Genomic DNA, 55,931 nt, shown 5'->3' with positions numbered 1-55,931 from the left:
CACCATCCTCGGCGGCTTCCTGGGCGCGGGCAAGACCACGGCGCTCAATGCCCTGCTGCGGCAGGCGGAAACCCGTATCGCCGTGCTGGTGAACGACTTCGGCGCCGTCAACATCGACGCCGCGCTGATCGCGGCGCGGCAGGGCGGCATGGTCTCGCTCAGCAATGGATGCGTGTGCTGCGCGCTTGGCCCCGATCTCGGCGAGGGCATCGCGCGGCTGGTGGCGCTGGACCCGCCGCCGCAGCAGATTCTCGTCGAGGCCAGCGGCGTCGGGGACCCCTGGCGCATCGCCCAGCTGGCGCGGCTGGAGGTGGGCGTGCATCTCGACGCCGTGCTGACGCTGGCCGACGCGCAGCGCTTCCCGGCGCTCCTGGCCGATCGCTGGCTGTCCGACACGCTGGAACGCCAGGTGGCGCGGGCGGATCTGGTGCTGCTGAGCCATGCCGACCTGGCGACGGAGGCCGAGATCCGCGCCACCCGCGCCGCGCTGGCCGGGCTTCGCCCGGGCCTGCCGGTGGCCTTGCTGCCACCGGAGGGGCTGCCGCCGCTGCTCGGCGCCGCGCGCGTCCAGCCAGGGAGGGAACGCGCCGGCCGCTTCCACGCCGACGCGCCGACGGCGCATGGCTTCCGCCATCTGCTCTGGACGGCGCCCGGGCCGTTGGACCACGACAGGCTGATGCAGGCGCTGGAGGCCCTGCCCGAAAGCGTGCTGCGGCTGAAGGGCTTCTGCCGGTTGGGGCCGAAGGCGACGCCGCATCTGGTGCAGCGCGCCGGCCGCCGGGTGGAGCTGCGGCCCTGGCCGGAACCCCTGCCCGCCGGCGCCGATGCCCTGGTGTTGATCGGCACGCCCGAGATGCCGGATGCGGTGCTCGGCACCCTCCGCGCCGCGCTTCACGCCCACCCCGAATCCCACCCCCGAGGAGGCCCGACATGACGAAGCCCATGACGCCCATGAGCCGCCGCGCGACACTCGCCCTCGGCGCGGCGCTGGTGGCCGCCGGAGGCGCGGACCTGCCCGCCCGCGCCGCGGCGCCGAAGCGGGGCGGCACGCTGGTGATCGGCGGCGCGCTGAGCCTGCGCCATTTCAACGGCGCCATCCAGTCGGGCTCGGCGACGGCGCTGCCCTCCTCGCAGATCTTCGCGAGCCCGCTGCGTTTCGACAGCAACTGGAATCCGGAGCCCTACCTGGCGAAGTCCTGGAGCGTCTCGGAGGATGGGCTCGCCGTCACGCTCAACCTGGTGACGGATGCGGTCTTCCACGACGGCCAGCCCGTCACCTCGGCGGATGTCGCCTTCTCCGTCGACATCATCCAGAAGAACCACCCCTTCAAGACGATGCTGGAGCCGGTGGAGCGCGTCGACACGCCGGACCCGCACACCGCCATCCTCCGGCTGAAGCACCCCCACCCGGCGCTGATCCTGGCGATGTCGCCGGCGCTGATGCCGATCCTGCCGAAGCATGTCTATGGCGACGGACAGGACATCCAGACCCATCCGGCCAATCTTCGGCCCATCGGCTCCGGCCCCTACAGGTTCGCGGAGTACAAGCCCGGCGACTTTTGGGCGCTCGAACGCTTCGATCGCTTCTTCATCCCCGGCCGGCCGGCGCTCGACCGCATCGTCTGCCGCATCATCAGCGACTATAGCGTGGTGACGCTGGGGCTGGAGCGGGGCGAGTTGCACATGACGCCCTTCCTGGCCGGCGTGCGTGACATCGCCCGCGCCGAGCGCGCGCCGAACCTGACCGTGACGCCCAAGGGCTATGACGGCATCGGCGCGCTCACCTGGCTCGCCTTCAACACGCAGCGCCCGCCCTTCGACGATCCGCGCGTGCGCCAGGCCATCGCCTATGCCGCCGATCGCGACGCCATCGTCAGGCGCATCCTGGGCGGCAAGGCAAAGCCCTCCTTCGGGCCGCTTGTCTCCACCTCCCCCTTCTCGGCGCCTGATGTGGAGAAGTACGCCCTGGACCTCGACAAGGCGAATGCACTGCTGGACGCCGCCGGGCACAGGCGCGGCGCCGATGGCACGCGCTTCGCCCTCACCATCGACAGCCCCGCCGGGCAGCCGGAACTGGGCCGCAATCTGGCGGAGTTCCTGCGCGTGCAGCTGCGCAAGGTCGGCATCGCCGCCGAGGTGCGGCTGGCGCCGGACTTCCCGACCTGGGCGCAGCGCGTCAGCAACTTCGATTATGACCTGACCATCGACACCGTCTTCAACTGGGGCGACCCGGTCATCGGCGTGCACCGCACCTACCTGTCGAGCAATATCCGCAAGGGCGTGATCTGGTCGAACACCCAGGGCTACAGGAATCCCGAGGTGGACAGGCTCCTGGCCGAGGCGGGAGTGGAGCGCGACGCGGCGAAGCGCAAGGATCTGTACCAGCAGTTCCAGCGGCAGGTGGTCGCCGATGCGCCGATCTTCTTCATCGACGAGGTGCCGTATCACACCGCCTACCACAAGGGCCTCGGCAATGTGCCGGAGACCATCTGGGGGCCGATGTCGCCGCTCGACACGCTTTACTGGGAGAACCCGCCGGCATGAGTGGCGCCCTCCTCGGCATGGGCGGCAGGGTGGTGAATGCCGTACTGCTGCTGCTGGCCGTCGTGATCATGAATTTCTGCCTGATCCACCTGGCGCCGGGCGACCCGGCGCAGGTCATCGCCGGGGAGATGGGCGGCGCCTCGCCCGAGGTGCTGGCCACCATCCGCGCGCAGTACGGGCTGGACCAGCCATTCGGCACTCAACTCGCCAACTATGTCTCGCGCGCCGCGACGGGGGATCTGGGTTACTCCTTCTACTTCAACCAGCCCGTCTCCAGCCTGATCCTGGAGCGGCTGCCGGCGACGGTGCTGCTGATGGCGGCGGCGCTGACCTTTGCCGCCATCGTCGGCACGCTGCTCGGCGTTCTGGCCGCCTACAGGCCGCGTGGCCTCGGCAGCCTCCTCGTCACCATCGTCTCGCTTGCCGGGCATGCGGCGCCGGTCTTCTGGAGCGGGCTGCTGTTGCTGCTGCTCTTCGCCTCGGTGCTGCCGCTCTTCCCGATCGCTGGCATGACGGATGTGACGCGACCGCTCAGCGGCATCGACTACGTGCTGGATGTCGCGCACCATCTGGTGCTGCCGGCCTTCACGCTCGGCCTGGTGTATCTGGCGCAATACAGCCGGCAGAGCCGCACCAGCATGATCGACGTGCTGGGCGCCGACTACATCCGCACCGCGCGCGCCAAGGGCCTGCCGGAGCGGCGGGTGGTGCTGAAGCACGCGCTGCGCAACGCGCTGATCCCCGTGGTCACGCTGATCGGTCTGCAGTTCGCGCAGCTTCTCGCCGGCGCCGTGCTGGTGGAGACGGTATTCGGCTGGCCCGGCATGGGCCGGCTGGTGCTGGAGAGCATCCTGCGCCGCGACCACCCGACGCTGCTCGGCGTGCTGGTGGTCTCGGCGCTGCTGGTGATGGTCGCCAACCTGCTGACCGACCTGGCCTATCGCCTGGTCGATCCGCGCATCCGGGGACATTGACCCAATGGGGGGCAATAGATCGACCCTGCCGGCGGCGCCCGCGAAGCCGGCCTCTCCGGCGCGGGAAATGCTGCGGCACTTCCTGCGCCACCCGGCCGGCATGGCGGGCTTCCTGATCCTGCTGGTGGTCGCACTGGCCAGCCTGGCCGGCCCCGGCCTCTACGGCGTCGATCCGGCCGACATGGCCGCGGCCCCCTTCGAGCCGCCCGGCCCCGAGGTGCCTCTCGGCGCCGATTACCTGGGCCGCGACGTGCTGGCCGGGCTGCTCATCGGCGGCCGCGCGAGCCTGTCGGTCGGACTGGCGGCGGCGCTGATCTCCGTCGTCATCGGCGTCACCGTCGGCGCGCTGGCCGGCTGGTTCAGCGGGTGGGTGGACCGCGTGCTGATGAAGGTGACGGAGTTCTTCCAGGTGCTGCCCTCGCTGCTGTTCGCGATGGTGTTGGTCACGCTGTTCGGCGCCAGCCTCGGCATCATCACCTTCGCCATCGGCGTCGTCTCCTGGCCCGGCGTCGCGCGGCTGACTCGCGCCGAGTATCTTCGCGTGCGCGGGCTGGACTATGTCCGTGCCGCCGTCGCGGGCGGCGGGCGGCCGCATTACCTGATTCTGCGCGTCGTGCTGCCCAATGCGCTGCCGCCGATCATCGTCGCGGCGGCGCTGGCCATCGGTGTCGCCATCCTGTTCGAGGGCGGGTTGAGCTTCCTCGGCCTTGGCGATCCCAATGTCATCAGCTGGGGCATGATGCTGGGGCAGAACCGGACCTACCTGCTGGATGCGTGGTGGGCCGTGACCTTCCCCGGCGCCGCCATCTTCTTCACCGTGCTGGCCGTCAGCCTGCTGGGCGAGGGGCTGAACGACGCGATCAATCCCAGGCTGAGGAAACGCGGATGAGCGGCACCACGATCCCGCCCCTGGCGCTCTCGGTCGAGCACCTGGGCGTCACTCTCGCCGGGCGCGACGGGCCGTTGCCGGTGCTGGAGGATGTCTCCTTCGGCGTGCCCGCCGGACGGACCCTGGCGCTGATCGGCGAATCCGGTTGCGGCAAGAGCATGGCGGCGCTGGCCTTGATGGGGCTGCTGCCAGAAGGCCTGCGCTGCGACACCGGCGCCATCCGCCTGCTGGGCGAGGATCTGGCCGTTGCGCCTCCCGCCCGCCTGCGGGCGCTGCGCGGCAGCACGCTGTCCATGATCTTCCAGGAGCCGATGACGGCACTGAACCCGGTCTTCACCGTGGGCGAGCAGATCGCCGAGACGCTGCGGCTGCATCAGGGGCTGGATGCCGCCGCCGCCCGTGCCGGCGCGCTGGAGATGTTGCGCAAGGTGGAGATCCCGGCCGCGGCGCAGCGGCTCGATGCCTATCCGCACCAGCTTTCGGGCGGCATGCGGCAGCGGGTGATGATCGCCATCGCGCTGGCCTGCCGCCCCCGCCTGCTGATCGCCGATGAGCCGACCACGGCGCTGGATGTCACCGTCCAGGCGCAGATCTTCGATCTGCTGAAGACACTGCAACGTGAGACCGGCACCGCCATCCTGCTGATCAGCCACGACCTGCATGCCGTGGCCGACATCGCCGATGAGGTCGCCGTGCTCTATGCCGGCACCTGCGTGGAGACCGGCCCGGCCTCGCGCGTGCTGGCAGCGCCGGAGCATCCCTATACCCGCGCCCTGCTGGCCTGCAGCCCGCGCCTGCGCCTGGGCGCGGCGGCGGCCGGTCCGGCACCCGATCTGCTGGAGGTTCCGGGCATGGTGCCGCCACTCGGGCAGCGCGGCCCGGGCTGCCGCTTCGCGCCGCGCTGCGAGCTGGCCGGCGCCGACTGCAACCACCCCCCGCCACTGCGCCCGGCCGGCGCTGGCCGTGCCGCCGCCTGCTGGCGCGTCGGCGATACGACGCTGGAGGCCGTGGCATGAACGATGTGCTCCTGGATGTCACCAATCTCACGGTGCGCTTTCCCGCCGGGCGCGCGGGCCCCTTCGGTCCACGGCGCCATGTGCACGCGGTGGATGGCGTCAGCTTCCAGGTGCGCCGCGCCAGCACTTTCGGCATCGTCGGCCAGAGCGGTTCCGGCAAGTCCACCGTGGCGCTGGCGCTGATGCGACTGGTGGGTATCAGCGGCGGCGACGTGACGCTGGACGGCATGCCGCTGAGCGCGCTGCGTGGTGATGCCCTGCGCCGTGCCCGGCGCGACTTCCAGATGGTGTTCCAGGACCCCTATGCCTCGCTGGACCCGCGCCGCCGCGCCGGCGCCCTGATCCGTGAGCCGCTGGACCTGCTTGAGATCGGCAGCCCGGCCGAGCGCGAGGCCGAGGTGCTGCGCTTGCTGTCCCAGGTCGGCCTGCCGGCCGAGGCGGGGCGGCTGTTCCCGCACCAGTTCTCCGGTGGGCAGCGGCAGAGGCTGTGCATTGCCCGTGCCCTGGCCAGCCGACCACGCCTGGTGGTGTGCGACGAGCCGGTGTCGGCGCTGGATGTGGCGGTGCAGGCGCAGATCCTGAACCTGATGCGCCGGTTGCAGCGGCAACTGGGCCTGACCTATGTGTTCATCTCGCATGACCTCGCGGTGGTGCAGCATCTCTGCGACGAGGTGGCGGTCATGTATCTGGGTCAGGTGGTGGAACAGGCGCCGACGCACCGGCTGTTCGCGGCCCCGCGCCATCCCTACACCTGGTCGCTGATCGCCGCCGCCGCCTCCCACGGCGCGGCGGGACAGGCCATGCGCCGCCGCCATCTGACACCGGGCGAGCCGCCGAGCCCGATCGATCCGCCGCCAGGCTGCCGCTTCAGCGTCCAGTGCCCGCATGTCACGGAGCGATGCCGGGCGGAGGTGCCGCATCTCCGGCCGGCGGCGGAAGGCCATCTGGCCGCCTGCCACCGCATGGAGGAGCTGGGCGTCCCGGATTTCGGCCTCGCCGAGGTGGCGTGAGGTAGTCTGTCCGCCTTCCCGTCAGGCGGGGCGAGGACAGTCCGCCCTGCCTGCCTCAGCGCGCCCGCCGCACCAGCCCCTCGCAGCGCTGGTCCTCGCCGATGCCGAAGCGGATGGTGGGCAGCACGGCGAGCGGCGGAAAGAGCAGGCCGAGCCCGACCGCCGCGCCGGCCCGCGCGCCGAGCTCCACCGGCTCGGGCAGGACGCTCGGGCCACTGAACGGGCCACGGATCAGGATATCGGTGCTCAGCGCGCCGACGGTGAAGTGCTTGGGCTCGGTGCGCAGCGTGTAGTCCAGCCGCTCATCGCGCAGGTTGATGTCACCGAAGCCGCTGATCAGCGCGGACTCCGTGTCCAGCAGCACCGTGCGGGTGTTCAGCATGCCACGCTGCAGGCGCATGTCGGCGATGAAGCACTGCACCGGCGTGCGGTTGGGAAGGCCGAGGGCCGAGAGGATGGCGTCGGCCAGTTGCAGGCCGGAGATGTCCACCAGCAGCGCCGAGAGGTTGCCGCCCGCCATGCCGAGCGTCAGCGCGCCGTTGCCCTGCGCCAGCATCTCCGCCAGGGAGCGGCCCCGGGCATCGATCGAGGCGCTGCCGCCGATCCGCCCCTGGCCCTCACCCAGCGGCGTCACGCCCATCAGCCGCGACAGATCGACGCGCTGGAACTTCACCTCCCCCTTGGCGTGCAGCCCGCCATTGTCCAACGGGGCGAAGTCGAAATCGCCCTCGATGCGGCCGCTGCCGACCCCGAAGCGCAGCGGATGCAGGGCGATGGCGCCGTCGACGATGTCGAGCTTCGCGTGCAGGTCGTCGAGCGGCATGTTGCGGCCCCGGATCTGCGCGCCGTCATAGGTCAGGTGGATATCGGCCGCCTGCAGCCGGGGCAGGTTGACCGGCGTGTCGGGCAGCATCTTGCCACGGCGCCCGCGCGCGGCGGGGGCCGGCCTGTCGCCCGGCGTGCCGCCGATGAAGCCCGCCAGGTCGTCGAGGTCGACCCGGCGCGAGCGCAGCGTGGCGTTGACCACCGGGCGGGCCGGATGCGGGTCCACCGCGATGTCGCCCGAGAGGTCGCTGTCGCCGACGCGGCCCTCCATGCCGGTAAAACGCACCTTGCCCTCGGCATAGTCGAGCTGGCCGGAGACGCGGTAGGGCGGCGTGGCGGGGATCGGCACGCCGGTCAGCGGCGTCAGCTGCGCCATGTCGGGCCCGGAGAGTTCCAGCCGCAGGTTGGCGCCGGCCATCCGCACCGGATCGCGCACCGTGCCCTGCAGCGAGACGCGGGTCGGCCCGTTCTCGATGCTGAGGCGGATCGGCCAGGGGTTCTCGGGGTCGCGCAGGGAGAGCACGGCGCCGCCCAGCAACTCGCCCTTGATCGGCTGCCGGGCATAGGTGCCCTCGGCCAAGGCGCGCAGCTGGTCGGCGGCCTGCTGCCCGGCCGAGGCGCCGCTGTCCACCTGCACCGTCATGTCGGCGCCGAGCCGCGCGAGCTGGGCATGCACCTGCCCGCCCCGGATGGTGAGCGCGCCGATCGCCGGCCCCTCCTCCGCGGCCTCGCCTTCCGCCGGCGCGCCGGCGGAGGAGGGGCTGGTGAAGGTGTAGTTGTTGCGCCCCTCGGCATCCTGCCGCAGCGCCACGCGCGGCTCGTCGAGCGCGATCTCGGGAATGACGAGGCGCCGGCCGCGGATGAACGCCATCACGTCGATCCGCAGGCTGAGCCGGGGGATGCTGGCCAGCGGCGGGTCCTCCGGGAAGCCTTCCGGATTGGCGATACGGAGGTCGGAGAGGACGATGTCGGTCAGCCGGCCGGGATGCACCGCGAGGCCGCCGACCGTCACCGGCCGGCCGAGCGCGGCGGAGGCCTGGCGCTCGACCAGGGGGATGAACCAGGCCCAGGACCAGACCACGACGAGCACCAGCAGGGCCAGCACCGGCAGCCCGGTCCAGAGCAGAATTCGGCGGGTCCGCGGGCTCGGCATGGCCATTCCCCTCGCCGCCGGGCAAGGACGCCGGGCGGGCCTGGACGGAGAAGTCGGCGCCGGGCGGGATGGTTGCGCGGACGCGGCGAGATGACGCCGCCCGGCGGGTGCTAGCCGCCGCGGCCGGCGTCGAAGCCGAGGAAGCCACGATCCGGCAGCGGGCCGTCATGGCCGCCCCAGACCGGCTGCGCGGCGCGGGCCGGCACCTCGGCCACCGGCGCGCGTGGTGCCCGCTGGACGGCGGGGGGCGCCGCCAGGGAGGGACGCCGGGCCGGCGCCTCGGCGACCGGCGCCGCGCCCCCGATCACCGGGCCACGCACCGAGAGCAGGTAGAAGACGATCTCGCTGCGGTTCTGGTCCACCGCGGAATCGATCGGCGTCAGACCCAGCACGTTGCGCGCGTTGAGGTCGGCGCCGCGGGACATGGCGTCGCGCGCCGCGGCCAGGTCGCCACGGTCGATGGCATCGAACAGCGCCTCGTTGGGCCCGAGGCTCTGGCCCGGCTCGGCCGGGATCGGCGAAGGGGCGCGGCGCCCGGCCAGGCCCGGCAGGGCCGGCGGCTCGGCCCGTGGCCGGGCTGTCGGCGCATCCGGCACCATGGGGCCGTTCAGCATCTGGGCGGCGGCCGGCGCGGCGGCCAGCAGGCCGGCCAGGGGGACGACGAACGGAGCGGCGAACAGGGCGGGACGGAGGAGGGAACGGCGCATGGCGGCATCTCTAAACCATTTCTGGCGGGGATGCGATCATCCACAGCCCTGGCCACGGGCGGTGAAGCTCTCCACCCGCCCCTCGCGCAGCGCGAAGGTCAGGTCGCAGCCGACCACGGCATAGCTCGGCGGCACCGCCCAGGGCCGGCGGTAGCCCCAGGGCGGCCCGAAGCCCCAGGGTCCGTAGCCCCAGGGGTCGCCGGGGACCATGACGGTCGCGCGCTGCTCGAACTGGAGGAAGCGGCGCCCGCCCGTCTCGTAGGTGCGGACCGGCACGCCGAGCGCGGCCACCAGATCGGCCTCGCTCCGCCCGACGAAGGTCGCCATGCGCTGCTCGAAGGTGGGCCCCGTGGCGCAGCCCACGAGCGGCGCGGCCAACAGCAGCGCGAGGAGCAGGGCACGGGCATGACGGCGCATCGGATTCGTCCTCCAGACCCTCCAGATAGGACGATCCAATCGTGGCGGCAGGGTGGCGGGCCACGCGGCCGCGCCTTTTTCCGGCCGCTCAGCGCCCCTCGCGCCGCCAGGCGACCAGAGCGAGGCCCAGCACCAGGGGCAGGGCCAGCCAGGGCGGCAGCAGCGGCAGGGCGGCGATCCCGGTCACCCGATGGTCCTCGTTGCGGCGGAGCCCGATCCAGGTGCCGCCCGTCGCATCCCGCCCGGCGGCGACGCGGCGCAGCTCCGGCATCCCCTCGCCCAGCCAGTGCGCGCCCCCGCCGGTGCCGCGCGCCAGCGGCAGGGCCGGCGCCGCGTCGGCGCGCAGATCGGCGATCTCCGGCGGATTGGCGGCCGAGGCGGCGGCGAAGGCGCTCCGCCGCCCGTCAGCGGCCTGCCAGACGCCGGCCTGGCCGGCCGGCATCTCCAGCACCGAGCGCCCGCCCTCAGCCGGGCTGGCGAGCCGCCGCGTCACCGTGCCGTCCGGGGCGGTCACGGTGATCTCGGGCGGCGGACCCGCCTCGACGCTGCGACGCGTGACGGTGAGCGTGCCGCCCTCGACCCGCGCGACGAGGTCCTCCTCCTCCAGCTCCGGCTCCTTCATCAGCCAGTGCGCGGCGCGGCGCAGCAGCTCGGCCTGCGGCCCGCCGCCGTCATGCCCGCGCGACCACAGCCAGATCTGGTCGGAGAGCAGCAGCGCCACGCGCCCCTCGCCCACCCGGTCCAGCTGCAGCAGCGGCGCGCCGTCGGGGCTGTCCATCACCGTCAGCCCGCTCTGCGGATCGGCGCGCAGGTGGCGGTACCAGCGGCCCCAGCGCGCCTCCTCCCCGGCCGTGTTGGCGCCGGTCAGGCCCTGGGTGACGGGATGGCGGGCCCCCGCCTCGGTGACGCGCGGGCGGAAGGCGCCCTCGGCCAGGCCGGCGGCGCCGGTCAGCGGCCGCGCCGGCAGCACCTGGCCGAGCGGCGTGGCGGCGAGGCTGGTGGCGCCGGTGAACTCCGGCCCGACCGACATCAGCAGCGCCCCGCCGCCGCGCACGTAATCGGCGATGTTGCGCAGGTACATCGGCGGCAGGATGCCGCGGTTGCTGAAGCGGTCGAAGACGATCAGGTCGAAATCGCGCAGCTTCACCTGGAACAGCTCGCGCACCGGGAAGGCGATCAGCGCCAGCTCGTTCAGCGGCGTCAGGTCGTCCTTCTCCGGCGGCCGCAGGATGGTGAAATGCACGAGATCGACATTCGGGTCGGCCTTCAGCAGGCGGCGCCAGGTGCGCTCGCCCGAATGCGGCTCGCCCGAGACCAGCAGGACGCGCAGCCGGTCGCGCACCCCGTTCACGGTGACGACGGCGCGGTTGTTCAGGGTGGAAACCTCGCCCGGCCGCGCCTCGGCGGTGAGTTCCACGACGCTCGGCCCGCCGCGCTCGACCGGCAGGGTGATGCGGTGCTCCCGCCCGAGCGGCACGCTCTCGACGCGCGGCGCCGCGCCGTCGCGCCGCAGCGTCAGCCGCACCGCCCCGCCCGACGGGCCGGCGGCGGGCGCCGCCCCCAGATCCTCGACCACCAGCCGCAGCTCGACGCTGCGCCCGACGATGCCATAGCCCGGCGCCTCGAGGACGCGGATGCGCCGGTCCACCTCGCCCGGCCGGCCGGGCAGGATCAGGTGCAGCGGCGCGGTGAAGGAGGGGCTGGCCGGAATGTCATGCGCCTGCCCGTCGGTCAGGGCGATGACGCCGGCCAGCCGCGCGCGCGGGATATCGGCCAGCGCGCGGTCGAGGGCGGTGAAGAGCCGCGTGCCCTGGCGGCCGCCCTCGGGCAGATCGACCGTGCGCAGCTCGAGGTCGGGATGGCGCGCCGCGGCCTGCTCCAGCGCGGCGCGGGCCGCGTCCAGCGCCGCGCCGCGCTCGCCGATGCGGGCGGACTCGCTGCGGTCCTGCAGCAGCAGCGCGATGTCCGGCCGGGTCTCGCGCGTCTCCTCGACCAGGCGCGGATTGGCCAGGGCGAGGCCCAGCACGGCGAAGGACAGCACCCGCCAGCCGGCGCCCCGCGCCCGCCGCCACAGGGCCGGGGCCAGGGCGAGCAGCGCCAGGAGGGTCAGCGCGGCCAGCAGCCAGGGCGGCAGGACCGGGGCGAAGTCGAGGCCGGAGATCACCTGGCGCATCGGTCAGCCCCCCGCCCGCTCAATTCCCCAGCCTTTCGAGGATGGCCGGCACATGCACCTGATCGCCCTTGTAGTTGCCGGTCAGCGCGTACATCACGAGATTGACGCCGAATCGGTAGGCCAGCGTCCGCTGCCGCGCGCCGCCGGGGATGGCGGCGTGGGGATTGCCGCCGCGCGCATCGACCGCCCAGGCCCCGGCCCAGTCATGCCCGCCGATGATCACCGGGCTGACGCTGTCATTCGCCCGGTCCTCCTCGCGCGAGACCCAGACCTGCCCACCGGCGAAGCGGCCGGGCAGTTCCGGCGGCAGGAGGTAGAAGGCACGGGTCAGCACGTGCTCGGGCGAGACGGGCGCCAGGGGCGGGATGGCGAGGCCTGCGGTCAGCCGCAGCAGCGCCTCCCGCGCGCCGGGGGCGAAACCCTCGCCCGAGCCCTCGTCGCGCGTGTCGAACAGGATGATGCCGCCGCCGCGCATGTAGTCGTTCAGCGCCGCCACGGCGGCGGAATCGGGCAGCGGCGTCTCGGCCGTGACGGCCCAGTAGAGCAGCGGCAGGGGCGAGAGGTCGTCCTGCCCCGGGCGCACCGCCGCCGGCTCGCCGAGCGCCGTCGCGGTGCGGCGGTTGACGTAGTCCGACAGGCCGGCGAGGCCCTGCCGCACCGTCTCGTCCAGCGCCGCATCGCCGGTCAGGACATGGCCGATGCGGGTGACCAGGGCGAGATCCTGCGCGGCGCTCCCCCGCGCCATCCCGTCCTGTGCCAGGGCGCCGGGCGCCGCGGGAAGGGCGAGCGCCAGCAGCAGCGCCGCCAGCCGGGCCGGCCGGCCGAGCAGACCCCGCTGGACCAGCGAGATCAGCAGGTCGGCGGCCAGCAGCAGCAGGGCGAGCGCCAGCAGCCAGGGGCCGAGGTCGCGCTCCGCCGGCACGCCGCCGATCGCCAGCAGGGCGGTGCCGGGCGGCGGCGCGGCCAGGGCGCGGGGCGCCGGCAGATGCGCCGAGAGGTTCAGCGCCCGCCGCTCGCCGCCCTCGCCCGGCACGCCGTACCAGCCCGGCGGATGGCGTGGGCCCGGAACGGTGTCGGCGAAGCGGTGCGCCGGGATGGCGCCCACGCCGCCGGCCGCCGGGCCGAGCCGGCCGAAGCCGTCCATCACCTCGAGCGGCGCCAGCGGCGTCTCGCCCTCCGCCCCGGCGACGCCGGAGGACAGCGCCACCACCCGGCGCAGCAGATCGATGAACAGGCCGGAGAGCGGCAGGTTGGACCATTCGGCATTGGCGGTGACATGGAACAGCACGATCCGCCCGGCGCCGCGCGTCTCGGCGGTGACCAGCGGGGTACCGTCGGCCAGCCGGGCCCAGCTGCGGGCCGAGAGTTCCGGCCCCGGCTCGGCCAGGACCTGGGTCGAGACCGTGACCTCGCCGGGCGGCGCCAGCCCGGCGAAGGGCGAGGCCTCCGGGAAGGGCGCCAGCGGCTGCGGCTGCTCCCAGGAGAGCGCGCCGCCGAGCTGCCGCTCCCCGGCGCGCAGCCGCACCGGCAGCAGGCTGTCCGGCGCCTCGGCCAGGCGTGGGCCGGCGAAGCGGACCAGCGTGCCCCCCGCCTCGACCCAGCGCTCCAGCGCGGCGCGCTCCCCGGCCTCGGCCACCGGCCGGTCGGCCAGCACCAGCACGGCGAGCTGCCGGGCCAGGAGCTGCTCGATGCCGCCGCGCCGCAGCTCGGCATAGGGGGCGAGCGCCCGGTCGAGGTAGTAGAGCGGCCCGAGCAGCGGCGTCTCCGCCCCCTGCTCGGCCGGGCCCACCAGCCCGACCGGGCGGCGGCGGAAGCGTTCGTCCAGCAACACGGCGGCGCCCGCCGTCTCCTCGCCCTCGATCTCCAGCCGGATGATCTGGTTGCGGATCTCGAGCGGCAGGTCGAGCCCGCCGCGCGCCTCGCGGCCGCCGGCCTCGACCGGGAGGGAGGCGCGGGCCAGCGCCCGCCCGTCTCCGGTGCGGGCCAGCACGGCCACGCTGCCGGCGGCCGGCGCGGCGGTCTGGCGCAGCGTCAGGCCGAGCCGCTCCGGCTCGGCCTCCGGCGGGGCCAGCAGGCGGGCGGCACGGCCCTCGGCGCGGGCGAGCGTCAGCGGGCCGGCGGCGGCGAGCGCGGCGGCGAGCGGCGTGAAGTCATCGCCCTCCGCCCGGTGCTCGACCCCGTCCGCGACATAGAGGCTGGCGAAGGGGCCGGGATTGGCCTGCCGCCAGGCCGCCAGCCCGGCCAGGGCGGCGGCGCGATCGGGCGCCCAGGGCTTCGGCCGAAGGGCGGCGAGCCGGGCCCGCAACGCCTCGGCCGGCATCAGCGCGCCGGGCGTCAACACGCCGGGCGCCGGCGCCTCGCCGGCCTCGGCGGGGGCGGTGGTCAGCAGGGCGGCGCGGCGGCCCTGACGCGCGGCGGCGTCCAGCGCGGCGCTGGCGGCGGCGGCGCGGGCCGGCCAGTCGGCGCCGGAGGGCCAGCCGTCATCCATCACCAGCAGCAACGGCCCCTCCCCGCCGGCGACGCCGGCCGAGGGCCCCCAGACCGGACGGGCCAGGCCGAGCACGATCAGCGCCGCGGCAACGAGGCGTAGCAGCAGCAGCCACCACGGCGTGCGGGCCGGCGTCTCCTCCGGCGCCGGCAGGTCGCGCAGCAGGCGCAGCGCGGGGAAGCTCTGGCGGCGCGGCGCCGGCGGCGTCACCCGCAGCAGCCACCAGATCAGCGGCAGGGCCGGCAGGGCCAGCAGCAGCCAGGGCGCGACGAAGCCGACCGGACCGAGGGACATCATGCGCCGCCCATGCCTCCTGCGAGTCCGGTGGGAGCCTGTCCGGTGGGGGCCAGCGCCTGCCAGAGCGCCAGCAGCGCCGTCTCCGGCGGATGGTCGGTGCGATGCGTCGCGAAGCTCCAGCCCGCCGCCCCGGCGATGGCGGCGAGCCCGGCGCGATGCGCCGCCAGCCGCTCGGCATAGAGCGCCCGCACCCCCTCGACGCGCGGCAGCAGCAGCGGCGCCTCGCGCCCCAGCCCCTCGAAGCGGACACGGCCGGTATAGGGCAGGGTTTCCTCCGCCGGGTCGAGCACCTGCAGCAGGTGGCCCCGCACGCCCTGCGCCGCCAGGGCGGCGATGGCGGCGCGGCTGTCCTCCAGCGGCGCCAGGAAATCGCCCATCAGCACGGCCCGGGCATGGCGCGGCAGGCTCTCGTCGCGCGGAGGCGTGTCCTGGCGGGACAGCGCATCGGCCAGGGCCGGCAGCGCGCCGCGCCCGGCATGGGCGCGGCGGAGGCCGAACAGGCGCACCCGCTCGCCGCCGCGCAGCAGCAGCGCGGCCAGCGCCAGCAGCAGCAGCGTGGCGCGCTCGCCCTTGGCGGGCCGCCCCTCGCCGCCGCGCCAGGCCATGCCGGGCCCGGCATCGCGCCACAGCGCCACGCTCTGCGCCGCCTCCCATTCGGTCTCGCGCACGAAGAGGCGGTCGGATTTGGCGCTCTGCCGCCAGTCGAGGCGGCTCACGGCATCGCCCGGCAGATAGGGGCGGAACTGCCAGAAGGCATCGCCCTGGCCGGCGCGGCGGCGGCCGTGCACGCCCTGCATCACCGTCGCGGCAACCCGCTCGGCGGCGACCACCAGCGGCGGCAGCCGGCTGCCCAGCGCCTCCGCCGCCAGCGGGGCGGTGGCGGGCGGGGGCAGCGGCTCAGCCAAGACTGGCCTTCAGCGCGCCGATCACCTCGGACAGCCGCACCCCGTCGGCGCGGGCGGCGAAGCTCAGCGCCATGCGGTGACGCAGCACCGGCTCGGCCAGAGCGATCACATCCTCGAGACTCGGCGCCAGCCGCCCGTCCAGCACGGCCCGCGCCCGGCAGGCCAGCATCAGCGCCTGCGCCGCGCGCGGCCCCGGCCCCCAGGCCAGGTGCTGGCGCACCGCGGGCAGATCGGCGGTTTCCGGCCGGGCGCCGCGCACCAGCTTCAGGATCGCCTCCAGCACCTGCTCGCCCACCGGGATGCGGCGGATCAGCGCCTGGGCGGCGATCAGCTCGGCCGCCGTCATCGCCGGCTCGGCCCGCGCCTCGGTCGCCCCGGTGGTGGCCAGCAGCATGGCGCGCTCGGCGGCGGCATCGGGGTAGGAGACCTCGACCTCCAGCAGGAAGCGGTCGAGCTGCGCTTCCGGCAGCGGGTAGGTGCCTTCCTGCTCGATCGGGTTCTGCGTCGCCAGCACGTGGAAGGGGGCGGGCAGCGGATAGGTCGCGCCACCCATGGCGACCTTGCGCTCCTGCATGGCCTGCAGCAGCGCCGACTGGGTGCGCGGGCTGGCGCGGTTGATCTCGTCGGCCATCAGCAGCTGGCAGAAGACCGGCCCCTTGATGAAGCGGAAGGCGCGTCGCCCGTCGGCCCCCTCCTCCAGCACCTCGGAGCCCAGGATGTCGGCCGGCATCAGGTCGGGGGTGAACTGCACCCGCCCCTCGGCCAGGCCGAGCACGGTGCCCAGCGTCTCCACCAGCTTGGTCTTGCCGAGGCCGGGCACGCCCACCAGCAGCACGTGGCCGCCCGACAGGAGGGTGATCAGCACCTGCTCGACCACCTCCTCCTGGCCGAAGATGACGCGGCCCACCGCGCCGCGCACCCGGCCCAGACGGGCGCCGAGCGCCTCCACCTCCGCGACCAGGAAGGTGGGATCCGTGGGGTCCGCCACTTCAACCATGCCGCTTGGCCTCCTTATATAACCCCCGATATGGGCAGCCGGCCCGCCTCGGCCACCCCATCCGCGCACGGCGCGGCCACGGGAATGCCGATGTCAACTGGGGGAGCCTATGACCGTCGGACGCATGGACGAAGTATTGAAACATTCCGCGACAGGGCAAAGCGACGGCAAGGCACCAGGTAGCGGCGACACCTGCTGCAGGCACGCCACAGTTGCCCAGAAAACCGGCAAAGGTCCTGTCAGGCTTCCGGGAGGCCGGCCGAAGCACGAATGCGGTGCGCTCGACATGCGGATCGCGCGCGACGGCACCTGGTACTACAAGGGCAGCCCGATCGGCCGGAAGGAGCTGGTCTGCCTCTTCTCCTCGGTGCTGAAGCGCGAGGCGGATGGCGGCTACTGGCTGGAGACCCCGGTCGAGCGCGGCTCGATCGAGGTCGAGGATGCGCCCTTCGTCGCCGTCGAGGTCTTCTGGCGCCGCTGCGAGGGACGGCAGTGCCTGACCTTCCGCACCAACCTCGACGAGATGGTGACCGCCGACGCCGACCACCCGATCCGGGTGCAGATCGACCCCCGCACGCGCGAGCCGCGCCCCTACGTGATGGTGCGCGCCGGGCTGGAGGCGCGCATCAACCGGGCCGTCTTCTACGAGCTGGTGGCGCTGGCCGAGCCGGAGACGCTGGAGGGGCGCGAGGTGCTCGGCGTCTGGAGCGAGGGCGTGTTCTTCCCGATCGACGACCTGCCGGCCGAGGCCGCCCCGCCGCCGCGCCGCGGCAGGGTGCGGGCCAACGGCGCCGCCACGGCGTGAGCGCGCCCGCCGGACCGTCCTCCCCGTCCGCCGCCGCGGACAGGATCTCGGCAGACAGGATCTCGGCAGACAGGGCCGGGGGCGGCGCGCCGCCGGCCCTCCGGCCCGCACCCATGGATGCGGAGGCGGTGCTGCGGCGCCTCTCCGAGCCGGGACGGCTGGCCCCGCCCCCCGCCCGGGCCCCGGTCCCCTCGGCGCCACCGCCGGGCATCGCCGCCGCCGTGCTGGTGCCCGTGGTGCTGGGGCCGCGCCCCAGCCTGCTGCTGACGCTGCGCGCCGCCACCCTCTCCAGCCATGCCGGCCAGGTCGCCTTTCCCGGCGGCCGCATCGAGCCGGGCGAGACGCCGGAGCAGGCGGCGCTGCGCGAGGCGGCGGAGGAGATCGGCCTCGATCCGCGCCTGCCGCGCATCCTGGGCCGGTTGCCGGAGCACGTCACCGGCACCGGCTTCCACGTGACCCCCGTCCTCGCCGTGCTGGAGCCGCCGCTCAACCTCACCCCGGCGCCGGACGAGGTGGCGCAGGTCTTCGAATACGATCTCGCCCCCCTGCAGGACCCCGCCCTGCCGGAGCGCCGCGCCGCGATCTGGAAGGGCGAGCGGCGCAGCTTCGACGTCTGGCCGCATGACGAGCACTATGTCTGGGGCGCCACGGCGGCGATCATGCGGACCCTGGCGGCGGCGCTGCGATAGGCCGGAACAGTCGGTCAGAACGGCTCGTGCAGCAGCGCCGGCGGCATCACCAGCAGGCCGATCCGCAGAAACGGCCAGGCGCCGATCTCCAGCCCCTCGCGCCGCAGCGCCACCAGCCAGAGGATCGTCGCCAGCGACCCGGTGACGGAGAGGTTCGGGCCGAGATCGACCGCGATCAGGATGGCGCCGGCCAGCACGGGCGGCGCCTCGGCCGGCGGCAGCAGGCCGAGCGCCACGACCAGCGCGGCGCCCGCCACGGCCCAGACCGCCTCGGGCCAGCGGAAGGGGCGGAGCAGCACGCCGAGCGTGGTCAGCGCGGCGATCGTCCAGATGACGGGCGCCGCGCTGACCACGCCGCTCATGCGGGCGCGGCAGGCCCGGGGCGGGGCTGCGCGGCCTCCTCGGCAAGGGCCCTGCGGTCGAGGGTTTCGGGCATCAGCCACCAGTAGCCGAGGAAGCCCAGCGCGGCGATGGCGCCGAGCGCCAGGAAGGCGGCCGAATAGCCGTAGCCGACGATGATGCCCCCGGCGAGCGTCGCGCTGAGCGCCGCGCCCAGCGCGTGGGCGGTGGCGATCGCCCCCTGGCTGACGTTGAAGCGGCCCGTGCCGCGCGTCAGGTCGGCGACCACCACCGGGAAGAGCGCGCCGAAGATGCCGGCGCCGAAGCCGTCCAGCAGCTGCACCGCCAGCAGCCAGAAGGGATCGTGCGAGAGGGTGTAGAGCAGGCCCCGCAGCGCCAGGATGCCGAAGGCGGCGAGGAAGATCGGCTTGCGGCCCCAGAGGTCCGCCTTCAGGCCCGCCAGGTAGGAGACCGGCACCATGACGCATTGCGCCGCGACGATGCAGGCGGCGATCAGCGAGGTGGCGTGGTTCTGCCCGACCACGGTGGTCAGCAGCTGGCCGAGCGAGGGCAGCATGGCGGCATTGGCCAGGTGGAACACCGCCATCAGCACGGCGAAGACCAGCAGCGGCCGGCATTCCAGCAGGGCGCGCCAGCCGGAGGGCCGCGCGGGCCCGCCGGCCGCGGCGCCGTGGCCAAGGCCGCGCGCCACGTCGTCGTCGATGGCGCCGGCCGGGATCAGCAGCGTGGCGCCGATGCTGAGCACCGCCAGGATGCCCATGATCCAGAACACCACCACCGGGCCGAACAGGATGGCGGTGCCCGCCGCCAGCGCCGCCGAGGCGGCGTTGCCGGCATGGTTGAAGGCCTCGTTGCGGCCGATCCGGCGCGAGAAGGCGCGCGGCCCGACGAGGCCGAGGGTGATCGCCGCCAGGGCCGGCGGGAAGACGGTGCCGGCGATGGCGGCGAGCGACTGGGTGGCGACGACGGCCCGGAAGTCGGTGATGAAGGGCAGCACGACGCAGCTCAGCGTCACCGCCACGGCGGCGGCGATGATCACGGCGCGCTTGTGGCGGCTGCGGTCGATGAAGGCACCGACAGGGGTTTGCGCGGCCAGGCCGATGAGGCCGGCCAGGGTGATGACGAAGCCGATGGTGGCCGGGTTCCAGCCCTGCTCCGGCCCGCGCACGGCGAGCAGGTAGATGGCGAGGTAGGGGCCGAGCCCGTCCCGCACATCGGCTAGGAAGAAGTTCAGCCCGTCCAGGGCGCGGTGGATGCGGGGCGAGACGGCGGAGGGGGGAGGCGCCATGCGGTCCATCCTTCCAGAGCGGAGGCGGCGCTGGAACGCGGGGGGATCGGGCGGGGTTGAGCCGGAAGCCGGCGGAATGATCGCGGCGCCACCGCCGGCGGGGCAGTTCCAGAGGCAATTCCATGGGGACGCGATCGGCCCTACCCTGCCTCCCCATGCGGCTCTTCGAGATCCCGGCCCACCTCCCCTTCCTGCCCACCCTGGCCCGTGGCGTGCTGGCCGAGCTCGGCGCCGCGGCGGCGGACCCGCTGGCCCTGTCCCGCACCACCATCCTGCTGCCGACCCGCCGCGCCGCGCTGGCGCTGCGCGAGGCCTTCCTGCGCGAGGCGGATGGCCGTGCCCTGCTGCTGCCGCGCATGCGGGCGCTGACCGGCCTGTCCACCGAGGAGGCGGACGAGCTGGCGCTGCCCGGCCTGCTCGATCTGCCGCCGGCCGTCGAGCCGGCGCGGCGGCAGGCGGTGCTGACCGAGCTGGTCCTGCGCCTGCCCTCTCGCTACGGCGGGCCGAACACCCCGGAGCAGGCCTGGCGGCTGGCCACGGCGCTCGCCGAGTTCCTCGACGAGACGGCGCTGGAGGATGTCCGGCATGACGGGCTGGACGGGCTGGTACCGGAGGAATTCGCCGTCCACTGGCAGGTGACACTGACCTTCCTGCGCGGCGTGCTGACCGCCTGGGACGCCTGGCTGCAGGCGCGGGGGCTGATGGACATCGGCCCGCGCCGCGTCGCCGCCCTGCGCGCCCAGGCCCGCGCCTGGCGCGAGGCGCCGCCGGAGGCGCCGGTGATCGCCGCCGGGATCGGCGCCGGCGGCACCATCCCCGCCGCCGCCGCGCTGCTCAAGGTGGTGGCCGGGCTGCCGCGCGGCGCCGTGGTGCTGCACGGGCCGGGCGAGATCAAGTCCGAGGCGCTCTGGGCCGCGGTGGGGGAGAGCTGCACGCATCCGCTGGCCGGCCAGGTGCGCCTGCTCTCGGCCATGGATGCCACCCCCGCCGACCTCATGCCCTGGCCCGGCAACACGGCGGGCGACCCGGCCCTGGCGCGCCGCGCCGGGCTGCTCTCCTGCGCCCTGCGCCCGGCCGCCGGCATCGAGGCCTGGCTGGAGCGGCGGCCGGAGCACTGGGCGCCCGCGCTAGAAGGCCTCGCCCTGCTGGAGGCGCCGGATGTGCAAGCCGAGGCGGTGGCCATCGCGCTGATCCTGCGCGAGGCGCTGGAGACCCCCGGCAGCCGCGCCGCGCTGATCACCCCCGACCGCGAGCTGGGCCGCCGCGTCGCCGCCGAGCTGACGCGACACGGCATCCTGGCCGATGATTCCGCCGGCCAGCCGCTCGGCGAGACGCCGACCGGGGCCTATCTGCGCCTGCTCGCCCGCGCCGTGGCCGAGGGCTTCGCGCCGGTGCCGCTGCTCGCCCTGCTCAAGCATCCCCTCTCCGCCGGCGGCATGACGCGGGCGGAGTGGATGGAGGCGGTGCGGTTGATCGAGCGGCGCTGCCTGCGCGGCCCCCGCCCCGCGCCCGGCCTGTCCGGCCTGCGGGCCCGGGTGCGCGAGGCCTTCCGGCGCGAGAAGGATGCGCCCCTGCTCGGCACCGCCCTGAAGCTGGTCGATGCGCTGCAGGCCGCGCTCGCCGGTTTCGACAGCCTGCCGGACAGCCCCGCCCGCCCGCCGGCCGACCTGCTGGACGCGCATCTGGCGGCCGCCGAGGCCCTCGCCTCGACGCGGGAGCGGCCGGGCGGCCTGCGCCTCTATGCCGGGGAGGAGGGCGAGCCCCTGGCGGTGCACCTCGCCACCCTGCCGCCGGCGCTGCGCGAGTTGCCGCCGATGAGCCCGGCCTCCTGGCCCGCCCTGTTCGATTCCTCGCTGGAGGGTCCCTCGGCGCCGGGGGTCCGCATCGGCCGCGGGCGCGAGCACGCGCAGCATCCCCGCATCGCCATCCTCGGCCTGCTGGAGGCCCGGCTGCAGGATTTCGACCTGGCCGTGCTGGGCAGCCTGGAGGAAGGCGTCTGGCCGCAGGCGACCGAGGCCGGCCCCTGGATGAGCCGGCCGATGCGCGCCGATTTCGGCCTGCCGGAGCCCGAGGCGCGGATCGGCCGCGTCGCCGCCGACTTCCTGCTGGCGGCCGCCTCGGCGCCGCGCGTGGTGCTGGCCCGCGCCCGCAAGCGCGCCGGCGCGCCGACCGTGCCCTCGCGCTGGCTGACCCGGCTCGAGACCTTCCTCGCCGGCCAGAAGGCAGAAGACCCGCGGAAGGCCGGCGGCCGGGGCCTCGCCCTGCCCCGCCACCCGGCGCTGGGCTGGGCGGCGCGGCTCGACCAGCCGGAGGCGGTGCGGCCCTGCCCGCGCCCGGCCCCCTGCCCGCCCGTGGAGGACCGGCCGCGCGAGATCAGCGTCACGGAAGTGGCCGGGCTGATGGCCGATCCCTATGCCTTCTACGCCCGCCACGTGTTGCGCCTGACGCCCTTCGACCCGCTCGACGCCGAGGTCGGCGCGGCGAATTACGGGCAGATCGTGCACCTCGCCCTGGCGGTCTGGACCCGCCGCCTGGACGAGGCGCCCGGCGGCTGGCCCGGCCTCGCCACCGCCCGCGACTGGTTCGCGGACGCGGCGGAGGAGGCGCTGGCGCGGACCGAGGCGCGGCCCGGCCTGCTGGCCTTCTGGCGGCCGCGCCTGGCGCGCATCGGCGGCTTCGTCACCGCCCAGGAGGAGGCGGCGCAGACGGCGGCGCGGGAGGGGCGGCGCATCGCCGCCCGCCATGCCGAGGTGCCGGGGCGGCTGGCGCTGGCGCAGGGCCGGCTGCGGCTGAAGGTGCGCGCCGACCGCATCGACGAACTGTCCGACGGCACGCTGGCGATCATCGACTACAAGACCGGCACGCCGCCGAATGATTCCGAGATGAAGGACGGCCGCGCGCCGCAGATGCCGCTGGAGGCCGCCATCGCCGCGGCGGGCGGGTTCGAGGGCATCGCCGCCCGTCCGGTCTCGGCGCTGGCCCACTGGCGGCTGACCGGGGGCGGCACGCCGGGCGAGGTGAGGCCGGTGAAGGGCGAGCCCGACGCCCTGGCGGCCGAGGCGCTGGCGCAGACGGAGGCGCTGCTGCGCGGCTTCCTGCTCGGCGAGCGCCGCTTCCTCGCCCGCCCGCATCCGCGCCGCAGGCCGCCCCGCTCGGATTACGACCATCTGGCGCGGGTGGCGGAATGGGGGACGGCGGAGGAGGGGTGAGGCCCCTACCCCCCGTTCCGCGCCCCGGTGTCCGCTGCAGGCCCGACACCATCTCGTCATCGCCGGTGCGGGTCATGAAGGCGGGCAGACCCATCGGCCGCTTCTGCGAGGCCGGCAGGGCGGAGGTGAAGGGCCGGTCGCCGCGCCGCGCCCGGAAATCCACCCTGGCCGCCTCCCGCAGCGCCGCGTCGGTCATCAGGTCATACCCCGCGGCCGCCAGCACGCGGGCGGTGTTGAGCGATCCCTTGTCGCCGATCGACATGCCGCCGCATGCGGTGACGGGCCAGGTGTGCAGCCCGACTCCCAGCGGCATGGTCGGCCAGGCGAAGACCCCCACCGGCGCCTGGTAGCTGACCTCGCCGACATCGGTGGAGCCGCCCGCCGAGATCTCCTGCAGGAAGGGCAGCGGCTGCGGCGCCATGCCCGCCTCCGGCAGCTTCGCCTCCCGCTGGCAGGCCCGGGCGAAGGCCTGCTCCTCCTCCGTCCATTCGATCGGGACGGCGGCGAGGTGGCGGTGCAGCAGCCGCGCCAGCGGCTCGTTCGGCAGCAGGTCGTGCATGCCGAAGAAGTGGATCACCTCGGCGCGGGTCTGCGTCGCCATGGCCGCGCCCTCGGCCACCTGGCGCACCCAGGCGGTCAGCGTGCCGACCTTCTCCCGGTCGAGGTCGCGCAGGAGGATCCAGACCTGCGCGAAATCCGGGATGACGTTCGGCGCCGCGCCCGCCTGCTCATAGATGTAGTGCATCCGCGCGCTGGGCAGGATGTGCTCGCGCATCATCTGCACGCCGAGGCCGAACATCTCCGCCGCCTTGAGGGCGCTGCGCCCCTCCCAGGGGGCGATCCCGGCATGGGCGCTACGGCCGTGGAACATCACCCGCACCTTGTCCACCGCGTTCAGCCGCACGATCCCGGCGCCGGCGAAGGGGGCGGGGTGCCAGGCCAGCACGGCGTCGCAATCCTCGAACAGCCGGTCGCGCGCCATGTAGACCTTGGCGCCCTCCGTCTCCTCGGCGGCGCAGCCATAGACGCGGATGGTGCCGCTGGTGCCGGCCTCCCGCATCATGGCCCTGAGCGCGATGGCGCCGCCGGTGCAGCCGGCGCCCAGCATGTTGTGGCCGCAGCCATGCCCGACCCCGGTGCCGGCGGGGCCCGGCGCCTGGCGCGGCTCCGCGGCGTTGCCGAGGCCGGGCAGCGCGTCATACTCCGGCATGTAGCCGATGACCGGGCCGCCCGAACCCGCGCTCCATTCCGCGACGAAGGCGGTGGGGATGCCGGAGGTGCCGCGGCTGGTGACACGAAAGCCCGCCGCCTCCAGCTCGCGCAGGTGGATGGCGGCGGACTTCTCCTCGTGCAGGCTCAGTTCGGCCTGGGTCCAGACCTCGCGCGAGAGGCGCAGGATGGCGTCGCGCGCCGCCTCCACCGCGCGCGCCGCGGCGGCCGAGGAGGCCGGCGGGGAGGCCGGAGGAGCCGCGGCCGGGGCGGACACCTGTGGCGCGGCGGGCTGCGCCGCGGCGGCGGCCGGTATCGCCCCGGCCATCCCCAAGCCGGCCAGAACGGCGCGCCGTCCCGCTTCCGGCATTCCTCGCAGCGGCATGATCTGAACTCCTTCCTGACAGGCGGACCGGGTGGAGGAACGATACGGGCGGCGAGGCTACGGACCCTTCTCGACCGGCCACAAGCCGGCGCACGGACACAGTCGGGTTACCCGCCGGCTGGTCAGCGGGTGGGCCATCCGCCCGCTGGCCGCCTCAGCGATAGGCCGCGAGAATCGCCCGGCCTTCCTCGCCGGCGCGGGCCGACCACGCCTCGACCACCGGCTGCGCCGCCAGGGTCAGCGCGGCGCGCAGCGCCGGGACCTCGGCGAGCGCCACGCCGTTGGCGCGCAGGCGGGCGCCGTTCTCCTCCAGCCGCGTGGCGATGGCGCGGAACTGCCGGGCCTCGGTCTCCCGCCCGGCCTGCAGGACGGCGCGCCGCGCCGGCTCCGGCAGCGCCTCCAGCGCCGCGCTGGCACAGAAGGCGAGACTGAGCGGCCAGGCGTAGTCGATGCGGGTGAAGTTCGGCAGGATCTCCCACAGCCGCGCCCCGGCGCCGCCATCGCCCGAGGAAAGCACGGCATCCATCTCGCCCGCCTTCAGCCGGGGCAGCGCGTCGGCGAAGGAAATCTGCTGCGGCGCGGCGCCGGCGGCCTGCAACACGGCGGTGCCGGCGGCATCGTAGGTCCGGATGCGCAGGCCCTGCAGCGCTCCGGCCTCGGTCAGCGGCCGGCGCGACCAGATGCCGGAGGGCGGCCAGGGCGTGGCGTAGAGCAGCGTCGCGCCCTGCGCCGCGAGGGCGCGGGCATAGGCCGGCCGGGCGAGATCCAGCAGCCGCGCCGCATCCGCCGCCGAGCCGGTCAGGAAGGGCAGCGCGGAGAGCTGGAAGATCGGCGCGTCCTTCGCCATGGCGCCGGTGAAGGCGTCCGCCGCGGCGAGCTTCCCCTCGGCCACGGCGCGCAGCATGGCGGCGGAGCGCAGCCCGTCCGGCGCGTCGGGGGCGGCGGTCACCGTCAGCGCGCCATCGGCCAGCCGGGTCGCGGCCTCGGCGAAATGCGCGATGCCCTCGCCCGGCATGGCGGTCGCCGGATATTCGCTGGCGATGCGCCAGGCGGCGGCGGCCCGGGCGCGCCGGCCCGGCGCGGCGGCGAGGCCGGCCAGGCCGGCGGCGAGGAGGTGGCGGCGTCTCGGCATCGGTGCGGCCCTTTCGGCTGAAGCGCTAAGCCCAAGCCTAGACCGCCCTGGCCCGCCAGGGGAATCGCCGCGTGCCTCCGGAACCGCCCGGTGGTGACGGCGGGTGCTCCATGCCGCGCTATCGGGGCGCCCGGCGGGAGGCGGCCGCGCGCCTCCCGCCGCCTTGCCCATCGCCCCGGCGCGGCCGCCCGGCTACAACCGGGGCATGAGCAGCAGCACCGATCTCTCGCCCCGCGCCGCCGCCCAGGATGCGCAGCGGCGCGCCTCGGACCCCGAGGCCTCCGCCTGGGTCGGCGCCTCGGCCGGCTCGGGCAAGACCAAGGTGCTGACCGACCGCGTGCTGCGCCTGCTGCTGCGCCCCGGCGCCAGGCCCGGCCGCATCCTCTGCCTCACCTTCACCAAGGCGGCGGCGGCCGAGATGGCGACCCGCCTGGCCCGCCGCCTCGGCGAATGGGCGGTGGCCGAGGAGGCCGATCTCGGCCGCAGCCTGCAGGAGCTGACCGGCGCCGCGCCGGACGCCACGCTGCGCCGCCGCGCCCGCGCCCTCTTCGCCGAGGTGCTGGAGCAGCCGGGCGGCATGCGGATCGCCACCATCCATGCCTTCTGCCAGTCGCTGCTGCGCGGCTTCCCGCTGGAGGCCGGGCTGCCGCCGCAGTTCACCCTGATCGAGGAGGCGGACGCGGCGGAGATGCTGGCCGAATCGCGCGAGGCGGCGCTGGCCTCCGGCCGGCTGCCCCCCGCGGCGATCGAGGCCATCGCCGGCCTCGGCAGCCCGGAGGATTTCGCCGACACGCTGCAGAGCCTGGTGAAGGAGCGCGACCGGCTGGGCGGCGCCATCGCCCGGGCCGGGGGGCTGGCCGGGTGCGACGCCGTGCTGCGCCGCCGCCTGATGCTGCCGCGCGAGGGGGGCGAGGCGGAGGCGCTGGCCGCGGCCTGTGCCCGGGTGGGGGCGGAGATGGTGCGCGCCAGCGGTCTGCTGCGCCTCAGCGGCAATGCCAACGACCGCGCGCGCGGCGAGCGGATGAAGGCCTGGATCGACCTGCCGGTGGAGGCGCGCCAGGTGTGCTGGGAGGACTGGGCCGGGATCTTCCTCACCGACAAGGGCGAGCCGCGTAAAAACATGGCCACCAAGGCCGGCCTGAAGGACCGCGCCGAGGAGGCGCAGGCCCTGATGGCCGAGGAGGCGGCGCGCATCGCGGCGGTGGAGGAGGAGCGGAGGGCGTGGCGCCTGCACGCCGCGAGCCTCGCCCTGCTCGCCCTCGCCCAGCCGGTGCTGGAGGCCTATGCGGCGCGGAAGGCGCGCCAGGGGGCGGTGGATTTCGACGACCTGATCCAGGCCGCGCGCGGCCTGCTGCACGATCCGGGCAGCGCCTGGGTGCTCTACAAGCTTGATGGCGGGCTCGACCACCTGCTGCTCGACGAGGCGCAGGACAGCAACGCGCATCAATGGGAGATCGCGGAGAAGCTGTCCGGCGAGTTCTTCTCCGGCCTCGGCGCGCGCGAGCCGGAGACGCGGCGCAGCATCTTCGCGGTGGGCGACGAGAAGCAGTCGATCTACAGCTTCCAGGGTGCCGACGCCGCGGGCCTCGGCCGCTACGCGCACAGCTTCGCCCGGCAGATCGCGGCGGCGGAGCAGCGCTTCGAGGTGGTGCCGCTGAACGTCTCCTTCCGGTCCACGGCGCCGGTGCTGTCGCTCGTCGATGCCGTCTTCGCCGAAGGGCCGGCGCGGCGCGGCGTGGTGGCGGAAGGCGCCGTGCTGGAGCATCGCGCCGACCGCGCCGGGGATGCCGGGCTGGTCGAGCTCTGGCCGCCGCTGGCCCGGCCCGAGGCCGCCACCCTGGAAGCCTGGGAGGTGCCGGAGACGCCGGTGGCCGAGGAGGACGCCGAGGCGCTGATGGCCGAGGCGCTGGCGGCGCGCATCGCCCACATGGTGCGGCACGAGACCCTGCCGGCGCGCGGCGGGCGGCCGATCCGCCCCGGCGACATCCTGGTGCTGCTGCGCCGCCGCACCGCCTTCAGCGGCCTGCTCGTGCGGGCGCTGAAGGCGCGCGGCGTGGCGGTGGGCGGGCTCGACCGGCTGCGCCTGATCGAGCAGATCGCGGTGCAGGACCTGCTGGCGCTGATCGACGTGCTGCTGCTGCCGGAGGACGACCTGCAGCTCGCCGCCCTGCTCAAGAGCCCGCTCTGCGGCGTCTCGGAGGAGGAGCTCTGCGCCCTGGCGGGCGGCCGGGTGCAGCCGCTGTGGTGGCGGCTGCTGCAGGAGCGCGGGCGCGACACCGCGCCCGGCCGCGCCGCCGATTGGCTGGCCGCGCTGGCCGACCGCGCCGACCTCGCCACCCCCCACTCCATCCTGGCCGAGGTGCTGGGCGAGCATGGCGGGCGGGCCCGCATCCTGGCCCGCCTCGGCCCCGACGCCGCCGACCCGCTGGACGAGGTGCTGAACGCCGCGCTCGCCTTCGAATCGCGCCATCCGCCCAGCCTGCAGGGCTTCGTGCAATGGCTGCGGCGCGGCGGGGCGGAGGTGAAGCGCGAGGCGGAATCGGGCGTCGATGCGGTGCGGCTGATGACGGCGCACGGCGCCAAGGGGCTGCAGGCACCGGTGGTCATCCTGCCCGATGTCGGCAGCGGCCGCGGCGAGAAGCCACTGCGCTGGGAGGAGAGCGAGCCGTCCCTGCCCTTCTGGGCGCCCCGCTCGCGCCGCGACTTCTTCGCCCCCGCCTGGACGCGGCTGATGGAAGCGGAGGAGGCGGCGCGGGCGGCGGAGGAGAACCGGCTGCTCTATGTCGCGCTGACCCGTGCCGAGGACCGGCTGCTGGTCTGCGCCTGGGGCGAGCCCAAGGCCGGCTCCTGGTACGACCTGGTGGCGCAGGGCTTCGCCCGCCTGGAGGGCGCCCGGGAGCTGGCCTTCGAGCCGGCGGCCTTCGGGGCGCCGCCCGCCGCCCGCTTCACCGGACCGGCGCGCTGCCTGGACAGCGCCCAGACCGCTCCGCCGCGCGCCGAGGCCGGACAGGCCGAGCCGGGCGAGGCCGGGCCGCTGCCCGACTGGATCGGCCGGCCGGCGGCGCCGGAGAGCATGGCGCTGACCCTCTCCCCCTCGGCGCTTCCCGGCGAGACGGAGACGCCCACCGCCGCGCCGCATGGCCGCGCCGATCCGACCGGCGAGCGCTTCCGCCGCGGCCGGCTGCTGCACGCGCTGCTGCAGCACCTTCCGGACTATGCGGAGGCGGAGCGGGAGGCGGCGGCGCGGCGCTTCCTGGCCAGGCCCGGCCATGACCTCTCCGAGGCCGAGCGGGCGGCGACCCTGGCCGAGGTGATGCGGCTGCTGCGCCTGCCCGAGCTGGCGGCGGCCTTCGGGCCCGGCAGCCTGGCCGAGGCGCCGATCGCCGGGCGGGTCAATGGTCTGCCGCTGGCCGGCCAGGTGGACCGGATGCTGGTGACGCCGGAGCGGGTGCTGATCCTGGACTACAAGACCAACCGTCCGCCGCCGGAGGAGATCGGCGGCGTCCCGGCGCTCTACCTGCGGCAGATGGCGGCCTATCGTGCCCTGCTGCGGCAGGTCTTTCCGGGACGGAAGGTGGAGTGCTGGCTGCTCTGGACATGGTCGGCCCGCGCCATGCCGCTGCCCGGAGCGCTGCTGGACCGGCACATGCCGGGGTGAGAAGCCGGTGCGCCGTCAGGTCACAGGGGCAGACTTCCCTGCGGCGGGCCGTCCGCCTGCGCCGCCGTCTGCCCCGTTGGCCGGATCTCGCCGCGCGCCGCCTGCCCAGCCAGACCCAGTTCCGCCACGAACCGCTCGAACTCCTGCTTCCTCAGCGCCGCGTCCGGCAGGCGCAGCAGGTAGCTCGGATGCACGGTGATCAGGACGGGCCGCCCCTCCGGCCCCTCGAAGACCTGGCCGCGCAGCTTCAGCAGCGGCAGCTTCTGCCCCATCAGCGCCTGGGTCGCCGTGGCGCCGAGGGCGACGAGGAAGCGCGGCGCCACGCTCTCCACCTCCGCCATCAGGAAGGGGCGGTAGAGCTTGATGTCGCCGGCGTCCGGGCTCTGGTGCAGCCGGCGCGGGCCGCGCTGGACGTACTTGAAGTGCTTCACCGCGTTGGTGACGTAGCTCGCGGCGCGGTCGATGCCGGCGGCCTCCAGCGCGCGATCGAAGAGCTTGCCGGCCGGTCCGACGAAGGGGCGGCCCTGGCGGTCCTCCTCGTCGCCCGGCTGCTCGCCGACGAACATCAGCGGCGCGCCGGGGGGTCCTTCGCCGAGGATGGCGGGGCGGTCCGTGGCCCAGCTGGCGCTGGGGGGGAGGGTCTGGCTCTGGGGCATGGCATGGAATTCAACGATCCGGCCGCCTCCGGGTTTTCGGCCCGCCTTTCCCGCGCCATGCCCGGCTGTTAGAGAGGGCGACTGTCCATGATTCCCGGGGCGCGCCCGACGCGCCCCTCTTCTTCCGCGCGGGGGGGTGTTCTTGCCATGAAGTTCTCGGTGGACCGGGCGGTGCTGCTGAAGGCGCTGGCGCATGTGCAGAGCGTGGTCGAGCGGCGGAACACCATCCCCATCCTGGCCAATGTCATGCTGGCGGCGCAGGAGGGCAGCCTGACCCTGACGGCGACCGACATGGAGATCGCCATCGTCGAGGCGGTGCCGGATGTCACCGTGACGCGCCCCGGCCGCACCACCGCCCCGGCGGCGACGCTCTACGAGATCGTCCGCAAGCTGCCGGACGGCGCCAAGGTGGAGCTGGACCATCCGGGCGGCGACGCGCCGCTGGCGCTGCGCGCCGGCCGCTTCGCCACCAGCCTGATGGTGCTGCCGGTGGAGGACTTCCCCTCGATGACCGAGGGGAAGCTGCCGCACGGCTTCCTGGTGACGCCGACCCTGCTGCGCGAGCTGGTGGACCGCACCAAGTTCGCCATCTCCACCGAGGAGACGCGCTACTACCTGAACGGCATCTACCTGCACGCCACCGAGGCCGAGGGCCAGAAGGTGCTGCGCGCCGTGGCGACGGACGGCCACCGCCTGGCCCGCGTCGAGGAGCCGCTGCCGGAGGGCGCCGAGGGCATGCCGGGCGTCATCGTGCCGCGCAAGACGGTCAACGAGATCCGCAAGCTCGCCGACGAGACCAGCGAGCCGGTCGAGGTGAAGCTCTCCGAGACCAAGATCCGCTTCGCCTTCGGCAGCGTCCACCTGACCAGCAAGCTGATCGACGGCACCTTCCCCGAATACGAGCGTGTCATCCCGCGCGGCAACGACAAGATCCTGACGGTGGACAAGAAGGCCTTCTCGGACGCCGTCGCCCGCGTCGCCGCCATCTCCTCCGAACGCTCGCGCCCGGTGAAGCTCGCGATCCGGCAGGACAGCCTGACGCTTACCGCCAGCAGCCCCGACCAGGGGCAGGCCGAGGAGGAGCTGGACAGCGAGGCCGTGTCCTACCGGTCCGGTCCGATCGAGATCGGCTTCCAGGCGCGCTACCTCGCCGACATCACCGACCAGATCGCGGAGCGGGTGGAGTTCCGCTTCGCCGATGGCTCGGCGCCGACGGTGGTGGTGGATGCCGCCAAGCCCGAGGCGCTCTACGTGCTGATGCCGATGCGGGTCTGACCGCCGCATGCGACCGCTGCGCGCGCGGGTCCTGTCGCTGCGCGGGCATATCCTGTCGCTGCGCGGGCATATCCTGTCGCTGCGCGGGCTGGCCGTGCTGATGGCGGTCCTGGTGGCGGGCGGCGAGATCGCCCGCCGTGCCGGCACCGCCGCCTTCGTCCCCCTGGCGCTGGACGAGCTGGCCGTGGCCGCCCTCCTGCTCTGGGCCGGCTGGCGTGGCGGCGCGGCGCGGCTGCTCGCCGCCTGGGGCGTGTTCTCGGGGCTGATGCTCACCCTGCTGTCGCAGAACGCCGAATACGTCCTGCACGGGCGGGAGAAGGCCGGCGCGGTCTTCTACCCGGTGCTGCTGGCTCTGTTGCTGGCCCTCGGCCTCTGGGCCATGGCGCGGGCCCTGCGCGCGCTGCCGCGGGGCGGGTGAGGGCGAGGCGGCGGGGTCCGACCGGACCGGAGCCGGATAGCCCGGCGGCCCCTGCGCGGCCGGATGGGCCCCCGCCCTCGGCGCCCCCCTCACTCCGCTGGCCTCACTCCGCTGGCCTCACTCCGCCGGACTGACCTGGCCCTGGGCCGCCTCCCGCCGCCGCCTCATCTTGCCGGCCAGGAACAGGCCCCGCATGGCGAGCTTGCGCGCCGCCGCCCAGGGGCCGGGCGCATGGGCGGCGATACCGCGCACCAGGCGGTTTCCCAGCCGGTCCTGGTCGTGCAGCTGCGCCACCGGCATGCCGTTCACCATGATCATCCGCTGGTGCCGCACGCGGGTGTGGAATTGCAGCATGTCGTCACCCTCCGGCAGGTAGTGCGCGGTGAGCGAGGCGCGGGAGACGCCCCGCCCGGCCGGGGCGAAGCTGCCATGCACGGTCAGCGAGTTCCAGAACAGCACGTCGCCCTTGGCCAGGAAGGGCGCGCGGATCTCCAGCCCCTCGCGCCGCATCACCTCCAGCACGGCGCGGCGGTAGCGGTCATGGCCGGTGGCGAAGTCGTACTCCCCCGCATTGCGCAGCACCGGCACGGTGACGTGGCTGCGCGGGCAGACATAGAAGCGCCCGGCGGCGGCATGCACATCCTCGAGCGCGTACCAGCCGGCGATGCAGCGGCCGAGCGCCACGGCGCTGTCCTGGTAGTAGCTGTCCTGATGCGCCCAGGTGCCGGCGGGGGCCTCGAAGAACATGGTCTGGATCAGCTTGGTGCGGCCGGCGCCGATCAGCGCCGAGGTCAGCGCGCCGACGCGGGCCTGCGTCACCGCCGCCAGGGCGCGCTCCCTGAAGCGGCCGTGGCGGCTGGTCTGCAGGTCCTGCACGTTGAAGATCGGATTGGCGAGGAAGCCGTCCGCATCGAACCGGTTGCGTTCGTAGCGCATGTTCTTCTGGCGCAGGATGGGCGTGGCCGAGGGCCGCACCTGCGCGTGGAAGGCGGCGCGGATGTCGTCGCAGAGCGCGGCGGGCAGCAGGCCGCGGATCACCACATAGCCCTCGCGGCGGTAGTATCCGAGCGCCGCCGCCGTCTCGTCGGGCTGGAAATAGGTCCGGTCCTCCGCGAGGGCGTTGGGGATATCGATCAGGGCTTCGAGGGGGGGTGGGCACCTGCATGAGCCGTCTCCTGAGAAGGAAGGCCGACCAGCGGCCTGTGCGCGCGGCGGCCCGTGCCGCCCTGCGAGGTTGCAGACGACACGCTGACACGCCGAAGCTCATGCAGAAAATGCGACATTGTATATTTCAGGAAACTTTCTCTCATTTAATGGGAATTTGATGAAACTTCCATTTTCCTCCCAGTTTCGTGTCTCCCGTTCCCGCGCCGCCGCCCCAAGGGTCGATAACCCCATAAAGCCTTGGCGCCGATAGCGCCGGCATGCCAAATTCGTGACGAAGGGCCACAAAGGGCACGGCCGCCAGAGGATGGCGGCACTGGGGAAATGCGCCCGCACAGGGCCTGTGAGCAATAATCCGCCCGGTGCCCGGACGGCTCCCCGAGGCCACGTTCTCCCGATGGGACGGCGCCCGGGCCAGGCTGGACGAAGGGCACCATGTCGTTTTCGCGGGAGGTCCGTGCCTTGCCTTCCTGTCCTTGCCCGGGCCGCGTCCCGTCCCCGCAGCCGCCACGAAACCTCGGCCCGCCCGGCCGGTTTCCGCCATGGCGCGGTTTCCGCCCCTGGCCTCCAGCGCTCCGCCCTGCCTCCCCCGCCCCCCTGCCGGAGAAGAATGCCCCATGCTGATCAACGCGGGCTTCGAGATCGCCTATGATTGCCCGCAACCGACGCCGATGCTGCTGATGCTCAGCACGCATCCCTCGCGCGATTCCGACATCCGTGGTCCGAACCTGCTGCAGCTCGACCCGCCGGTCAGCCAGCGCACCTATTACGACAGCTTCGGCAACCGCTGCACCCGGGTGGTGGCGCCGGCCGGGCGGCTGACCCTCTTCACCAACTTCAACGTGCAGGATTCCGGCCTGCCGGATGCGGTGGAGCCCTGGGCGCGGCAGCACCCGGTGGAGCAGCTGCCGGATGACATGCTCGTCTTCCTGCTCGGCAGCCGCTACTGCGACACCGACCGGCTGACGAACACCGCATGGTCGCTCTTCGGCCATCTGCAGCCGGGCTGGGGCATGGTGCAGGCGATCTGCGACTTCACCCACAACCACATCACCTTCGGCTACCCCTATGCCGACCCAACGCGCACCGCCTCCGGCGCCTTCGAGCAGCGCGTCGGCGTCTGCCGCGACTTCGCGCATCTCGCCGTCACGCTCTGCCGCTGCATGAACATCCCGGCGCGCTACTGCACCGGCTATCTCGGCGACATCGGCATACCGCCGGTGGACGCGCCGATGGACTTCTCCGCTTGGTTCGAGGTCTGGCTCGGCGACCGCTGGTACACCTTCGACGCGCGCCACAACACGCCGCGCATCGGCCGCATCCTGATGGCGCGCGGGCGCGACGCCACCGACGTCGCCATCAGCACCACCTTCGGGCCGAACATCCTGGCGAAGTTCCAGGTGGTGACGGACGAGGTGATCGGCGGCTGAGGGCGGGGCGGCGCCTCAGCCGAAGGCGCCGCATTCCAGGCTGATCACGGCGCTGACCTCCCGCACCAGCGCGAAAAGCTCGCGCAGCGGCTGGGTGATCTCGCGCTGCTCGCGGCCATAGCCGCCATGGCGCGGCGCCGGCGGCTCGGCGAAGTCGAGCGCCGATCCCGGCGGCTCGGCGGCCGGGAAGACCTCGTCGAGCAGCGCCACCGCCGCGGGCACGTCGAGCCGCAGCAGCCGCTGCACCAGCCCCTCCCGCGTCATGCCATGGCGCGGCGAGAAATCCGGCACCTCCACCGCCAGCAGCCAGATGCGGTGGATCAGGCAGAGGCGCAGCGCGTGCAGGGCGAAGAGCCGGTCGCTCATCCGCGGCTCGTCGCCATCCTCCTCCCGCGGCCAGGCGGCGCGCAACGCCAGGTCGTCGGCCTTGAGGCGACGGAACACCCCGCGCGCCGGATCGCCGAGGCCGAGCGTCTCCAGTGCCCGGGCGACGGCGACCAGCGCCTCGGCCCGGCCGGGCCGGCGGGTCTGCGCCGCGCGGTCGAGCCAGGTGCCGGGATCGAGGCTGGCGACATAGCCACGCAGCACCTGCGTGTCCGAGAGCGCGAGGCCGGCGCGGGCGAAGGCCATGGCATTGGCGAAGCGCGGGCTGCGGCGCATCAGCTCGGCGAAGGCCTCGACCTCCTGCACCGCGCCCTTGCCCAGCCCGTGCATCAGATTGGCCAGGAAGCCGAGCTGCTGCAGCACGGCGTTGTTGGGGATGGCGCGCAACTCGCGCACATGGCGGATGGTGACCGGCCCGCCGGTCTCGCTCTGCCGCGCCGCCGGGCGCGAGCCGGTGGGGTCGAGCAGCGCGGTGCCGAAGGCCCCGAGCAGCACGGCATAGCCGGGGTCCTCCACCAGCGCGCCGAAGGCGGCGCGGGCGCCGGCGAAGAGATCCGAGGCGAAGCCGCCCTCGGCATAGACCGGGTCCGGCTCGCCCTCGGGCGTCCCGGCCGAGGGCGGCGCGAAGGCATGCTCGGCGATGCGCGCCACCGCCGCATGGGCGAGCGAGGGCGTGCCGAAATAGAGATAGCCGTCGCCGCCCTGGAAGGCCGTCTCCAGCCGGGCGTGGATGCCCCGCAGGGCGAAGGCGGCCCGCACCGCCGGCGGGTCCAGGTAGTCGAAGCGCGCCGCCAGCCCGTCCGGATGGCCGCCGCGTCCCAACCCTTCGCCATGGGTGTCGAAGAGCACCACCTCGAGATCGTCCAGCCCGTGCCGCGCCAGCAGGTCGATGACCCGCAGCTTGAGCCGCTCGATCAGCTGGGTGGCGGCGATCTGGCCGATGTAGCGGCCGGAATCGGAATAGCCGAACTGCAGGCAGAGCCGGCCGACGCGCCGCAGATGGGCGCGGAACTGCGGGCTGCGCAGCGCCTCCTCCACCACCCGCTCGCCGCGCCGCTCCAGCGCCTCGGCGGTCTCGAAGAGCGGCGAGATCTCGACCTGGTCCTCGACCCCGGTGAGGCGGGCCAGCAGCAGGGCGGCGAGCAGGGTGTAGCCGCTCTCGGTCTCGGCGACGAGGAAGCGGATCGGCTGGCTGGCGTCGATGTGCTTGGCGATCTGCGCCACCGTCATCATCAGCCGGGTGGCCGAGGCCTGCTGTGCCATCAGCCCCCCGATATCGACCGGCTCGGCCGCCGCCTCCTCCAGCGCGGTGTTGATGGCGGCGAAGAGGGCGCGGCGCCGCGCCGGGTCCTCGGGATTGCCGAGATGGGGGAAGCGCAGCCGGGCGGCGTTGTGCAGCTGCGCCGCGTTCAGCCGCACCTGGGTATGGGCCAGCGAGAGGCCATGCGCGACGAGGCCGGCGCGGGCGACGCAGAGGGCGAGGCGCGCCTGATCCTCGGGCGCCGCGGCGATGGCGGCCGGGAACAGCGCCAGCAGCGGCGCCGGGGTGCTCAGCGCCACGTCGCGCAGCCCGACCAGCGCATGGGCGAAGGCCTGGGCGCGCTCCGGCACCACCGCGCCGGGAGGCGGGCAGGCCTCGATCTGCGTCCGCACCGCCGCCAGCGCCTCGGCGACGCGGGCCCGAAGCGCCGCGGTGCAGGGCTCCGGCAGGGCGGCGAGCTGGGCGGCCAGGCGGGCGAGCTGCAGCCGCTTCATCCGCAGCCGCAGCCGCAGCGTGTCCTGCCAGCCGATATCGGTGCGGCCGTCGGTGTCGTAGCCGACCCAGGAGGCCAGCAGCACCGGGCGGGGGTCGAGCTGCGTCCAGCGATCGGGCCAGATGGCGCGGGCGGTGCCGAGGAAGGCGGCGGCAAGCCGGTCCAGCGCGTCGCGGCCATTGGCGATGGCGGCGGCGGCCTGCTCGAACTCGTCCTCCAGGGTGGGGGCGGTCGGGCGCAGCGGCAGCGGGTCGGGCGGATCGATACCGCCCGCCGCCTGGGCCAGGGCCTGGGCGGTGGCGCGCGGCAGGCTGAAGGTCGGATGCGCGGTGAAGACGGCGGCGGCGCGCGGCCGTTCGCAGGCGGCGCGAAAGACCGCCAGCGGCACCGGGCTGTCATCCGGGTCGGGGCGGGCGATGCGTGTGGCGATGGCGGCCAGCGCCGCGTCGGCGCCCTTCGGCCCGGCGCCGCGCGCCAGGCGGCGGGCCTTGTCCGCGAAGGCGGCGCGGCCGATCTGGCGCAGCGTCGCCGCCAGCTCGGCATGGCTGGCCTGGCCGTCATCCAGCCGGCGGCTCAGCGCCAGGGCCACGGACAGGGCGGGATTGGCGAAGGGATCGCCGCGCGCGGCGGACCGCGCGGCAGCCACCAGGCCGATCAGCTCGGCTTCGGTCACATTCGGCATGGCCGCCGATGCTGCACCCGCGAGGCCGGTTTGTCTGCCGTTTCTTTCGGGCCGTTCCTTCCGGATCGGGCGCGGATCAGTCGGCGGGGCGGGAGGCCACCGGATCGGCGCGGCGCCGGGCCGCCACCGGTGCGGGCCAGACGACCAGCGGGCCGGCCGAGGCCGCGGCCAAGGGCCGCTCCAGCCGGTGCCCCGCCGCGTTGAAGGCCGCGATCAGGCGCACGATGCACGCATAGCCGGTCAGCGCCCGGTCGTGCGGGATCAGCATGCCGAGCAGCGCCACGCCCTCGGCCGAGCGGCGAGCCTGCTGCAGCGCCAGCACGTCCAGCAGCAGCCGCTCATCCGGGGCCAGGGCCGTGTCGCCCAGCGGGGACAGGCGGGGCTGCCCGCTCCGGGTCGCGAAGAGGCCGCGCATCATGCCGTGGAAATCCGCCGCCGCCTCCGGCGCGCCGAGATCGGCGAAGACCTGGCCGATACGGGCCAAGGGCGCCGCGCAGCATCCGCGGCATTGCCAGCCCCAGAAGCGCATCGCCCAGAGCAGGGCGTGCTCGAACATCGGCAGATGGCGGACGGAGTCGGAGCGGGATGGCGACATGACTCTCCCCTGCGGGATGGCTGGGCGCGGCGGCGCCGGAGGCCGCATCTTGGCGCCGCCCTTCTGCAATTGCAATTCATTCTCAATTACCGCGCCGCCCTCAGCGCAGTGGGCCGATGGCGCCGACCGGAACCGCGATGCCGCCCGCCCGCCGCGCCTCCGCCATCACCACGACCCCCGCCACCGCCCAGCGTCCCTCGCCGTCGCGCGTCAGCAGGGGCGCGCCGCTGCTGCCGCGCGTCCCGGAACAGCCATGGCGCAGCAGGGGCCGGCCGGTCGCGTCGCGCGCCGGCCCGAGCAGCCGGCAGTCGGTGTCGGCCATCAGCCGCTCGGCGCGGTCCTGCTGGTAGCCGCCCAGCATCGCCGGCCCCGCGGCGGCGGATCGCGCAGCAACGGCAGCACACGCTCCGGGCCGGCGAGGTCGCGGTCCAGCCGCAACAGCGCCCAGTCCCCGCCCGGCGCGCCGGATGCGGGGGCCGCCGCGCCGGTCTCGAAGGCTTCCACACGGGCATGGAGCGCCCATTCCCCGAGGTGGTAGCCCACCAGCACATGCACCGAGCCCGGCCGCACCCAGCGGCCGGTGCGCGCGGCGAGGCAATGCGCGGCGGTCAGCACCAGCCTCGGCCCGACCAGGGCGCCGGTGCAGCGGCCGCCGAGCGTGGTCTGCACCCGTGCCAGGCCGGTCCAGGGCGCCTCCTCCGCCGTCACCGGGCGGCGGGGGTCCTCGGCGCCCAGACCAGGGCGCTGGGCGCGCGGCAGCGGCGGCTCGGCCGCCAGGCCGGTGGCCGGGAGCAGGGCCAGGGGCGTGGCGAGGAGGAGGGCCAAGGCCCGCCCGCCTCTCTCGCGCCAGCGGTAAGAAATCCCCGTCACGCACAACTCATGAGACACTCTCAACGCTGGAATACCACCCGGGTTCGTTATAGGAGAAGTGTCCAGCCCGAGGCCTGTCATGTCCCACCTTTCGCGCTCCCCGAAAAGCGGCGTGCCCCCCACACGGCAGACGCGCCGCCTCTCCGACAAGCTCTGGATGGCCTTCCACCAGGCCTGCGACCAGAAGGACCTGGAGGTGGCGCGGGATCTGCTTCATGTGCTGGAGAGGGTGGTCTTCCGCAGCCCGGCCGACCGCAATTTCCGCTGGAACGCGGAGACGCTGGTCGCCGCCCACGAACGCCTCTGGGCGCTGCGGAACGAGGAATACTTCGCCGAGGCCGGGCTGGTGCGGCAGCCGCCCTATCTCTGACCGCACTGCCCTCCCGGGAGCGGACCACGGTCACGCATTGTTTCTTTCAGTAAGAATCTGCTAGCTACCCTCCGGGACCGGGCTCTGACCCGGCCGTTGGAGGGAGAAAGGGCCTTTGGGAAATCCGATCCAGCTGGCCGCCGTTGTGGCCGTGCTGTTCATGGCACTGCTGTGGAGCGTGGCGACGGGCCTGATGTGAGCCGGCCCGGGCCTCCCCCCTCGAAGGGGAGGTCCCACCGCCCCGCCCCTTCCCACCTCTAGCCCTTCCCGCCTCGATCCAGCATCCCGGAATGGCGCGTCCTGGCGGTGCTGGGCGAGGGCGAGCCGCTCTCCACCCAGGCGGTGATCGCCCGCACGGAGATGGACCGGCTGAAGGTCAGCCGCGCCGTGATCCGCCTGGACGGCAAGGCGCTGATCCGGCGCGAGCCGCTGCCGGGCGACCGGCGCGCCCAGCGGCTGCGGCTCTCGCGGCGGGGCGAGGCGCTGTACCGCCGCATCGTGCCGCGCGCCCGCGCCCTGCAGGCGGAGCTGGCGGGGGCGCTCTCGGCCGGGGAGCTGGCGGCGCTCGACACCATCCTGACCAGGCTCCACCGCCGCGCCGCGGACCTGCCCCGGCCGCCCGGGCGGGGAGGTTGAAACATCCGTGAAGCCAAGAACGGCCGGGGGGATTTGAAACAGAATGTCACAGCCTCCGCCGGAGGCGTGCATCATGCGGGGGCGGAGCCGATTCGCCACCGCGACAACCGTGCCACCACCCTCCGGGAGCCCAGTTCGAATGCCGTGGAACCAGTTCTACGATCCCTTCGGGTCGATCCTGCTTTCCGCCCTGGTGGCGGCGATTCCCGTCGCCACCATGCTCATCGCCCTGGCCTTCCTGAAGGTGCCGGCGCACTGGGCGGCGATCTCCGCCCTCCTCGTCGCCTTCCTCGTCGCCGTCTTCGTCTTCGGCATGCCGGGCGGCATCGCCGGGCGCGCCACGTTGCTCGGCATCCTCTCCGGCCTGTTCCCGATCGGCTGGATCGTGCTGAACATCATCTTCCTCTACCGGCTGACGGTGGTGAACGGCTCCTTCGAGATCCTGCAACGCTCCATCGGCGGCATCACCGAGGACCGGCGGCTGCAACTGCTGCTGATCGCCTTCGCCTTCGGCGCCTTCTTCGAGGGCGCGGCCGGCTTCGGCACGCCGGTCGCGGTCACCGCGGCGCTGCTGATCGGGCTGGGCTTCTCGCCGCTCGCCGCCTCCGGCCTGTCGCTGATCGCCAACACCGCGCCGGTGGCCTTCGGCGCGCTGGGCACGCCGGTCATCGCACTGGCCGGCGTCACCGGACTCGATGTCTACACCCTGTCGGCGATGATCGGGCGACAGCTGCCCTTCTTCTCGGTCCTGGTGCCCTTCTGGCTGATCTGGGCCTTCGCCGGCTGGCGGGGGATGATCGAGATCTGGCCCGCCATCCTGGTCACCGGCGTCTCCTTCGCCGTGCCGCAGTTCCTCGTCTCGAACTACCATGGCCCCTATCTGGTGGACGTGATCGCGGCGCTGGTCTCGATGGCCTGCCTGGTCGGCTTCATGCGCGTCTGGCAGCCGAAGCGGATCTGGCGCGATCCCTCGCTGCGTGGCCGGGCGGAAGCCGATGTGGCGGCCAAGGCGGCGGCGCGCGGCACCGCCCCCGCCGCGGCCCGCACCGGCCATGGGGGCGAGATGATGGACGCCCCGCCCGTGGCGCGCATGACGCCGGGCGGCGCGGCGGCGGAGGACCGCGGCGCGGTGCTGCGCTCCTGGATGCCCTGGCTGATCCTGACGGTCTTCGTCTTCATCTGGGGGCTGCAGAGCACGCGCAACCTGCTGAACGGCCTCTGGTCGGCCAGCTTCCCGATCGAGGGGCTGCACCGCATGGTGGTGAAGGTGCCGCCCGTCGTCGCCGAGCCGGTGCCGGAGGGCGCGGTCTTCGCCTTCGGCCTGCTGTCGATGACCGGCACCGGCATCCTCGCCGCCGCCGTGCTGGGCGGGCTGCTGATGGGCTTCTCGCCGCTGGCGCTGATCCGCGAGTATGGCAGCACCATCTGGCGGGTCCGCTACTCGCTGATCACCATCGCCGCCATGCTCGGCCTCGGCTACCTGACGCGCTATTCGGGGCTGGACGCGACGATGGGCCTCGCCTTCGCCAATACCGGCGTGTTCTACCCGTTGTTCGGCACGCTGCTCGGCTGGCTCGGCGTGGCCCTGACCGGCTCCGACACCGCCTCGAACGTGCTGTTCGGCGGCCTGCAGAAGATCACGGCGGAACAGCTCGGCCTCTCGCCGGTGCTGATGGCCTCGGCCAATTCATCGGGCGGCGTGATGGGCAAGATGATCGATGCCCAGAGCATCGTCGTCGCCTCCACCGCCACCAACTGGTTCGGCCACGAGGGCGACATCCTGCGCTACGTCTTCTTCCACTCCATCGCGCTGGCGGTGCTGGTCGGGCTGCTGGTGACGCTCCAGGCCTATGTGCCGCCCTTCACCGCGATGGTGCTGCATTAAGGCCGGCGGCCGGCGGGAGGGATCCTCCCCCGGCCGCGCTGCCCCGGTCAGCCGCGCGAGAGGCGGCTGATCGTCTCGCCGTTCAGCAGCATCTCGCCCGCGACCTTCTGCGGATTGACCAGCAGGCTCAGGATCGGGCAGGCCGCCTCGATGGCCTCGTGCAGCGCGCGCAGCGTCTCGGGCGGCGCGGTGGATTCGAGGCGCAGCCGGTAGCGGATGTTGTGCGGGTGCAGCGGACCGCTCGGCGTCGCCGTCTCGCCCACGGGCGGATGCTGGTCCGCCTCGACCTCCACCTCCACCGCGTCGAGCGGCACCTCGCGCAGCGCCGCCTGGATCAGGGTGATATGCGTGATGCAGGAGCCGAGCACGCCGAGCTGCATCTCCGGCGAGCCCGGGCCGAGGTCGTAGCCGGCGAGATCCGGCTTGCTGTCGCTGATGATCTGGAAGTCGCGGATACGGATCTCGCGGATGCCGCTGCGCCCCATGGCGCGCACCCGCGCCTTCACCGCGACCGGGCGCGGATCGGCTTCCGCCGCCTTCTGCCTGGCCAGGACGGCGAGGCGCTTCTGCGCCAGATACTCGTTCAGATCAGTCATGGAGTTCTCCCAGGGACCGGCGACCGCCGAGTTCGCGGACGGTGCAGCCTCGCAAGCGGGCGGGGGGCTGTCCAGCGAGGCGGATCTGGCATCTGAAATCTGCTATTGCAGTTTCAGGCCACGACACCTAAACCTTCCCGCATGCTTCCCCCCGTCGCCGGCCTGCCGCCCCTGACCGCCGAGGATGTCCTCTCCCTGGCCGAGCGCGCCTATCGCCGCCTGCGCGACGCCATCGTAGACGGCAGCCTGCCCGGCGGCGAGCGCGTCTCGGAGCGCTCCCTCGCCCAGTCCCTCGGCATCTCCGCCCAGCCGGTGCGGGAGGCGCTGGGGCGGCTGGAGGCCGAGGGGATGGTCGTCACCCTGCCGCGGCGCGGCACGCTGGTCGTCGAGTTCACCCCGGAGCGGCTGGCCGAGATGGGGCTGATCCGCGTCGCCCTCGAAGGCACCGCCGCCGGCCTCGCCGCCCGTCGGGCCGGGCCGGCGGAGGTCGCCGCCCTGGAGGAGCAGCTCGCCCGCATGCGCGGCCTGAGCCGGGACGGGGCCGCGGCCATCGCCCTGCTGGCCGAGGCCAATGAGCGGTTCCATGAGCTGATCAACGGCATGACCGCCAATGCCTTCCTGCTGCGCTCGCTCGAGGCGCTGCGGGCCTACGACCATTTCGGCCGGCTGCGCGCGCTGCGCGCCACGCCGCAGGAGCCGCGTCGCGCCTGGCGCGAGCATGCCGGCATCGTCGCCGCCATCCGCCGCCACGACCCGGCCGCGGCCGAGGCGCGCATGCGGGCGCATATCCACCGCTCCCTGGAGGCCAGCGGCATCCTCGACGCGCTCGTCGCCGAGGCCTCCGGGACAGCCATCGACAAGGGAACACCCCGATGACCCAGGACCACGCGCGGCTCGGCGCCGCGCTCGGCGGCATCTCCGGCATCCTCGTCACCCCCTTCGACGACGAGGACCGGCTCGCCCCCGCCCGGCTGCGGCCGGTGGTGGAGCGCGCCATCGGCGCCGGGGTGCATGTGCTGGTGGCCAATGGCAACACCAGCGAGTTCTACGGCCTGACCACGGCCGAGGCGGAGCGCATGGTGCATGTCGCCGCCGAGCAGGTGGGCGGGCGCGTGCCGCTGCTGGCCGGCATCGGCCGCTCGGTCCATGACGCCGTGGCGCTGACCCGCGCCTCGAGGGCCGCCGGCGCCAGCGCGCTGATGGTGCACCAGCCGCCCGACCCCTTCGTCTCGCCGCGCGGCGTGGTGGCCTATGTCGAGCGCGTGGCCGAGGCCGGCCAGGGCCTGCCGGTCGTGCTCTATCTGCGCAACGACGGCATCGGCCAGGACGCCATCCTGAAGCTCTGCCAGGTGCCGGGCGTGGTCGGCGTGAAATGGGCGGCGCCCTCGCCGCTGCGCCTGGGCGAGATGATCCGCGCCACCCGCGGCATGGGCATCGCCTGGGTCGGCGGCCTGGCCGAGACCTGGGCGCCGCCCTTCTACGCCGTCGGCGCGCGGGGCTACACCTCCGGCCTGATCAATGTCTGGCCGGAGCACTCGGTCGCCATCCACGCCGCGCTCGCCGCCGGCGACTACGAGACGGCGGCCGCGCTGATCGAGACCATGTCCGCCTTCGAGGCGCTGCGGGCCGAGGAGCAGAACGGCACCAATGTCTCGGTCGTGAAGGCGGCGCTGCGCATGATGGGCGATGATTGCGGCGCCACCCGCCCGCCCTCCGCCTGGCCGCTGACGCCGCGCGCCGAGGCGGAGTTGCGTGGGCGCCTCGGCGAATGGGGGCTGCTGCGCGCCACCGCCGCCGCATGAAGCCGGAGGGGGGCACCCGCCCCCCCCGGGCGCGCCACGACGTCCAAGCACAGAACAAACGGAACAAGAGGCCAAAGACCATGAGGATCGCCCGCCGCACCGCGCTGATGGCCCCGCTGGGCCTGCTCGCCCCGCCGCTCCGCGCCGCCGAGGCCGCCTGGCCCCGGCAGACCGTGCGCATCATCGTGCCCTATACCCCCGGCGGCGCCTCCGACATCGCCGCGCGCCTGCTGGCGGAGAAGCTGACGCCGCTCTGGAAGCAGTCGGTGGTGGTGGAGAACCGCACCGGCGCCAACGGCATCGTCGGCAGCGACGCCGTGGCCAAGGCGCCGGCCGACGGCCACACGCTGGGCTTCGTCTCGGTCAACCACGCGGTGAACGCCGCGCTCTACACCACCCCCTTCGACACGCTGCAGGACTTCTCCGTCCTCACGGTCATCTACTCCGTGCCGCTGGTGCTGGTGGCGGCGCCGGACTTTCCCGCCGCCACGGTGCAGGAGCTGATGGCGATGGTGAAGGCGAAGCCGGGCGAGGTCACCTTCGCCAATACCGGCGGCGCCGTGCACCTGGCCGCCGAGATGTTCGCCCACCGCGTCGGCGCGCCGATGGTCAACGTGCCCTATCGCGGCTCCACCGCCGCGCATCCCGACCTGATCGGCCGCCGCGTCGACGTCATGTTCGACACCCTGCCCGCCGTGCTCGGCCATGTGCAGGGCGGCAAGCTGAAGGCCATCGCCACCACCGCCGCGCAGCGCGTGCCGGCGCTGCCCGACCTGCCCACCGTGGCGGAGAGCGGCCTGCCCGGCTTCGAGGCGGCCACCTGGGGCGCCATCATCGCGCCCGCCGGCCTGCCGGGGCCCATCGCCACGAAGATCGCCACGGATGCCGCCGCGCAGCTCAAGGTGGACAGTGTCCGCGAGCGCTTCGCCGCGCTCGGCGCCACGCCGGTCGGCAGCACGCCGGAGCAGGCCCAGGCCTTCGTCCGCGCCGAGCTGGCCAAGTGGCAGGAGGTGGTGACGCAGGCCGGGATCGAGAAGCAGTAGCGGCGGGCGTTCAGGCGGCCGTGTCGCGGCCCGGCCGCATCGCCTCCCGCGCCGCGGCCAGCGAGGTGGCCGCCTCCGGCCGGGGCCGGCGGCGCGCCGCGCCCATGCGGGCGGCGAGCAGCAGCGCATTGCGGGCGGCGCCCGGATGCGCGACGCCCTGGCCGGCGATCTCATAGGCCGTGCCATGCGCTGGCGTGCAGATCGGGAAGGGGAAGCCGCCCAGCAGGGTCACGCCCTGCTCGAAGCCGATCAGCTTCATGGCGATCTGCCCCTGGTCATGGAACATGGTGAGCACGGCGTCGAAGTCGCCGCGCCGGGCGCGCAGGAACACGGTGTCGGAGGGGAAGGGCCCGTCGCAGGCGATGCCCGCCGCCTTGGCCTCCTCCACCGCCGGACCGATGATATCGATCTCCTCGCGTCCGAAATTGCCGCCATCGCCGGCATGCGGATTGAGCGCGGCGACGGCGATGCGCGGCCGCGCCAGGCCCGAATCGCGCAGCGCCTGGTCGGTCAGGGTCAGGTTGTCGAGGATGGCCCCGCGGGTGATCAGCGGCGCCACGCCGGAGAGCGGCACGTGCGAGGTGACGCGGGCATTCCACAGCCCCTCCAGCACGTTGAACTCCTTGGCCTGTCCCTCGAAGCCGATGAACCGCGCCGTGAAGGCGATCTCGTCGTCGTAATCCGGCACGGCGAGCCGCATCGCCGCCTTGTTGAAGGGCGTGAAGGCCACGGCATCGGCCTCGCCCCGCGCGGCCAGTGCCAGGGCATGGCGGTAGTTCCCGGCGGCGAAGCGGCCGCCGGCCTCGCTGATCCTGCCGCGCGCGACCGTCGCCGGATCCAGCGTGCCGAGGTCGATCAGCACCGGGCGCGACAGGTCGCGCGGCCGCGGTGCCTCGGGTGCGATGACGGCGATGTCGGGAGTGACGCCGGCGATGCGCGCGCCGTCCTCCAGCACCCTGCGGTCCCCGATGACGATCAGCCCGGCGGCGCGCAGCACCTCGGGATCGGCCAGGACGCGGGCGGTCAGCTCGGGGCTGATGCCGGCCGGGTCGCCCATGGCCAGGGCGATGACGGGCCGGTCGGCGGGGTCGTGCGGGCTTTCCGCCATGGCGGCTTCTCCCTGGTTCTGGCGCTTTCCCGAAGTCTCCGCCCTGGCCGCGGAATGGCAAGGGGAAATCCCGCCCGCCCGCTCACGCCAGCTCGGCGCCACGCTTCTCCGGGATCAGCCTCCACATCGCCAGGATGTCCAGCAGGTAGAGCACGGCCAGCAGCGCGATGGCGGTCTGGAATCCCCAGGCGGCGGCCACGGCGCCCACCACCAGCGGGCCGAAGCCGCCGACCGCGCGGCCGATGTTGAACAGCACGTTCTGCGCCGTGGCGCGCGCCGCCGTCGGGTAGAGCTCGCTCATCAGCGCGCCGTAGCCACCCAGCATGCCGTTGACGAAGAAGCCCATCACGGCGCCGCCGATCAGCAGCGCCATGGGGTCCGTCAGCCCGGCATAGACCACGACCATGACGGCCGCGCCCAGCATCCAGCCGAAGAAGGCGGGCTTGCGGCCGACGCGGTCGGCCACATGGCCGAAGGCGTAGATGCCGGCGGCCATGCCGAGGATGGTCACCGCCGTCCAGGTCGCCGACTGCGTCAGCCCGAAGCCGAAGCGGCTCGACAGGTAGTTCGGCAGCCAGATCATCACGCCGTAGTAGCCGAAGTTCTGCACCGAGCAGAGGATGACCATGCCGATGCTGCGCCGCGTCGTCTCGCGGTCGGCCACCAGCAGCCGCAGCGAGGAGCGCGCCTGGCCGGGGCGTGCCGCGCGGGCGACGAAGACCTCCGGCTCGTGCAGGTTCTTGCGGATGAAATAGGCGGCGAAGGCGGGCAGCAGGCCGATGATGAACATGCCGCGCCAGCCGATCGAGGGCAGCAGCAGCGGCGTCAGGAGCGCCGCCGCCAGCACGCCCGCCTGCCAGCCGAGGCCGACATAGGAGGAGGCGCGCGCGCGCTTGCTGGCCGGCCAGGCCTCGGCCACCAGCGCCATGCCGATGCCGAACTCGCCGCCCAGGCCGATGCCGGCGATGGTGCGGTAGATCAGCAGGTCCCAGTAGCCCTGGGCGAAGGCGCAGAGGCCGGTGAAGACGGCGAAGAGCACGATGGTCCAGGTCAGCACCCGCACGCGCCCGAGCCGGTCCGACAGCATGCCGAAGCCGATGCCGCCGATCACCGCGCCGACCAGCGTCGCCGTCACCAGCGAGGCCGCCTGCGCCTGGCTGAGCCCGAGATCGGCCGAGATGGCGCGCAGCATGAAGCCCAGGATCAGCAGGTCGAAGCCATCCATGGCATAGCCCAGGGTGGAGCCCGCCAGGGCCTTCCAGCCGGCCGGCGTGACCTGATCCGGGTCGGCCGGCCGGGTCGGGGGAAAGGATGGCTCTGCCATGCGGGACCTCTGCTGCTCTGCGTCGCGGCGGACCGGCTCGCGCACCGGCCGCGCCGCCCTGCTATCACGAAGCGTCGGTGCGTGCAGGCCCCCGGCGCGGCCGGGCCGGATGGCGGAGGGGCCGCCTCGGCGCCGGGGGGTCGCCAGGCAGGCGTCAGGCGAACTGCCCGCGCAGGAAGCCCAGCGCCGGCAGCGGCTGCCAGCGGCGGGGCAGCTCGGCGCGGCGGATGGCCGCGACGGTATAGACCGGCACCGGCATGCTGGAGCTGCGCAGGAAGCTCGCATAGGCCTGCACCTGCTGCTCGCGCCAGTTGCGATCGGCATCGGCGGCGGCGCGGCTGGCGAAGATCTCCGCGACACGGCGGCGGCGGCCGAGCGTGGCGACGACGGCCCAGAGCTTGTCGTCCCGTGCCCGGCTCAGGCTGACCACCCGCTCGGAGGCCCGTTCGGTGGACAGATCCCGGCCCGGCTCGTTCATGCAGGAGATCCTCTCATCCCGCGTCAGCATAGGGGAGGGCGATGGCGGCGCGCATCCCGGGAATCGCATCGCCGCGCCGGCCCTGGCCGCGGCGGCCCCGCCGCTCACCGCAAGTTCACCGCGCCGGGCGGGTGCCGCGCCGCCGCACGCGCCGGTTGCGGCGCCGCCGGAGTGACCTCAAACTTCGCCGGAAGACAGGAGGACCGCCATGCCTGTACGCCGCGCCCTGCTCGCCCTCGCCCTGGCCGCCCCGCCGGCCGCCCTGGCGCCGCGCGCCGCCCGCGCCATGCCGGGGGGCCATGCCGCGGACTGGCCGGAAAGCCCGGTGCGGCTGATCCTCCCCGACAGCCCCGGCAGCGGCAACGACACCACGGCGCGGCTCATCGCGCCCGAGCTGGAGGCCCTGCTCGGCCAGCCCTTCGTGATCGAGAACCGCGGCGGGGCCGGCGGGCGCATCGGTGTCGAGGCCGCCTGGAAGGCGGCGCCGGACGGCTACAGCTTCCTCTTCGGCAATGCCGGCTCCAACGGCATCAACGCCGCGATCTACCGCAACCTGCCCTATGACCTCGCCAGCGCCTTCGAGCCGGTGTCGCTGCTGGTGCAGGGGCCGAACGTGCTGGTGGTCAACCAGCGGCTGCTGCCGGCGCGTGACCTGCCCTCGCTGATCGCGATGCTGCGCACCGCGCCCGGCTCGCTGAACTATGCCTCCGGCGGCATCGGCTCCTCGGCGCATATGTCGATGGAGCTGTTCAAGGCCCGCGCCGGGCTCGACATCCTGCACATCCCCTATCGCGGCACGCCGGCCATGGCGCAGTCGGTCATCGCCGGCGACACCGCGCTGATGTTCGCCAACCTTGTCAATGTCATGCCCTATATCGAGCGGGGCGAGGTGCGCGCCATCGCCGTCACCGCGCGCGCGCCGGTGCCGGAACTGCCCGGCGTGCCGGCGGTGGCGGAGGTGCTGCCCGGCTTCGAGACCCTGGCCTGGAACGGCATCCTGGCGCCGCCCGGCACGCCGGAGCCGATTCGTGACCGGCTGCTGGCCGCGCTGGTGACGCTGCGGACGTCGGAGCCTCTGCGCGGGCGCATCCGCCGCCTGGGCGGGCAGCTCGTCATCTCGCCGCCGGAGATCTTCGCGGAGCGCATCGCGTCGGATATCCGGCAATGGAAGCAACTGGCCGGCCAGGCCGGCATCCAGGCGGAGTGACGGGCATGCGGATCACCGCCGCCGAGATGCTGGGCGTCCAGGTGACGCCCCGGACCAACTGGTGCTTCCTGCTGATCCGCACCGATGCCGGCCTCACCGGCCTCGGCGAATGCACGCTGTCGGGCGAGGAGGCGGGGCTCGCCGCCGAGGCGGCGCGGCTCGGCGCCCGCGTCGCCGGCGAGGACCCGCTGCTGCGCAACCGGCTCTGCCCGGCGCCGCCGCACGCCCCCGGCGGGCTGGTGGCGCAGACCGTGCACAGCGCCTTCGAGGCGGCGCTCTGGGACATCGCCGGGCAGGCCCAGGGCGCGCCGGTCCATCGACTGCTGGGCGGCGCGCTGCGCGACCGGATCACGCTCTACGCCAACATCAACCGCGGCGCCTCCCCGCGCACGCCGGAGGGCTTCGCCGCCGCCGCCCGCCGCGCCGTGGCCGAGGGCTTCCTGGCGGTGAAGCTCGCCCCTTTCGAGCCGCTGATCTGGCTCGAGGCCGGCGGCGAGGCGCGGGCGCAGCACGCCGCCTACGCCGAGGGGCTGGCGCGCATCGCCGCCGTGCGCGCGGCGGTGGGGCCGGATGTCGATGTCATGGTGGACGCGCACTGGCGCTTCTCGCCGGGCGGCGTGGCGGCGCTGCTGCGCGACGTCGCGCCCTTCGGCCTGTTCTGGCTCGAATGCCCGGTGGCCGAGGCCAACCTGCCCGAGATCCGGCGCCTGCGCGGCATGGCCAATGAGCGCGGCATGCGGCTCGCCGGGGCGGAGACGCTGAGCGGCCTCGGCGCCTACCGCCGCATGATCGAGGCGGGCTGCTACGACGTGCTGATGCCCGACATCAAGCATGCCGGCGGGCACGAGGAGATCCGCCGCATCGCCGCCCTGGCGGAGACCGCCGGGATCGAGATCGCGCCGCACAATCCGACCGGGCCGGTCTGCCACGCGCATTCCCTGCATCTCTGCGCCGTGCTGCCGAACCTGCTCTGGCTCGAGGTGCAGTACGGCGAGACGGAGCGCTTCTTCAGCCTGGTCGAGGGCGGCGCGGCGCTCGCCTTCCGCCAGGGCGCGGCGGCGGCGCCCGACCGGCCCGGGCTCGGCGTCGCGCTGGACGAGACCGCCGCCCGGGCCTCGCCCTGGCAGCCGCAGCCCCGCCCCTGGCTCGATCCGCGGCTCGGCTGAACGGCGGCCCCGCTTCCTGTTGCGGCAGCCCCGCTTTCGTGACACTTCCATGACAAGCACGAAAAACGGGAGATCGTCATGCAGCGTCGCAGCTTCGTTCTGGCCTCCACGCTCGGCCTGTCCGGCGCCCTGCTGGCGCCGGGCGCGCGGGCGCAGGCCGGCAAGGTCACGGTCGTCACCTCCTTCTCCAAGGATGTCACCGACCCCTTCAAGGCCGCCTTCGAGAAGGCCATGCCGGGCGTGACGCTCGACGTGCAGAACCGCAACACCAATGCCGGCGTGAAGTACCTGGAGGAGACGCGGGGCAACAACCAGGTGGACGTCTTCTGGGCCTCGGCGCCCGATGCCTTCGAGGTGCTGAAGTCGAAGGGGCTGCTGCAGCGCTACACGCCGAAGGCGACCGGCATCGCGCCGCGCGTGGGCTCCATGCCGACCAACGATCCCGACGGCCAGTACTTCGGCTTCGCCGCCTCGGGCTACGGCATCATGTGGAACGAGCGCTACGCCCGCGCCAACCGCCTGCCGGCGCCGAAGGAATGGGGCGACCTGGCGCTGCCGGTGTTCCACGACCATGTCGCCATCGCCGCGCCCTCGCGCTCCGGCACCACGCACCTGACCATCGAGACCATGCTGCAGGGCGATGGCTGGGATCAGGGCTGGCGCCTCCTGAAGGCCATGGCCGGTAATTTCCGCACCATCACGGAGCGGTCCTTCGGCGTGCCCGAGGCGGTGAATTCGGGGCAGGTCGGCGTCGGGATCGTCATCGACTTCTTCGCCTTCTCGGCCCAGGCCTCGGGCTTCCCGGTGAAGTTCGTCTACCCGACCGTGACGACCATCGTGCCGGCCAATGTCGGCATCGTCGCCCGCGCGCCCAACACCGCGGGGGCGCAGGCCTTCGTCGAGTTCCTGCTCTCCCCCGCCGGCCAGGCGGTGCTGCTGGAGCCGGGCATCCGGCGCCTGCCGGTCAATCCGGAGATCTATGCCCAGGCGCCCGCGGACTATCCCAACCCCTTCAAGGACCCCTCGCTCGGCGCCCGCGTCCGCTTCGACGTCGATGTCTCCGAGAAGCGGACCGCCGTGGTGGACACGCTCTTCGACCAGCTCATCACCTTCCAGCTCGACGCGCTGAAGGCCGCGACCCGGGCCATCCAGGCCGCCGAGGCGGCGCTGGAGAAGAAGGACAATGCCGCGGCGCGGAGCCTGGTGCGGGAGGCGCGCGACCTGATCGCCGCCATGCCGGTGAGCGAGGCGGAGGCCAGCGGGCCGGCGGTGGCCGGCGCCTTCGGCGGCCAGCGCGCGGAAGGGCCGCGACAGGCCGAGCTGGAACAGGCCTGGGCGGCCTTCGCGCGCGAGCGCTACGCCAGGGCGCGCGACAAGGCCCAGGAGGCGGCGCGCCTGGCCCGCTGACGCCCCGTGTCCGCCACCCTCTCCCGCCCGCGCGCCGGGCGGCGCGCCTTCACGCCGGGGCAGGCGGCGCTGGCCATCGCCATCGCCCTCTTTCTCGCGGCCTTCCTGATCCTGCCGGTGGCGACGGTGATGTACGTCGCCTTCACCGAGCCGGGCAGCGGTGCCTTCACCCTGGTGAACTTCTGGGACGCCTTCCGCACGGAACTTTTCGTGCGCTCCTTCCTCAACTCGCTCTATGTCTCGGCCGCCACGGTGCTGCTGGCCTCGCTCTTCGCCCTGCCGCTCGCCTACATCACCGTGCGCTTCCATTTCCGCGGCGCGCTGCTGATCCAGACGCTGGGCTTCCTGCCGCTGATCATGCCGCCCTTCGCCGGCGCCGTCGCCATGCAACTGCTCTTCGGCCGCAACGGCACGGTGAACCTGCTGCTCGGCGACTGGGCCGGCATCAACATCCCCTTCATGGAAGGCCTGAACGGCGTCGTCTTCGTGCAGGCGGTCCACTACTTCCCCTTCATCCTGGTCAACCTCTCGGCGGCGCTGCGCAACATCGACAGCGCCATGGAGGAGGCGGCGCAGAATCTCGGCTCCTCCGGCTTCCGCCTGTTCCGCCGCATCGTCTTCCCGCTGGCGCTGCCGGGCTATGTCGCGGGCGCCTCGCTGGTCTTCGTCAAGGTCTTCGACGACCTGGCGACGCCGCTGCTGCTGAACGTCAAGGAGATGCTGGCGCCGCAGGCCTATCTGCGCATCACCTCGATCGGCCTCGCGGATCCGATGGGCTATGTGATCAGCGTCGTGCTGATCGTCGTCTCGGTGCTGGCCATGTGGCTCTCGGCGCGCGCCATCCGGCGCGGCGACTACGCCACGGTGCAGCGCGGCGGCGGCGGCCTGGCGAGGCGCCGCCTCGGCCCCGGCCAGGCGGCGCTGGCCTATGGCACGGTCGGGCTGATCCTGGCGCTGGTGCTGGCGCCGCATCTCGGCCTGCTGCTGCTGTCGCTGGCCACCATCTGGTCCTTCAGCCCACTGCCCGACGGCTTCACCCTGGCCCACTACGCCCGCGTCTTCAGCGACAGCTCGGCCTATATCTGGAACACGGTCACCTATGCCTCGCTGGCGGCGCTGATCGACGTCGTGCTCGGCACCGCCATCGCCTATCTGGTGCTGCGGACGCGGCTGGTCGGCCGCGAATGGCTGGACTGGACGGCGAGCGCCGCGCTCGCGGTGCCCGGCGTGGTGCTGGGCATCGGCTATCTGCGCAGCTTCTACGGCGTGACCCTGCCGGATGGCCGCCCGCTGGCCAGCCTCTGGCTCGTCATCGTCCTGGCGCTCGCCATCCGCCGCCTGCCCTACGCCCTGCGCGCCTGCCACGCCGCGCTGCAGCAGATCTCGGTCTCGCTGGAGGAGGCGGCGGAGAATCTCGGCGCCAGCAAGGGCCGCACCGTGCGCCGCATCGTCGTTCCCCTGATGGCCGGCGGCATCCTGGCCGGCTTCATCTCCAGCTTCGCGACGGCCGCCGTCGAGCTGTCCGCGACGCTGATGCTCGTGCAGTCCAATGCCGACGCCCCGCTGGCCTATGGCCTGTACGTCTTCATGCAATCCGCCGCCGGCCGGGGCCCGGGCGCGGCCCTCGGGGTGATCGCCGTGATCCTGGTCGGAGCCTGCACCTTCCTCTCGCATCTCGTCATCGAGCGCAGCCAGCGGACGCGCGGGAGGCAGGCATGACGCCCGGCCCGCGCGAGGAGGAGGCCGCCGCCCTCTCCGTCGCCGGCCAGGCGGCGGGGGTGCGGATCGAGGGGGTCAACCTCTCCTATGGCAGCAACCACGTCCTGAAGGATGTCGAGCTGGAGATCAGGCCCGGCGAGTTCTTCGCCTTCCTCGGCCCCTCCGGCTGCGGCAAGACGACGCTGCTGCGGCTGATCGCCGGCTTCAACCAGGCCGATACCGGCCGCGTCCTGGTCGGGGGGCGGGACATCTCGGCCCTGCCGCCCTGGAAGCGCGACATCGGCATGGTGTTCCAGTCCTACGCGCTCTGGCCGCATTTGAGCGTGCGGCAGAACGTCGCCTTCGGGCTCGAGGAGCGGCGCCTGCCCCGCGCCGAGATCGCTGCCCGGGTCGAGCAGGCGCTCGGGCTGGTGGGGCTCGCGCATCTCGCCGACCGCCGTCCCGCCGCCCTCTCGGGCGGCCAGCAGCAGCGCGTCGCGGTGGCGCGCACCATCGCCATCCGCCCGCGCCTGCTGCTGCTCGACGAGCCGCTCTCCAACCTCGACGCCAAGCTCCGCGTGCAGGTGCGGCGGGAGTTGCGCGACCTGCAGCGAAGCCTGGGCATGACGGCGATCTTCGTGACGCACGACCAGGAGGAGGCGAACACGGTCTGCGACCGCATCGCGGTGTTCCGCGAGGGCAGCGTGCAGCAGGTGGACACGCCGATGGCGCTCTACGCGCGGCCGGCGAACCTGTTCGTCGCCGGCTTCCTGGGCAGCGCCAACATCCTGGCGGGCACGCCGCGCGAGGGGCGGTTCGCGGTGGAGGGCGGGCCGGCGCTGCCGCTGCCGGCCGGGCTGCGCCCCCCGCCGGGCGCGCGGCTGATGTTCCGGCCGCAGGATGCGAGCCTGGCGCCGCCGCGGCCCGACAGCCTTCTGACCGGCACCGTGGCGCATCGCGAGTTCCTCGGGCCCGTCCTGCGCTACGGCGTGCGCGTCGGCGAGGCCGAGGTGCTGGTGGACATGCCCTTCAGCGGCGTCCCGCGGCTGCACGAGGTGGGCGACACCGTCGCCATCACCGTCGATCTCGGCAGCGCGCACTGGCTGACGGAGTAGCCCCCGCCTCACCCGGCGCGGGCGGCGACGGCGCGCGCCCGCGCCAGCAGCGCCTCGGCGCGGCGGACGATCGGGATGTCGATCATCTTGCCGTCGATGGCGAAGGAGCCGCGTCCCTGCGCCGCCGCCTCCCGGTCCAGCGCCACGATCCGCTCCGCCTCCGCCACCCGGGCGGGCGAGGGGCTGAAGCCGGCGTTCAGCACCGGCACCTGCGAGGGGTGGATGGCCGAGGCGCCGACGAAGCCGAAGGCGGCGGAGCGGCGCACCACCCGCTCATAGGCGGCGAGGTCGGAATAGTCGGCCACGGTGCTGATGGTGCCGAGCGGCATCAGGCCGGCGGCCGTGGCCGCCTGCAGGATCTGCTGCTTGGGCATCAGCAACACCTCCTCCGAGGGCTCGCCGCCGATCGCCGTGGCGTAGTCCTCGGCGCCGAGGGAGAGGCCCACCAGCCGCGGCGTGGCGCGGGCGATGTCATGCGCGCGCGACAGCGGCCCCGGCGCCTCGATCAGCGCGACGAAGCGGATGCCCCCCGCCGGCAGGCCGCGCGCCTGCTCCAGGCGGAAAACCAGTTCGTCGAGCAGGCGCAGATGGTCCGCGCCCTCCACCTTGGTCACCATGATGGCGGCGACACCGGGGATGACGGCCGCCTCCAGGTCGCGCACCGCATCCTCGAGCGGCTGGTTGATGCGCACCAGGATATCCGCGCGCGCCTCGCGCCGCAGCCGCGCCACGGCGGCCTCCACCCGGCGGCGGGCCTCCGGCTTGTCGGCGGGGGCGATGCTGTCCTCCAGGTCGAGCTGGATGGCATCGGCGCCGCGCTCGTGCGCGCGGGCCAGGAAGCGCTCCACGTTCACCGGCACGAACAGGCCGGAGCGCCAGACGGGATGCGGGGTCATGCCGTCACCACCAGGCCGGAGGCCGCCGCCGCCGCGATCTCGTCCGGCGAGAAGCCCTGCGCCGCCAGGATGTCGCGGCTGTGCTGGCCGAGGCGCGGCGCCGGTGCGCGGATCGCGCCGGGCGTGCCGGAGAGGCGCGCGGGAACGGCATGCATCGGAAAGCTCCCCATGTCCTCGTCCGGATACTCGGCCAGCAGGGCACGCGCCCGCACGTGCCGGTCGCCCATGACGCGGACGATGTCGTTCACCGGGCCGATGGTGACCTCGGCGGCTTCGAAGAAGGCCACGTTCTCCTCCAGTGTCCTGCGTGCGATGAAAGCGCCGATGATGGCGTCCAGCTCCTCGCCATGCGCCACGCGCTGCTCGTTGGTGCGGAAGCGCGGATCGTCGATGAGGTCGCCGCGCCCGATGGAGCGCAGCACCCGCTCCGCCATGCCCTGGGTGGAGGCGGAGAGGCAGACCCAGCCGTCATCCCTGGTGCGGTAGACATTGCGCGGCGCGGCGCCGGTGGAGCGGCTGCCGGTGCGCGGCTTGGTCTTGCCGGTGAGGCGGTAGTTCGCCGCCTGCGGGCCGAGCGCGGTGAAGAGCGGGTCGAGCAGCGGCAGGTCGATCACCTGGCCCTGGCCGCCGCGCATCTCCACCTCGCGCAGTGCCGCCATCGCGGCGAAGGCGCCGGTCAGCCCGGCGATGGTGTCGGCGAGATACATCGGCGGCAGCACCGGCTCGCGGTCGGCGAAGCCGTTCATCTCGGCGAAGCCGGTGAAGCCCTCGACCAGCGTGCCGAAGCCGGGCCGGCGGGAATAGGGCCCGTCCTGCCCCCAGCCGGAGATGCGGACGATGAT

General features: G+C 73.9%; 46 protein-coding genes and 1 pseudogene (2 of these 47 only partly in view). 24 read left to right on the top strand and 23 right to left on the bottom strand.

What is annotated here, in order from left to right:
• The 6 genes in view from ACF3NH_RS10030 to ACF3NH_RS10005 are tightly spaced (at most 4 nt apart) and all read left to right on the top strand, a layout consistent with a single transcriptional unit that may run on beyond the window.
• Positions 1–934, top strand: partial view of a CobW family GTP-binding protein gene (locus ACF3NH_RS10030; protein WP_422922710.1) — the 3' portion only. 14 nt of this gene lie to the left of the window's left edge; 934 of the gene's 948 nt are visible here — the last part of the coding sequence; the start codon falls outside the window, past its left edge; it ends in the stop codon at positions 932–934.
• Positions 931–2,544 carry an ABC transporter substrate-binding protein gene (locus ACF3NH_RS10025; protein ID WP_232476932.1) on the top strand — a complete coding sequence of 538 codons (1,614 nt, stop codon included), beginning with the start codon at positions 931–933 and terminating at the stop codon, positions 2,542–2,544. The genes ACF3NH_RS10030 and ACF3NH_RS10025 overlap by 4 nt, the downstream gene beginning before the upstream one ends.
• Positions 2,541–3,518 (top strand): ABC transporter permease, encoded by a 978-nt coding sequence (locus ACF3NH_RS10020; protein ID WP_422922709.1) that lies wholly within the window; start codon positions 2,541–2,543, stop codon positions 3,516–3,518. The genes ACF3NH_RS10025 and ACF3NH_RS10020 overlap by 4 nt, the downstream gene beginning before the upstream one ends.
• A 4-nt stretch (positions 3,519–3,522) precedes the next feature.
• Positions 3,523–4,407 carry an ABC transporter permease gene (locus ACF3NH_RS10015; RefSeq protein WP_422922708.1) on the top strand — a complete coding sequence of 295 codons (885 nt, stop codon included), beginning with the start codon at positions 3,523–3,525 and terminating at the stop codon, positions 4,405–4,407.
• On the top strand, positions 4,404–5,423 hold the full coding sequence (locus ACF3NH_RS10010) for an ABC transporter ATP-binding protein (protein WP_198365475.1): 1,020 nt from the start codon (positions 4,404–4,406) through the stop codon (positions 5,421–5,423). The genes ACF3NH_RS10015 and ACF3NH_RS10010 overlap by 4 nt, the downstream gene beginning before the upstream one ends.
• Complete coding sequence (locus tag ACF3NH_RS10005) at positions 5,420–6,433, top strand: ABC transporter ATP-binding protein (protein WP_422922707.1); 1,014 nt, start codon at positions 5,420–5,422, stop codon at positions 6,431–6,433. Before ACF3NH_RS10010 ends, ACF3NH_RS10005 begins: the two co-directional genes overlap by 4 nt.
• 55 nt (positions 6,434–6,488) lie before the next feature.
• Here ACF3NH_RS10005 and ACF3NH_RS10000 read toward each other — a convergent pair whose 3' ends face one another.
• The 7 genes from ACF3NH_RS10000 to ACF3NH_RS09970 form a co-directional block, all read right to left on the bottom strand.
• Positions 6,489–8,411 (bottom strand): AsmA family protein, encoded by a 1,923-nt coding sequence (locus ACF3NH_RS10000; protein WP_422922706.1) that lies wholly within the window; start codon positions 8,409–8,411, stop codon positions 6,489–6,491.
• Positions 8,412–8,521: 110 nt separating this feature from the next.
• Positions 8,522–9,118, bottom strand: coding sequence for an ankyrin repeat domain-containing protein (locus ACF3NH_RS09995; protein WP_198365472.1), 597 nt, complete (start codon positions 9,116–9,118; stop codon positions 8,522–8,524).
• Positions 9,119–9,154: 36 nt separating this feature from the next.
• Entirely contained in the window at positions 9,155–9,535 is a 381-nt protein-coding gene (locus ACF3NH_RS09990; RefSeq protein WP_198365471.1) for a hypothetical protein, read from the bottom strand.
• A gap of 88 nt (positions 9,536–9,623) precedes the next feature.
• The gene (locus tag ACF3NH_RS09985) at positions 9,624–11,708 is read right to left on the bottom strand and encodes a hypothetical protein (RefSeq protein ID WP_422922705.1); all 2,085 of its coding nucleotides are present in this window, start codon (positions 11,706–11,708) and stop codon (positions 9,624–9,626) included.
• A 19-nt stretch (positions 11,709–11,727) separates the two neighbouring features.
• Positions 11,728–14,493, bottom strand: coding sequence for a DUF4159 domain-containing protein (locus ACF3NH_RS09980; RefSeq protein WP_422922704.1), 2,766 nt, complete (start codon positions 14,491–14,493; stop codon positions 11,728–11,730).
• Complete coding sequence (locus ACF3NH_RS09975; RefSeq protein ID WP_422922703.1) at positions 14,490–15,398, bottom strand: DUF58 domain-containing protein; 909 nt, start codon at positions 15,396–15,398, stop codon at positions 14,490–14,492. Before ACF3NH_RS09975 ends, ACF3NH_RS09980 begins: the two co-directional genes overlap by 4 nt.
• Positions 15,391–16,395, bottom strand: a complete 1,005-nt coding sequence (locus ACF3NH_RS09970; protein ID WP_198365468.1) for an AAA family ATPase — start codon at positions 16,393–16,395, stop codon at positions 15,391–15,393. The genes ACF3NH_RS09975 and ACF3NH_RS09970 overlap by 8 nt, the downstream gene beginning before the upstream one ends.
• Before the next feature lie 109 nt (positions 16,396–16,504).
• Between ACF3NH_RS09970 and ACF3NH_RS09965 the strand changes: the two genes are divergently transcribed.
• Both ACF3NH_RS09965 and ACF3NH_RS09960 read left to right on the top strand, forming a co-directional pair.
• Complete coding sequence (locus tag ACF3NH_RS09965; RefSeq protein WP_459077143.1) at positions 16,505–17,200, top strand: DUF1285 domain-containing protein; 696 nt, start codon at positions 16,505–16,507, stop codon at positions 17,198–17,200.
• A gap of 113 nt (positions 17,201–17,313) precedes the next feature.
• Positions 17,314–17,889, top strand: coding sequence for an NUDIX hydrolase (locus ACF3NH_RS09960; RefSeq protein WP_422922702.1), 576 nt, complete (start codon positions 17,314–17,316; stop codon positions 17,887–17,889).
• A 14-nt stretch (positions 17,890–17,903) separates the two neighbouring features.
• On the opposite strand, the gene ACF3NH_RS09955 is transcribed toward ACF3NH_RS09960, so the two are convergent.
• Together ACF3NH_RS09955 and ACF3NH_RS09950 are read right to left on the bottom strand one after the other, a co-directional pair.
• Positions 17,904–18,251, bottom strand: coding sequence for an ArsB/NhaD family transporter (locus tag ACF3NH_RS09955; protein WP_422922701.1), 348 nt, complete (start codon positions 18,249–18,251; stop codon positions 17,904–17,906).
• A complete protein-coding gene (locus ACF3NH_RS09950; protein WP_422922700.1) occupies positions 18,248–19,537 on the bottom strand; it encodes an MFS transporter in 1,290 nt (429 codons plus the stop codon). The genes ACF3NH_RS09955 and ACF3NH_RS09950 overlap by 4 nt, the downstream gene beginning before the upstream one ends.
• A 155-nt stretch (positions 19,538–19,692) precedes the next feature.
• Here ACF3NH_RS09950 and addB point away from each other — a divergent pair, with 155 nt between their 5' ends.
• Positions 19,693–22,746, top strand: a complete 3,054-nt coding sequence (gene addB / locus ACF3NH_RS09945) for a double-strand break repair protein AddB (RefSeq protein WP_422922699.1) — start codon at positions 19,693–19,695, stop codon at positions 22,744–22,746.
• Positions 22,747–23,047: 301 nt separating this feature from the next.
• Here addB and ACF3NH_RS09940 read toward each other — a convergent pair.
• A pseudogene (locus tag ACF3NH_RS09940) lies at positions 23,048–24,283 on the bottom strand (amidohydrolase); the annotation flags it as partial.
• Between the two features lie 211 nt (positions 24,284–24,494).
• Positions 24,495–25,472 carry a TRAP transporter substrate-binding protein gene (locus ACF3NH_RS09935; protein WP_422922698.1) on the bottom strand — a complete coding sequence of 326 codons (978 nt, stop codon included), beginning with the start codon at positions 25,470–25,472 and terminating at the stop codon, positions 24,495–24,497.
• Between the two features lie 205 nt (positions 25,473–25,677).
• Here ACF3NH_RS09935 and addA point away from each other — a divergent pair, with 205 nt between their 5' ends.
• Complete coding sequence (gene addA / locus ACF3NH_RS09930) at positions 25,678–29,130, top strand: double-strand break repair helicase AddA (protein ID WP_422922697.1); 3,453 nt, start codon at positions 25,678–25,680, stop codon at positions 29,128–29,130.
• A 20-nt stretch (positions 29,131–29,150) separates the two neighbouring features.
• On the opposite strand, the gene ACF3NH_RS09925 is transcribed toward addA, so the two are convergent.
• Positions 29,151–29,786, bottom strand: a complete 636-nt coding sequence (locus tag ACF3NH_RS09925) for a UdgX family uracil-DNA binding protein (protein WP_198365462.1) — start codon at positions 29,784–29,786, stop codon at positions 29,151–29,153.
• A gap of 147 nt (positions 29,787–29,933) precedes the next feature.
• Between ACF3NH_RS09925 and dnaN the strand changes: the two genes are divergently transcribed.
• Entirely contained in the window at positions 29,934–31,061 is a 1,128-nt protein-coding gene (gene dnaN, locus ACF3NH_RS09920; protein ID WP_198365461.1) for a DNA polymerase III subunit beta, read from the top strand.
• 7 nt (positions 31,062–31,068) lie between these two features.
• Positions 31,069–31,479, top strand: a complete 411-nt coding sequence (locus ACF3NH_RS09915; protein ID WP_422922696.1) for a hypothetical protein — start codon at positions 31,069–31,071, stop codon at positions 31,477–31,479.
• A 117-nt stretch (positions 31,480–31,596) separates the two neighbouring features.
• On the opposite strand, the gene ACF3NH_RS09910 is transcribed toward ACF3NH_RS09915, so the two are convergent.
• Positions 31,597–32,607 (bottom strand): phytanoyl-CoA dioxygenase family protein, encoded by a 1,011-nt coding sequence (locus ACF3NH_RS09910; protein WP_422924764.1) that lies wholly within the window; start codon positions 32,605–32,607, stop codon positions 31,597–31,599.
• 653 nt (positions 32,608–33,260) lie between these two features.
• Between ACF3NH_RS09910 and ACF3NH_RS09905 the strand changes: the two genes are divergently transcribed.
• Positions 33,261–34,073 (top strand): transglutaminase-like domain-containing protein, encoded by an 813-nt coding sequence (locus ACF3NH_RS09905; protein ID WP_198365458.1) that lies wholly within the window; start codon positions 33,261–33,263, stop codon positions 34,071–34,073.
• Between the two features lie 15 nt (positions 34,074–34,088).
• On the opposite strand, the gene ACF3NH_RS09900 is transcribed toward ACF3NH_RS09905, so the two are convergent.
• The 4 genes from ACF3NH_RS09900 to ACF3NH_RS09885 all read right to left on the bottom strand — a co-directional run bounded on the left by ACF3NH_RS09900 (position 34,089) and on the right by ACF3NH_RS09885 (position 38,313).
• On the bottom strand, positions 34,089–36,893 hold the full coding sequence (locus ACF3NH_RS09900; RefSeq protein ID WP_422922695.1) for a phosphoenolpyruvate carboxylase: 2,805 nt from the start codon (positions 36,891–36,893) through the stop codon (positions 34,089–34,091).
• A 76-nt stretch (positions 36,894–36,969) separates the two neighbouring features.
• Positions 36,970–37,488, bottom strand: a complete 519-nt coding sequence (locus tag ACF3NH_RS09895; protein ID WP_422922694.1) for a hypothetical protein — start codon at positions 37,486–37,488, stop codon at positions 36,970–36,972.
• Positions 37,489–37,588: 100 nt separating this feature from the next.
• Positions 37,589–37,849, bottom strand: coding sequence for a trypsin-like serine peptidase (locus tag ACF3NH_RS09890; protein ID WP_422922693.1), 261 nt, complete (start codon positions 37,847–37,849; stop codon positions 37,589–37,591).
• Entirely contained in the window at positions 37,810–38,313 is a 504-nt protein-coding gene (locus ACF3NH_RS09885) for a trypsin-like serine peptidase (RefSeq protein WP_422922692.1), read from the bottom strand. Before ACF3NH_RS09885 ends, ACF3NH_RS09890 begins: the two co-directional genes overlap by 40 nt.
• A 157-nt stretch (positions 38,314–38,470) precedes the next feature.
• On the opposite strand from ACF3NH_RS09885, the gene ACF3NH_RS09880 reads away from it, so the two are divergent.
• The 3 genes from ACF3NH_RS09880 (at position 38,471) to ACF3NH_RS09870 (ending at position 41,249) form a co-directional block, all read left to right on the top strand.
• Complete coding sequence (locus ACF3NH_RS09880) at positions 38,471–38,728, top strand: hypothetical protein (protein ID WP_370591941.1); 258 nt, start codon at positions 38,471–38,473, stop codon at positions 38,726–38,728.
• A 282-nt stretch (positions 38,729–39,010) separates the two neighbouring features.
• Positions 39,011–39,364: a MarR family winged helix-turn-helix transcriptional regulator gene (locus ACF3NH_RS09875; RefSeq protein WP_422924762.1), complete on the top strand. Its 354-nt coding sequence runs from the start codon at positions 39,011–39,013 to the stop codon at positions 39,362–39,364.
• A gap of 139 nt (positions 39,365–39,503) precedes the next feature.
• Positions 39,504–41,249 carry an L-lactate permease gene (locus ACF3NH_RS09870; protein WP_198365453.1) on the top strand — a complete coding sequence of 582 codons (1,746 nt, stop codon included), beginning with the start codon at positions 39,504–39,506 and terminating at the stop codon, positions 41,247–41,249.
• A 47-nt stretch (positions 41,250–41,296) separates the two neighbouring features.
• On the opposite strand, the gene ACF3NH_RS09865 is transcribed toward ACF3NH_RS09870, so the two are convergent.
• Complete coding sequence (locus ACF3NH_RS09865) at positions 41,297–41,845, bottom strand: OsmC family protein (protein ID WP_422922691.1); 549 nt, start codon at positions 41,843–41,845, stop codon at positions 41,297–41,299.
• A 141-nt stretch (positions 41,846–41,986) separates the two neighbouring features.
• Here ACF3NH_RS09865 and ACF3NH_RS09860 point away from each other — a divergent pair, with 141 nt between their 5' ends.
• The 3 genes from ACF3NH_RS09860 to ACF3NH_RS09850 all read left to right on the top strand — a co-directional run bounded on the left by ACF3NH_RS09860 (position 41,987) and on the right by ACF3NH_RS09850 (position 44,690).
• Complete coding sequence (locus ACF3NH_RS09860; protein WP_422922690.1) at positions 41,987–42,721, top strand: GntR family transcriptional regulator; 735 nt, start codon at positions 41,987–41,989, stop codon at positions 42,719–42,721.
• Positions 42,718–43,647, top strand: a complete 930-nt coding sequence (locus ACF3NH_RS09855; RefSeq protein WP_198365450.1) for a dihydrodipicolinate synthase family protein — start codon at positions 42,718–42,720, stop codon at positions 43,645–43,647. The genes ACF3NH_RS09860 and ACF3NH_RS09855 overlap by 4 nt, the downstream gene beginning before the upstream one ends.
• An 80-nt stretch (positions 43,648–43,727) precedes the next feature.
• Positions 43,728–44,690 carry a Bug family tripartite tricarboxylate transporter substrate binding protein gene (locus ACF3NH_RS09850; protein WP_198365449.1) on the top strand — a complete coding sequence of 321 codons (963 nt, stop codon included), beginning with the start codon at positions 43,728–43,730 and terminating at the stop codon, positions 44,688–44,690.
• Positions 44,691–44,700: 10 nt separating this feature from the next.
• Here the strand turns inward: ACF3NH_RS09850 and ACF3NH_RS09845 are convergent, their stop codons facing one another.
• The 3 genes from ACF3NH_RS09845 to ACF3NH_RS09835 form a co-directional block, all read right to left on the bottom strand.
• A complete protein-coding gene (locus ACF3NH_RS09845; RefSeq protein WP_422922689.1) occupies positions 44,701–45,798 on the bottom strand; it encodes a 4-hydroxythreonine-4-phosphate dehydrogenase PdxA in 1,098 nt (365 codons plus the stop codon).
• A gap of 82 nt (positions 45,799–45,880) precedes the next feature.
• A complete protein-coding gene (locus ACF3NH_RS09840) occupies positions 45,881–47,122 on the bottom strand; it encodes an MFS transporter (protein ID WP_422922688.1) in 1,242 nt (413 codons plus the stop codon).
• A gap of 154 nt (positions 47,123–47,276) precedes the next feature.
• Positions 47,277–47,600, bottom strand: coding sequence for a hypothetical protein (locus ACF3NH_RS09835; protein ID WP_232476924.1), 324 nt, complete (start codon positions 47,598–47,600; stop codon positions 47,277–47,279).
• A 208-nt stretch (positions 47,601–47,808) separates the two neighbouring features.
• On the opposite strand from ACF3NH_RS09835, the gene ACF3NH_RS09830 reads away from it, so the two are divergent.
• The 5 genes from ACF3NH_RS09830 (at position 47,809) to ACF3NH_RS09810 (ending at position 54,193) form a co-directional block, all read left to right on the top strand.
• A complete protein-coding gene (locus ACF3NH_RS09830; protein ID WP_422922687.1) occupies positions 47,809–48,807 on the top strand; it encodes a Bug family tripartite tricarboxylate transporter substrate binding protein in 999 nt (332 codons plus the stop codon).
• Positions 48,808–48,812: 5 nt separating this feature from the next.
• Complete coding sequence (locus tag ACF3NH_RS09825) at positions 48,813–49,973, top strand: mandelate racemase/muconate lactonizing enzyme family protein (RefSeq protein ID WP_422922686.1); 1,161 nt, start codon at positions 48,813–48,815, stop codon at positions 49,971–49,973.
• Positions 49,974–50,051: 78 nt separating this feature from the next.
• Complete coding sequence (locus tag ACF3NH_RS09820) at positions 50,052–51,380, top strand: ABC transporter substrate-binding protein (RefSeq protein ID WP_422922685.1); 1,329 nt, start codon at positions 50,052–50,054, stop codon at positions 51,378–51,380.
• 6 nt (positions 51,381–51,386) lie between these two features.
• Positions 51,387–53,099, top strand: a complete 1,713-nt coding sequence (locus tag ACF3NH_RS09815) for an ABC transporter permease (RefSeq protein ID WP_422922684.1) — start codon at positions 51,387–51,389, stop codon at positions 53,097–53,099.
• Positions 53,096–54,193 carry an ABC transporter ATP-binding protein gene (locus tag ACF3NH_RS09810; protein ID WP_198365445.1) on the top strand — a complete coding sequence of 366 codons (1,098 nt, stop codon included), beginning with the start codon at positions 53,096–53,098 and terminating at the stop codon, positions 54,191–54,193. The genes ACF3NH_RS09815 and ACF3NH_RS09810 overlap by 4 nt, the downstream gene beginning before the upstream one ends.
• Positions 54,194–54,201: 8 nt before the next feature.
• On the opposite strand, the gene ACF3NH_RS09805 is transcribed toward ACF3NH_RS09810, so the two are convergent.
• Complete coding sequence (locus tag ACF3NH_RS09805; protein ID WP_422922683.1) at positions 54,202–55,089, bottom strand: HpcH/HpaI aldolase/citrate lyase family protein; 888 nt, start codon at positions 55,087–55,089, stop codon at positions 54,202–54,204.
• Positions 55,086–55,931, bottom strand: the 3' portion of a protein-coding gene (locus ACF3NH_RS09800) for a CaiB/BaiF CoA transferase family protein (RefSeq protein ID WP_232476923.1). The gene runs 405 nt beyond the window's last position; only the last 846 of its 1,251 coding nucleotides appear in the window; its start codon lies off the right edge, out of view — the gene reads right to left on this strand; the stop codon is at positions 55,086–55,088. Before ACF3NH_RS09800 ends, ACF3NH_RS09805 begins: the two co-directional genes overlap by 4 nt.

The organism is Pseudoroseomonas sp. WGS1072 (genome assembly GCF_049340465.1).
Taxonomy (GTDB): Bacteria; Pseudomonadota; Alphaproteobacteria; order Acetobacterales; family Acetobacteraceae; genus Pseudoroseomonas.
This window is presented reverse-complemented; position numbering and strand designations above follow the sequence as displayed.

Bases quoted from the DNA above. Each gene is read 5' to 3' on its own strand.
- ACF3NH_RS09850 (WP_198365449.1), top strand. From the start codon at position 43,728: ATGAGGATCGCCCGCCGCACCGCGCTGATGGCCCCGCTGGGCCTGCTC.
- ACF3NH_RS10010 (WP_198365475.1), top strand. From the start codon at position 4,404: ATGAGCGGCACCACGATCCCGCCCCTGGCGCTCTCGGTCGAGCACCTG.
- ACF3NH_RS09860 (WP_422922690.1), top strand. From the start codon at position 41,987: ATGCTTCCCCCCGTCGCCGGCCTGCCGCCCCTGACCGCCGAGGATGTC.
- ACF3NH_RS09900 (WP_422922695.1), bottom strand. From the start codon at position 36,893: ATGCCGAATGTGACCGAAGCCGAGCTGATCGGCCTGGTGGCTGCCGCG.
- dnaN (WP_198365461.1), top strand. From the start codon at position 29,934: ATGAAGTTCTCGGTGGACCGGGCGGTGCTGCTGAAGGCGCTGGCGCAT.
- ACF3NH_RS09895 (WP_422922694.1), bottom strand. From the start codon at position 37,488: ATGTCGCCATCCCGCTCCGACTCCGTCCGCCATCTGCCGATGTTCGAG.
- ACF3NH_RS09980 (WP_422922704.1), bottom strand. From the start codon at position 14,493: ATGATGTCCCTCGGTCCGGTCGGCTTCGTCGCGCCCTGGCTGCTGCTG.
- ACF3NH_RS10025 (WP_232476932.1), top strand. From the start codon at position 931: ATGACGAAGCCCATGACGCCCATGAGCCGCCGCGCGACACTCGCCCTC.
- ACF3NH_RS10020 (WP_422922709.1), top strand. From the start codon at position 2,541: ATGAGTGGCGCCCTCCTCGGCATGGGCGGCAGGGTGGTGAATGCCGTA.
- ACF3NH_RS09970 (WP_198365468.1), bottom strand. From the start codon at position 16,395: ATGGTTGAAGTGGCGGACCCCACGGATCCCACCTTCCTGGTCGCGGAG.
- ACF3NH_RS09950 (WP_422922700.1), bottom strand. From the start codon at position 19,537: ATGGCGCCTCCCCCCTCCGCCGTCTCGCCCCGCATCCACCGCGCCCTG.
- ACF3NH_RS09915 (WP_422922696.1), top strand. From the start codon at position 31,069: ATGCGACCGCTGCGCGCGCGGGTCCTGTCGCTGCGCGGGCATATCCTG.
- ACF3NH_RS09960 (WP_422922702.1), top strand. From the start codon at position 17,314: ATGGATGCGGAGGCGGTGCTGCGGCGCCTCTCCGAGCCGGGACGGCTG.
- ACF3NH_RS09990 (WP_198365471.1), bottom strand. From the start codon at position 9,535: ATGCGCCGTCATGCCCGTGCCCTGCTCCTCGCGCTGCTGTTGGCCGCG.
- ACF3NH_RS09830 (WP_422922687.1), top strand. From the start codon at position 47,809: ATGCCTGTACGCCGCGCCCTGCTCGCCCTCGCCCTGGCCGCCCCGCCG.
- ACF3NH_RS09810 (WP_198365445.1), top strand. From the start codon at position 53,096: ATGACGCCCGGCCCGCGCGAGGAGGAGGCCGCCGCCCTCTCCGTCGCC.
- ACF3NH_RS10005 (WP_422922707.1), top strand. From the start codon at position 5,420: ATGAACGATGTGCTCCTGGATGTCACCAATCTCACGGTGCGCTTTCCC.
- ACF3NH_RS09925 (WP_198365462.1), bottom strand. From the start codon at position 29,786: ATGCCCCAGAGCCAGACCCTCCCCCCCAGCGCCAGCTGGGCCACGGAC.
- ACF3NH_RS09805 (WP_422922683.1), bottom strand. From the start codon at position 55,089: ATGACCCCGCATCCCGTCTGGCGCTCCGGCCTGTTCGTGCCGGTGAAC.
- addA (WP_422922697.1), top strand. From the start codon at position 25,678: ATGAGCAGCAGCACCGATCTCTCGCCCCGCGCCGCCGCCCAGGATGCG.
- ACF3NH_RS09995 (WP_198365472.1), bottom strand. From the start codon at position 9,118: ATGCGCCGTTCCCTCCTCCGTCCCGCCCTGTTCGCCGCTCCGTTCGTC.
- ACF3NH_RS09905 (WP_198365458.1), top strand. From the start codon at position 33,261: ATGCTGATCAACGCGGGCTTCGAGATCGCCTATGATTGCCCGCAACCG.
- addB (WP_422922699.1), top strand. From the start codon at position 19,693: ATGCGGCTCTTCGAGATCCCGGCCCACCTCCCCTTCCTGCCCACCCTG.
- ACF3NH_RS09965 (WP_459077143.1), top strand. From the start codon at position 16,505: ATGACCGTCGGACGCATGGACGAAGTATTGAAACATTCCGCGACAGGG.
- ACF3NH_RS09935 (WP_422922698.1), bottom strand. From the start codon at position 25,472: ATGCCGAGACGCCGCCACCTCCTCGCCGCCGGCCTGGCCGGCCTCGCC.
- ACF3NH_RS09840 (WP_422922688.1), bottom strand. From the start codon at position 47,122: ATGGCAGAGCCATCCTTTCCCCCGACCCGGCCGGCCGACCCGGATCAG.
- ACF3NH_RS09870 (WP_198365453.1), top strand. From the start codon at position 39,504: ATGCCGTGGAACCAGTTCTACGATCCCTTCGGGTCGATCCTGCTTTCC.
- ACF3NH_RS10000 (WP_422922706.1), bottom strand. From the start codon at position 8,411: ATGCCGAGCCCGCGGACCCGCCGAATTCTGCTCTGGACCGGGCTGCCG.
- ACF3NH_RS09845 (WP_422922689.1), bottom strand. From the start codon at position 45,798: ATGGCGGAAAGCCCGCACGACCCCGCCGACCGGCCCGTCATCGCCCTG.
- ACF3NH_RS09855 (WP_198365450.1), top strand. From the start codon at position 42,718: ATGACCCAGGACCACGCGCGGCTCGGCGCCGCGCTCGGCGGCATCTCC.
- ACF3NH_RS10015 (WP_422922708.1), top strand. From the start codon at position 3,523: ATGGGGGGCAATAGATCGACCCTGCCGGCGGCGCCCGCGAAGCCGGCC.
- ACF3NH_RS09835 (WP_232476924.1), bottom strand. From the start codon at position 47,600: ATGAACGAGCCGGGCCGGGATCTGTCCACCGAACGGGCCTCCGAGCGG.
- ACF3NH_RS09820 (WP_422922685.1), top strand. From the start codon at position 50,052: ATGCAGCGTCGCAGCTTCGTTCTGGCCTCCACGCTCGGCCTGTCCGGC.
- ACF3NH_RS09955 (WP_422922701.1), bottom strand. From the start codon at position 18,251: ATGAGCGGCGTGGTCAGCGCGGCGCCCGTCATCTGGACGATCGCCGCG.
- ACF3NH_RS09890 (WP_422922693.1), bottom strand. From the start codon at position 37,849: ATGCTGGGCGGCTACCAGCAGGACCGCGCCGAGCGGCTGATGGCCGAC.
- ACF3NH_RS09865 (WP_422922691.1), bottom strand. From the start codon at position 41,845: ATGACTGATCTGAACGAGTATCTGGCGCAGAAGCGCCTCGCCGTCCTG.
- ACF3NH_RS09985 (WP_422922705.1), bottom strand. From the start codon at position 11,708: ATGCGCCAGGTGATCTCCGGCCTCGACTTCGCCCCGGTCCTGCCGCCC.
- ACF3NH_RS09825 (WP_422922686.1), top strand. From the start codon at position 48,813: ATGCGGATCACCGCCGCCGAGATGCTGGGCGTCCAGGTGACGCCCCGG.